This is a genomic window from Prevotella vespertina, from assembly GCF_009728485.1.
GTDB classification, from domain to species: domain Bacteria; phylum Bacteroidota; class Bacteroidia; order Bacteroidales; family Bacteroidaceae; genus Prevotella; species Prevotella vespertina.
The window spans coordinates 1-57,671 of the sequence record NZ_VVIQ01000008.1 but is presented as its reverse complement, the minus strand read 5'-3'; the positions used below and the strand labels follow the sequence as shown (position 1 = coordinate 57,671).

General features: G+C 39.0%; 54 protein-coding genes (1 of these 54 running past the window's edge). 29 read left to right on the top strand and 25 right to left on the bottom strand.

All coding sequences use genetic code 11. From position 1 onward, the window contains the following. Positions 1-1,342 carry the 5' portion of a M6 family metalloprotease domain-containing protein gene (locus F0475_RS08195; protein ID WP_155716259.1) on the bottom strand. Its footprint begins 473 nt before the window's first position, so 1,342 of the gene's 1,815 nt are visible here — the first part of the coding sequence; the start codon lies at positions 1,340-1,342; its stop codon lies off the left edge, out of view. Positions 1,343-1,359: 17 nt separating this feature from the next. Further along, complete coding sequence (locus F0475_RS08190) at positions 1,360-2,199, bottom strand: EFR1 family ferrodoxin (RefSeq protein ID WP_155716258.1); 840 nt, start codon at positions 2,197-2,199, stop codon at positions 1,360-1,362. Between the two features lie 121 nt (positions 2,200-2,320). Here F0475_RS08190 and F0475_RS08185 point away from each other — a divergent pair, with 121 nt between their 5' ends. From F0475_RS08185 to dapA, 4 genes are all read left to right on the top strand, one after another. Further along, complete coding sequence (locus F0475_RS08185; RefSeq protein WP_155716257.1) at positions 2,321-3,865, top strand: ComEC/Rec2 family competence protein; 1,545 nt, start codon at positions 2,321-2,323, stop codon at positions 3,863-3,865. Positions 3,866-3,890: 25 nt separating this feature from the next. Further along, positions 3,891-4,652 (top strand): tRNA pseudouridine(38-40) synthase TruA, encoded by a 762-nt coding sequence (gene truA / locus F0475_RS08180; RefSeq protein WP_155716256.1) that lies wholly within the window; start codon positions 3,891-3,893, stop codon positions 4,650-4,652. Between the two features lie 11 nt (positions 4,653-4,663). Beyond that, entirely contained in the window at positions 4,664-5,590 is a 927-nt protein-coding gene (locus tag F0475_RS08175) for an EamA family transporter (RefSeq protein ID WP_155716255.1), read from the top strand. Between the two features lie 302 nt (positions 5,591-5,892). Then, positions 5,893-6,777, top strand: a complete 885-nt coding sequence (dapA, locus tag F0475_RS08170) for a 4-hydroxy-tetrahydrodipicolinate synthase (RefSeq protein WP_009435096.1) — start codon at positions 5,893-5,895, stop codon at positions 6,775-6,777. Positions 6,778-6,972: 195 nt separating this feature from the next. Here dapA and pyrF read toward each other — a convergent pair whose 3' ends face one another. The 8 genes from pyrF to F0475_RS08130 all read right to left on the bottom strand — a co-directional run bounded on the left by pyrF (position 6,973) and on the right by F0475_RS08130 (position 14,513). Next, positions 6,973-7,797 carry an orotidine-5'-phosphate decarboxylase gene (gene pyrF, locus F0475_RS08165; RefSeq protein WP_155716254.1) on the bottom strand — a complete coding sequence of 275 codons (825 nt, stop codon included), beginning with the start codon at positions 7,795-7,797 and terminating at the stop codon, positions 6,973-6,975. Positions 7,798-7,929: 132 nt separating this feature from the next. Beyond that, entirely contained in the window at positions 7,930-8,412 is a 483-nt protein-coding gene (locus F0475_RS08160) for a flagellar biosynthesis protein FliQ (protein WP_155716253.1), read from the bottom strand. A 21-nt stretch (positions 8,413-8,433) separates the two neighbouring features. Next, positions 8,434-9,546 carry a peptide chain release factor 1 gene (gene prfA / locus F0475_RS08155; RefSeq protein ID WP_004383527.1) on the bottom strand — a complete coding sequence of 371 codons (1,113 nt, stop codon included), beginning with the start codon at positions 9,544-9,546 and terminating at the stop codon, positions 8,434-8,436. A 105-nt stretch (positions 9,547-9,651) separates the two neighbouring features. After that, positions 9,652-10,815 carry an AIR synthase-related protein gene (locus tag F0475_RS08150; RefSeq protein WP_155716252.1) on the bottom strand — a complete coding sequence of 388 codons (1,164 nt, stop codon included), beginning with the start codon at positions 10,813-10,815 and terminating at the stop codon, positions 9,652-9,654. 82 nt (positions 10,816-10,897) lie between these two features. Beyond that, a complete protein-coding gene (locus F0475_RS08145) occupies positions 10,898-11,650 on the bottom strand; it encodes a shikimate dehydrogenase family protein (protein ID WP_155716251.1) in 753 nt (250 codons plus the stop codon). Positions 11,651-11,714: 64 nt separating this feature from the next. Next, a complete protein-coding gene (ubiE, locus tag F0475_RS08140) occupies positions 11,715-12,449 on the bottom strand; it encodes a bifunctional demethylmenaquinone methyltransferase/2-methoxy-6-polyprenyl-1,4-benzoquinol methylase UbiE (RefSeq protein WP_155716250.1) in 735 nt (244 codons plus the stop codon). Between the two features lie 144 nt (positions 12,450-12,593). Then, positions 12,594-13,544, bottom strand: coding sequence for a phosphoribosylaminoimidazolesuccinocarboxamide synthase (locus F0475_RS08135; RefSeq protein ID WP_009435113.1), 951 nt, complete (start codon positions 13,542-13,544; stop codon positions 12,594-12,596). 21 nt (positions 13,545-13,565) lie between these two features. Then, positions 13,566-14,513 (bottom strand): PhoH family protein, encoded by a 948-nt coding sequence (locus F0475_RS08130; RefSeq protein WP_155716249.1) that lies wholly within the window; start codon positions 14,511-14,513, stop codon positions 13,566-13,568. Positions 14,514-14,644: 131 nt separating this feature from the next. Between F0475_RS08130 and F0475_RS08125 the strand changes: the two genes are divergently transcribed. Next, positions 14,645-15,442 carry a DUF5715 family protein gene (locus F0475_RS08125; RefSeq protein WP_155716248.1) on the top strand — a complete coding sequence of 266 codons (798 nt, stop codon included), beginning with the start codon at positions 14,645-14,647 and terminating at the stop codon, positions 15,440-15,442. 702 nt (positions 15,443-16,144) lie between these two features. Here the strand turns inward: F0475_RS08125 and F0475_RS11855 are convergent. Both F0475_RS11855 and F0475_RS08115 read right to left on the bottom strand, forming a co-directional pair. Further along, the gene (locus tag F0475_RS11855; RefSeq protein WP_155716247.1) at positions 16,145-16,468 is read right to left on the bottom strand and encodes a hypothetical protein; all 324 of its coding nucleotides are present in this window, start codon (positions 16,466-16,468) and stop codon (positions 16,145-16,147) included. Next, entirely contained in the window at positions 16,468-17,046 is a 579-nt protein-coding gene (locus F0475_RS08115; protein ID WP_155716246.1) for a zinc ribbon domain-containing protein, read from the bottom strand. Before F0475_RS08115 ends, F0475_RS11855 begins: the two co-directional genes overlap by 1 nt. 62 nt (positions 17,047-17,108) lie before the next feature. Between F0475_RS08115 and F0475_RS08110 the strand changes: the two genes are divergently transcribed. The 6 genes from F0475_RS08110 to F0475_RS08085 all read left to right on the top strand — a co-directional run bounded on the left by F0475_RS08110 (position 17,109) and on the right by F0475_RS08085 (position 24,386). Then, positions 17,109-17,705 (top strand): DUF3256 family protein, encoded by a 597-nt coding sequence (locus tag F0475_RS08110; protein WP_155716245.1) that lies wholly within the window; start codon positions 17,109-17,111, stop codon positions 17,703-17,705. Between the two features lie 75 nt (positions 17,706-17,780). Beyond that, positions 17,781-19,043 (top strand): MFS transporter, encoded by a 1,263-nt coding sequence (locus tag F0475_RS08105; protein WP_155716244.1) that lies wholly within the window; start codon positions 17,781-17,783, stop codon positions 19,041-19,043. A 20-nt stretch (positions 19,044-19,063) separates the two neighbouring features. Beyond that, positions 19,064-19,621, top strand: coding sequence for a UvrB/UvrC motif-containing protein (locus F0475_RS08100; protein WP_009435097.1), 558 nt, complete (start codon positions 19,064-19,066; stop codon positions 19,619-19,621). Between the two features lie 66 nt (positions 19,622-19,687). Then, positions 19,688-20,449: an RsmE family RNA methyltransferase gene (locus F0475_RS08095; protein WP_155716243.1), complete on the top strand. Its 762-nt coding sequence runs from the start codon at positions 19,688-19,690 to the stop codon at positions 20,447-20,449. 256 nt (positions 20,450-20,705) lie between these two features. Then, positions 20,706-23,966 carry a TonB-dependent receptor gene (locus tag F0475_RS08090; RefSeq protein ID WP_155716242.1) on the top strand — a complete coding sequence of 1,087 codons (3,261 nt, stop codon included), beginning with the start codon at positions 20,706-20,708 and terminating at the stop codon, positions 23,964-23,966. An 87-nt stretch (positions 23,967-24,053) separates the two neighbouring features. Beyond that, a complete protein-coding gene (locus F0475_RS08085) occupies positions 24,054-24,386 on the top strand; it encodes a cupin domain-containing protein (protein ID WP_155716241.1) in 333 nt (110 codons plus the stop codon). 81 nt (positions 24,387-24,467) lie between these two features. Here the strand turns inward: F0475_RS08085 and F0475_RS08080 are convergent, their stop codons facing one another. After that, positions 24,468-24,851 carry a DUF1573 domain-containing protein gene (locus tag F0475_RS08080; RefSeq protein WP_009435289.1) on the bottom strand — a complete coding sequence of 128 codons (384 nt, stop codon included), beginning with the start codon at positions 24,849-24,851 and terminating at the stop codon, positions 24,468-24,470. 244 nt (positions 24,852-25,095) lie between these two features. Between F0475_RS08080 and aspS the strand changes: the two genes are divergently transcribed. From aspS to F0475_RS08055, 5 genes are all read left to right on the top strand, one after another. Then, positions 25,096-26,853, top strand: coding sequence for an aspartate--tRNA ligase (aspS, locus tag F0475_RS08075; protein WP_155716240.1), 1,758 nt, complete (start codon positions 25,096-25,098; stop codon positions 26,851-26,853). 174 nt (positions 26,854-27,027) lie between these two features. Continuing rightward, positions 27,028-27,312 (top strand): winged helix-turn-helix domain-containing protein, encoded by a 285-nt coding sequence (locus F0475_RS08070; RefSeq protein ID WP_009435287.1) that lies wholly within the window; start codon positions 27,028-27,030, stop codon positions 27,310-27,312. 64 nt (positions 27,313-27,376) lie between these two features. Then, positions 27,377-27,703, top strand: coding sequence for a hypothetical protein (locus tag F0475_RS08065; protein ID WP_036895480.1), 327 nt, complete (start codon positions 27,377-27,379; stop codon positions 27,701-27,703). Between the two features lie 106 nt (positions 27,704-27,809). Then, entirely contained in the window at positions 27,810-28,877 is a 1,068-nt protein-coding gene (locus F0475_RS08060) for a mannose-1-phosphate guanylyltransferase (protein WP_155716239.1), read from the top strand. Positions 28,878-29,049: 172 nt separating this feature from the next. Beyond that, positions 29,050-30,084, top strand: a complete 1,035-nt coding sequence (locus tag F0475_RS08055; protein WP_394350000.1) for an esterase-like activity of phytase family protein — start codon at positions 29,050-29,052, stop codon at positions 30,082-30,084. 556 nt (positions 30,085-30,640) lie between these two features. Here F0475_RS08055 and F0475_RS08050 read toward each other — a convergent pair. Genes F0475_RS08050 through F0475_RS08035 form a run of 4 tightly spaced genes read right to left on the bottom strand, consistent with a single transcriptional unit; the run spans position 30,641 to position 34,977 of the window. Further along, positions 30,641-31,327 carry a sigma-70 family RNA polymerase sigma factor gene (locus tag F0475_RS08050; protein ID WP_155716237.1) on the bottom strand — a complete coding sequence of 229 codons (687 nt, stop codon included), beginning with the start codon at positions 31,325-31,327 and terminating at the stop codon, positions 30,641-30,643. Positions 31,328-31,376: 49 nt separating this feature from the next. Further along, the gene (locus F0475_RS08045) at positions 31,377-32,015 is read right to left on the bottom strand and encodes a DedA family protein (protein ID WP_155716236.1); all 639 of its coding nucleotides are present in this window, start codon (positions 32,013-32,015) and stop codon (positions 31,377-31,379) included. Positions 32,016-32,049: 34 nt separating this feature from the next. Further along, on the bottom strand, positions 32,050-33,240 hold the full coding sequence (locus F0475_RS08040) for a tetratricopeptide repeat protein (RefSeq protein WP_155716235.1): 1,191 nt from the start codon (positions 33,238-33,240) through the stop codon (positions 32,050-32,052). A gap of 18 nt (positions 33,241-33,258) precedes the next feature. Next, positions 33,259-34,977 (bottom strand): glutamine--tRNA ligase/YqeY domain fusion protein, encoded by a 1,719-nt coding sequence (locus F0475_RS08035; RefSeq protein WP_155716234.1) that lies wholly within the window; start codon positions 34,975-34,977, stop codon positions 33,259-33,261. A 587-nt stretch (positions 34,978-35,564) separates the two neighbouring features. Here F0475_RS08035 and F0475_RS08030 point away from each other — a divergent pair. Together F0475_RS08030 and F0475_RS08025 are read left to right on the top strand one after the other, a co-directional pair. Next, complete coding sequence (locus F0475_RS08030) at positions 35,565-36,824, top strand: Nramp family divalent metal transporter (RefSeq protein WP_155716233.1); 1,260 nt, start codon at positions 35,565-35,567, stop codon at positions 36,822-36,824. Between the two features lie 95 nt (positions 36,825-36,919). Continuing rightward, complete coding sequence (locus tag F0475_RS08025) at positions 36,920-37,144, top strand: hypothetical protein (RefSeq protein ID WP_155716232.1); 225 nt, start codon at positions 36,920-36,922, stop codon at positions 37,142-37,144. Between the two features lie 744 nt (positions 37,145-37,888). Here F0475_RS08025 and mltG read toward each other — a convergent pair. Next, positions 37,889-38,923 (bottom strand): endolytic transglycosylase MltG, encoded by a 1,035-nt coding sequence (gene mltG, locus F0475_RS08020; protein WP_155716231.1) that lies wholly within the window; start codon positions 38,921-38,923, stop codon positions 37,889-37,891. 160 nt (positions 38,924-39,083) lie between these two features. Here mltG and F0475_RS08015 point away from each other — a divergent pair, with 160 nt between their 5' ends. Next, positions 39,084-39,731, top strand: coding sequence for an HAD family hydrolase (locus tag F0475_RS08015; RefSeq protein WP_155716230.1), 648 nt, complete (start codon positions 39,084-39,086; stop codon positions 39,729-39,731). Between the two features lie 101 nt (positions 39,732-39,832). Here F0475_RS08015 and F0475_RS08010 read toward each other — a convergent pair whose 3' ends face one another. Then, a complete protein-coding gene (locus F0475_RS08010) occupies positions 39,833-40,432 on the bottom strand; it encodes a Crp/Fnr family transcriptional regulator (protein ID WP_155716229.1) in 600 nt (199 codons plus the stop codon). Between the two features lie 28 nt (positions 40,433-40,460). Further along, positions 40,461-42,242 carry a translation elongation factor 4 gene (gene lepA, locus F0475_RS08005; protein WP_155716228.1) on the bottom strand — a complete coding sequence of 594 codons (1,782 nt, stop codon included), beginning with the start codon at positions 42,240-42,242 and terminating at the stop codon, positions 40,461-40,463. A gap of 178 nt (positions 42,243-42,420) precedes the next feature. Between lepA and F0475_RS08000 the strand changes: the two genes are divergently transcribed. Genes F0475_RS08000 through F0475_RS07990 form a run of 3 tightly spaced genes read left to right on the top strand, consistent with a single transcriptional unit; the run spans position 42,421 to position 44,558 of the window. Beyond that, positions 42,421-42,816, top strand: a complete 396-nt coding sequence (locus F0475_RS08000; RefSeq protein ID WP_155716227.1) for a hypothetical protein — start codon at positions 42,421-42,423, stop codon at positions 42,814-42,816. A gap of 33 nt (positions 42,817-42,849) precedes the next feature. Then, entirely contained in the window at positions 42,850-44,373 is a 1,524-nt protein-coding gene (locus tag F0475_RS07995; RefSeq protein ID WP_317163205.1) for a Y-family DNA polymerase, read from the top strand. Then, positions 44,370-44,558, top strand: a complete 189-nt coding sequence (locus F0475_RS07990) for a hypothetical protein (protein WP_036895485.1) — start codon at positions 44,370-44,372, stop codon at positions 44,556-44,558. Before F0475_RS07995 ends, F0475_RS07990 begins: the two co-directional genes overlap by 4 nt. Before the next feature lie 36 nt (positions 44,559-44,594). Here the strand turns inward: F0475_RS07990 and F0475_RS07985 are convergent, their stop codons facing one another. Both F0475_RS07985 and F0475_RS07980 read right to left on the bottom strand, forming a co-directional pair. After that, complete coding sequence (locus F0475_RS07985) at positions 44,595-45,851, bottom strand: type IX secretion system plug protein (protein ID WP_155716226.1); 1,257 nt, start codon at positions 45,849-45,851, stop codon at positions 44,595-44,597. Further along, entirely contained in the window at positions 45,848-46,294 is a 447-nt protein-coding gene (locus F0475_RS07980; protein WP_155716225.1) for a hypothetical protein, read from the bottom strand. The genes F0475_RS07985 and F0475_RS07980 overlap by 4 nt, the downstream gene beginning before the upstream one ends. Positions 46,295-46,465: 171 nt before the next feature. Here F0475_RS07980 and galE point away from each other — a divergent pair, with 171 nt between their 5' ends. Next, positions 46,466-47,503: a UDP-glucose 4-epimerase GalE gene (galE, locus tag F0475_RS07975; RefSeq protein ID WP_155716224.1), complete on the top strand. Its 1,038-nt coding sequence runs from the start codon at positions 46,466-46,468 to the stop codon at positions 47,501-47,503. Positions 47,504-47,746: 243 nt separating this feature from the next. Here galE and F0475_RS07970 read toward each other — a convergent pair whose 3' ends face one another. Further along, positions 47,747-48,208 (bottom strand): HU family DNA-binding protein, encoded by a 462-nt coding sequence (locus F0475_RS07970; protein ID WP_155716223.1) that lies wholly within the window; start codon positions 48,206-48,208, stop codon positions 47,747-47,749. 469 nt (positions 48,209-48,677) lie between these two features. Further along, positions 48,678-51,371, bottom strand: coding sequence for a valine--tRNA ligase (locus tag F0475_RS07965; protein WP_155716222.1), 2,694 nt, complete (start codon positions 51,369-51,371; stop codon positions 48,678-48,680). Positions 51,372-51,517: 146 nt separating this feature from the next. Between F0475_RS07965 and mazG the strand changes: the two genes are divergently transcribed. From mazG to F0475_RS07935, 6 genes are all read left to right on the top strand, one after another. After that, entirely contained in the window at positions 51,518-52,393 is an 876-nt protein-coding gene (gene mazG, locus F0475_RS07960; protein ID WP_155716221.1) for a nucleoside triphosphate pyrophosphohydrolase, read from the top strand. Between the two features lie 20 nt (positions 52,394-52,413). Further along, positions 52,414-52,971: a lipocalin-like domain-containing protein gene (locus F0475_RS07955; protein ID WP_009435277.1), complete on the top strand. Its 558-nt coding sequence runs from the start codon at positions 52,414-52,416 to the stop codon at positions 52,969-52,971. 103 nt (positions 52,972-53,074) lie between these two features. After that, the gene (locus tag F0475_RS07950) at positions 53,075-53,989 is read left to right on the top strand and encodes a ribonuclease Z (protein ID WP_155716219.1); all 915 of its coding nucleotides are present in this window, start codon (positions 53,075-53,077) and stop codon (positions 53,987-53,989) included. Between the two features lie 594 nt (positions 53,990-54,583). Then, positions 54,584-54,793 carry a hypothetical protein gene (locus F0475_RS07945; protein ID WP_234422979.1) on the top strand — a complete coding sequence of 70 codons (210 nt, stop codon included), beginning with the start codon at positions 54,584-54,586 and terminating at the stop codon, positions 54,791-54,793. Between the two features lie 33 nt (positions 54,794-54,826). Continuing rightward, positions 54,827-56,431, top strand: a complete 1,605-nt coding sequence (locus tag F0475_RS07940; RefSeq protein ID WP_155716217.1) for a hypothetical protein — start codon at positions 54,827-54,829, stop codon at positions 56,429-56,431. Between the two features lie 233 nt (positions 56,432-56,664). Beyond that, entirely contained in the window at positions 56,665-57,132 is a 468-nt protein-coding gene (locus tag F0475_RS07935) for an HU family DNA-binding protein (protein WP_155716216.1), read from the top strand. Between the two features lie 344 nt (positions 57,133-57,476). Here the strand turns inward: F0475_RS07935 and F0475_RS11850 are convergent. After that, positions 57,477-57,671: hypothetical protein (locus F0475_RS11850; protein WP_234422978.1), on the bottom strand; the 195-nt coding region annotated here is incomplete at its 5' end.

Below are 57,671 nucleotides of genomic sequence, written 5' to 3'. Positions count from 1 at the left end.
GATAAGAACCATTCCCCCAACCTTGGTACCATCCTCCCTTTTGAATACTTTGTAATACTATATATTCGTTTGATGCTGAAGGATTAAGGATTTTGTAAGCCTTGCCACCATTATCTATTGTCTTTAAATTAGCTATGTGGCAATCAGTTATTAATGTATCTATGCTCATCCAACCCATAGCCTCACGTTCCCAAGCAAGATAAGGCGAAGGGACTCTGCCACCTTGCACTTCTGTACCACCATCCATAAGGTCCCATAGTTCCATACCTTGATCATTTTGGTCTTCTGCATCAGTCCTGTATGCATAGATATCTGGTAGCCCAAGGGTATGAGAGAACTCATGGCAGAAGAGCCCTATACCATTAATTGTTTCCTTTTCTTTCTTTTTGTTCTCTCTTCCTGCAAGTTCATTGCTTACCCCATAACGACGAATACTTTTACCATCAAAAGTCTTAGATAATATTGTCGTTCCTGATTTAGGCCAAATGTCAGTAGAGGCATTCCCTCTATAGTTGGCTGAGTGACCTGCGTAAATGATATAAACTAGATCAACCAATCCATCGCCGTTTGCATCGTATTGTGAGAAGTCTACTTCATTATCAACAGCATTACAAGCATCAGTCATCAAGTCTGTTATATTATCATTCCCAGCTCCATAATAAGTCTGTGTTTTTGGTAACTTTACAGGCCCAACAACGTCAAATGTAGGGGTGAATTGCCCATAACTACAATCCTTAAAGTATCCACGTACACCTTTATAGTTCCTGTTTTGTGCATAGGCTGTCTCTGAAAAATGACCTTCGTTCATCAAGTAATTAGTAAATACTTGCTTTGTATTCTGAATCGTGAAGGTTGTATCAGCAAACTCTGCGAGGATAACAAGAGCTTTAGGGCTTCCTGTGTGAGGGAAGTAAGGTACACCACCATAACCTGAATCTACTGTTACTCGTGTTAATGGTCTGTTATTGTATGAGTTCTCAGACTGCTCTGCAACCTTAGATACATAAGAGTAGAACTTATCCTTATCTTGCTTACTAATGAGGTTAGTCTCTGCGTTCGAACGCCATGCTGCTTCGTGTGCGAGTTGTTGAGTAGCAATGAGACGCCCATCCTTAGTTACCTTTCCTACATAATAGCTATTGTCTGCCGCTTGCACAAGCAATACACCATCAAGTGTGGTGTACCAGTTGATGTGTTCATCGCCACGTAGTATTACGGTGATAGTTGTTCCATCCGACTGTCTGACTTGTACTGGAATCGAATTTGCCTTAGCACCCCAAACGCCTATGGAACTTAAACATAGGCATACACCGAGACATATTCGTTTAAAGTTGAATGTCATATTCGTTATTAATTAATTTAAATATTCTCTTTTACTTTGTATCTATTATAGAAGTACTGCCCCTTCTTCACTGTACGCTTGCCATATTCTATAGCATGATGCGGACAATGATGGTAACAGGCGAAGCAAGTGAGACACTTTTTGTTGTGCAACCATTCGGGTTCGTAACCTAAGCCGCCTTTTATATCAGCAACAGGACAGACGTTAGCACAGATACCGCATTTGACACAACGTTGATGATCCACATGAAAGGGTTTGTCTGTGATGAGGAACCGCTCAAAGAAACCACCTACAGGGACTGAGAAGAACCAGGGTAGTGGACCAACCGTGAGTTCCTTCCAACCACAAGGCTTATAATCATCCTCTTTCTGTTTCTGAATGATCTTCTTTCCGAAATCTCTTAGATAGATCTCTGCGGCTTGCTTCTTTTCGAGTTCTTTCTCCTTTGTGTCAACATCCATACCTGGTAAGCCCACATACGACTCAGGCATGATGACGGAACCAACAAGGTCAAGTTCTAACATCCCTCCAATAGGAGTTTCATACAGGTGCTGTTGGAATCGTTCCATAGCTTTGGCTATTGTGTCTCCTGCAGTCATTAAGCAGAAACAATGATGCTTTAGTGGTTGAGCCTCTTCGTCTGTAAGTTTAAGTTTCTGTAGGAAAACCCTAACGATGCGTGGCACTCTCCATCCATGTACAGGAAAGACAAAACCAACTTGCTCGCCTTTCTTTAATTGAAACGTACAATCGGTTTTAATGATTTTAGCGATAGAATATAACTCATCTTGGGTTTGTAAAGCTAACGTCTTCGCTGCCCATTGACTATTACCTGTACCAGAGAAATAGAAAATCATGTGACAAAGGTAGTCATTATTTATAAATCTAACAAGATTAATAATAGCTAACTAGCACATTTACTTTGATTTTTCATTATAATTGCCTATATTTGTGAACAATACATGAATATAGAACACGATGAAGGAGAAAGTAGACTTGAAGATGTATCCCTTTGTTAAGTTGCTTGTACCATTTGGTTTCGGAATCTTTATGGGACAGTTTGCGAGCAATTCTATCACACTATATTATTGGTGTGGTTTCCTATTGTTAGCAATCATTTTGACAATGTTATCTTGGCGTTGGAGATATATTCAAAGTGCATTGCTTCTGCTTTCTGTCTTCCTATTGGGGGCTACCTTCTTCACGGAGAAAGAACGAATTAATCATGTTAGCTTACCACAAAGAGAGATAACCTTTGAGGCTGTTTTACTAACAGAGCCTGTTGTAGTGGGGAAGGTTATCCAGACAGACTTGTTAGTAGTTAGTCAGTCAAAGCCCATGAAGATAAAAGCGAGAATATTACGTGATAGTTTGACAAACAATTATAAGCATTTACATGTAGGTGATGGTATTATTGCATCTGCCCGTCTCACCGAGCCAACAAATCTTTTAGGTGGGAGTTTTGATTATGCTAGATGGTTAAGACTGCATGACTATGTTGCCGAGACTTTCATTTATTATAATCAATGGCAAAAGAAACAAATTCACCTTAATAAACTCAATTTGTTTCAGCGACTTGCTATTGCTTTCCGACGCTACCAGCATAAGGTTTTAAGTCAATTAAAGAAGAATCTTAAAGGTGATAATCTGGCTATAGTAACAGCAATGACTATTGGAGATAAAACACTATTAAATAAGAACTTAAAAGAAGATTACTCAATAACTGGTGCAAGTCATGTGTTAGCCTTGTCGGGCTTACATCTCACAATTATCTATGGCGTGCTTGTTCTTATAATGGGAGGGTGTAGTAGGTTGTTTTTCTTCTTGCGTAATAAGTTTATGACGGAGCCAATTATCCTATTTGGCGTTTGGCTCTTCGTCATGTTAGTGGGTGCTTCTCCCTCTGTTGTGCGTTCTGCAATGATGTTATCTATCTATTCGTTTGTTACCCTCTTAAATAGGGAGCGTCTATCAGTGAATGCCCTGTCATTAACAGCCTTTATCATGCTTGTTCTCAATCCTTATCATTTGTTTGACATAGGTTTTCAGTTATCTTTTGCTTCAGTTGGGAGTATCATACTATTCTATCCACTCCTGATAGCAACGTTCCGAAAGGGAAAACTTCTGCGCCTTACTATCATGCGGTGGCTATGCTCAATGATTGCATTATCCGTGGCAGCCCAGTTAGGCACCTTACCTCTAATTGCTTATTACTTTGACAGAGTGTCACTTGTCTCACTTCCTTGTAGTTTGATAGCAGTGCCCTGTACAACTCTAATCATTTACATGACAGGTTTATTGTTCTTATTCGCTCCATTACCCTCTTTCTCTTTGTTTATTAGCAAGTGCCTTTCTACAACTATCGAATGGTTGAACAACACTCTACATTGGTTTGCCAGTCTGCCAGGTGCTAGCATGGAGCAAATTCACATTTCCACTCTTCATATTATCCTTTATTATGTGGCATTGTTGACAGCTTGGAGATTATGGAGTTTTTATATTGGCAAGACAGAGTTTAGCTAATTTTTGTGTACCTTTGCACGCAATTATGCAGCGATATTTTATAACACTATCCTATGATGGGACAGCCTATCATGGTTGGCAAATACAACCTAATGGTATATCTGTTCAAGAAGTACTGGAACGTTCCTTATCAACTCTTTTACGTGAAGAGGTTAGTATAACTGGGGCAGGGCGTACAGATGCGGGTGTACATGGACGGATGATGGTTGCTCACTTTGATACAGATAAGACTATAGATTGCCAGCAACTGGTTTATAAGCTCAATCGGTTGTTACCCCGTGATATCTCTGTTAGTCAGATTGTGCCTGTGAGTGAAGACTTACATGCACGATTCTCCGCAACATCCCGTACCTATCATTATTATGTACATACAACGAAGCAGCCCTTCTCACGCCAATATTCATGTGAGATTCACTATCCGTTGGACTTTGATAAAATGAATGAGGCAGCCGACTATCTGATAGGAGAAAAAGACTTCAAATGTTTTTGCAAGACAGGTGCGGATGTAAAGACAACCATCTGCAATCTGACAGAAGCACGTTGGATTCCATGTAAGGCGGAACAAGCATTAGTAACTTCTGATAAGGTCACTAATTGGTGTTTCGTTATATCGGCTAATCGCTTCTTACGCAATATGGTACGTTCTGTAGTTGGAACTTTAGTTGATGTTGGAAGAGGAAGGTTATCCTTAGAGGAGTTTCAAGCTATTGTAAATAATGGGTCAAGAAGTGATGCGGGTGAGAGCATGCCAGGCAATGCCCTTTTCTTGTGGGATATAAAATATTAAAGTAGACTTTTATGTGGATTATCTTAGCATTTGTCTCTGCAACTTTGCTCGGATTGTACGATACCTCTAAGAAGTATTCTTTGAAAGGTAATGATGTCATCCCCGTCTTATTTCTTAACACATTATTTTGTTCCCTCATCTTCATCCCACTTATATTGCTCTCACAATATACGAACTTATTAGAAGGGAGTGTTCTACAAGTTGGTGCAGGAGGATGGGCAATGCATAAGTGGATTGTACTGAAGAGTGTGATTGTCTTGTTATCTTGGGTATTTGGTTATTTTGCCATAGCCCATCTCCCCCTAACGATAGTAGGTCCTATTAATGCCACACGTCCAGTTATGACATTAGTGGGAGCTATGGTAGTGTTTGGTGAACGTTTAAATGTATGGCAATGGATAGGTGTGATATTTGCTATTATCTCCTTATTCCTTTTGGCTCGAAGTGGTAAGAAAGAAGGTATAGACTTCAAGCATAATAAGTGGATACTTTTCTTATTATTAGCTGCTTTAATGGGTACTTGTAGTGGCTTGTTAGACAAATACTTAATGGCAAGTCCAGAGAGTGGTGGAGTGGGGATGGATCGTATGTTGGCACAAAGTTGGTACAATATTTACCAATGCTTGATGATGGCAATAGTTCTCCTTATCTACTTATACAAGCGCAAGGGCGGGACTGATACTGAAGTTAAGTTCTCTTGGAAATGGAGCATCTTACTCATCTCTATCTTTTTGTCGATGGCAGACTTTGCTTATTTCTATGCCCTTTCCTTACCAGGCGCAATGATTTCAATCGTATCTATGGTTCGTCGTGGTTCCGTTATAGTGTCGTTCCTGTGTGGAGCATTACTCTTTAGAGAGAAGAACTTGAAGGCAAAAGCACTTGATCTTTGCCTTGTCATTCTCGGTATGATTTTCCTCTGGATAGGCTCTTATTAGTATGCTTTTGACGTTTAAGTTAACGTACGATTGAAGTTTAAGTTAAAGTACAATCGACGTTTAAGTTAAAGTAGGTTCATCGTTTAAGTTAAAGTACAAACATGGTCTAAGTCACCTATAAAAGGGCAATTCATTTCAGTAACAAAGGTAAGATAAAAAGGGAAATCCTTTGAAGAATGGTAATTAATTATTATATTTGCAACAACATTGAAATTATCTCTTAGACCATATATAGGATATAAGCTACAATATACTTAGCATTGGCGGGTAATTGTAGAAGGTCTCTTTAAGACAGTTTTACTATGCAGAATGTTTTTCATGGATTAGGTATAGCCTTAATTACTCCCTTCAAAGAAGATGGTAGTATAGATTATGACGCACTTGTGAGTCTAGTTGAATATCAATTAGCTAATGGTGCTGATTTCTTTTGTATTTTAGCGACAACAGGCGAGGCTCCTTGCTTGACTCGTGAGGAAAAGGATGAGTTGACACGTGTTGTAAAGAAGGTGGTTAATGGTCGTGTACCTATCTTGAAGTATTGCGGTGGGAATAACACTGCAGCTGTTGTAGATGAGATAAAGACGACAGACTGGCAGGGGATTGATGGTATTCTAAGTATCTGTCCTTATTACAACAAACCAAGTCAAGAGGGGCTTTATCAGCACTTTAAGGCTATTGCGCAAGCCAGTCCTTTACCCATCGTCATGTATAATGTGCCAGGTAGAGTAGGTGTGAATATGACGGCAGAGACAACTGTACGTATTGCGTCAGAGTTTGATAATGTGGTTGCTATTAAAGAAGCATCAGGGAATTTAGAGCAGGTTGATGAGATTATCAAGAATAAGCCTAAGCACTTCGAGGTTATTAGTGGTGATGATGCTTTGACATTCCCAATGATTGCCAGTGGTGCAGTTGGAGTTATCTCGGTTATTGGGAATGCACTTCCTAAGGAGTTCTCTCGTATGATTCGTCTTGAGTTTAATGGAGAGTATGAGCCAGCAAGAAAGATACATCATCAGTTCACAGAGTTATATAAACTTCTCTTTGTAGATGGTAATCCTGCTGGTTGTAAGGCTCTGTTGAATGATATGGGAATGATAGAGAATGTGCTCCGTCTTCCTTTGGTTCCAACGCGCATAGAGACAAAGCAGAAGATGAATGAAATTTTGAAGGGATTAAGAATATAAGTTGATCGACTTAACAATAAAAAGTAAAAAAGAGATGGAACGGTAAAGTTCTATCTCTTTTTTATTATTTTATCAAGGTGATTAGGTTTTGAAGTTTGTAATAACCTACTTGATAGTATGTTTGTAAATGTTATTCAACTTGCTATTGAAAGTTCGTTAGCTTTTTTGTTGAATCCTTTTGGACTTTATGCTAGCTTATTTAATAGCTTCTAACTCGATAGCCATTTCTTGTTGCAACTCCTTTGCTTTCTGGGCTGCTATCTCAGCAAAGTCTTTGTCCTTGCCAGCGTAAATGATACCACGAGAAGAATTGACAAGCAAACCGCAATCCTTTGTCATTCCATATTTACATACCTCTTGCAAGCTACCACCTTGTGCACCAACGCCTGGTACTAAGAGGAAGTGGTTAGGAGCTATGCGACGAATGTCCTCAAACATTTTGCCTTGTGTTGCACCAACTACATACATGAGGTTCTCTGTAGTTCCCCATTCTTGCGACTTCTTTAATACCTTCTCAAAGAGTCGTTCGCCTTGTTGATCTTCTGTTAATTGGAAGTCGTGACTACCTTTATTGCTAGTGAGTGCGAGAAGGATAACCCACTTACCATCGTACTCAAGGAAGGGCTTCACACTGTCTTCACCCATGTAAGGGGCAACCGTGACAGAATCAAGGTTATACTCCTCAAAGAAGGTCTGGGCATACATCTTAGAGGTATTGCCAATGTCACCACGCTTTGCATCGGCAATGATAAAGTGATTAGGGTGATTCTCCTTTAAATACTTGATAGTCTTTTCGAAGGCAACCATACCTTTGAGTCCGTAGCACTCATAGAAAGCAAGGTTAGGCTTATAGGCAACGCAATAAGGTGCTGTTGCATCGATGATTGCCTTGTTGAAAGCAAAGATAGGATCCTCCTCCTTTTTCAAGTGTTCAGGGATTTTATTGATGTCAGTGTCCAGTCCGACACACAAAAAAGTCTTCTTAGAGAAGATCTCGTTGATTAGTTGTTGTCTGTTCATATTAGGTGTTTAATTAATTATCATGAGGAAAGAAAAGAAACCCTCGTTAGTCCCACACAATTTATCGTGTTTCGGACAAACGAGGGTGTCTGTCCCTACCTTTATCTCTTCTTATCTTGTTTGATTCACTATTTACTCTTGTTCTAATGGCTTAGAAGTAGAAGTGGAAACATGCCATACGCCAAACAATATACCAAGTAAAGATGCAACGACTGTAGATATCATCATCGTTTGGTTTATACTATCTGCAAAATGAACCACAAGGAATGTTGAACCACATAAGATGATTGCAGCAATAATTGCACATATAATTGATGCAAGTTTCTTCTTAGCTCTTGCTACTGGTGTTGTTGCAGTCATTGCCACGACAAGCATAGCATACTTTGCTAATAAGAAGAAGCAATTAACGATGATACTAACAGTACTTGCTTCATCGAAGTTTGATAAGATACGGCGAACAATGAACCCATAAGCAAGCTGGATGATGAGCATAGCTATAAGTCCTGCTGGCAATGTGAGTAGCCATCTAAGTGCAGGGTTCCATGTTTTGACCAATCTTAAATCATAGTTTTCATCAACGTCTAACTTACCTGGCTTTTTTTGTTTTGTCTCCATTCTGTAATGTTTTAAAGTGTTTTATAATTCGTTCTCTTTTAACTTCTCTGCATTCTCTGCAACTGTCAGTGCATCGATCATCTCTTGAATCTCACCATTCATGAATCCTTGTAAGTCGTGAGTCGTGAAACCTATACGATGATCGGTGACACGTCCTTGTGGGAAGTTATAAGTACGTATCTTGGCACTACGATCACCAGTAGAAACGAGAGTCTTGCGACGTGAAGCAATATCGTCAATATATTTTTGGTGTTCGTGATCATATATATAGGTATAAAGGCGACTCAAAGCACGCTCTTTATTCTTTGGCTGGTCGCGGGTCTCAGTACATTCAATAAGAATCTCCTCAACCTCACCAGTATTAGGATTCTTCCATGGGTAACGCAAGCGCACACCAGACTCAACCTTATTGACATTCTGACCACCAGCACCACTCGAACGGAAGGTATCCCACTTGATATCTCCTTCGTTAATATTTACTTCAAACTTATCAGCTTCAGGTAACACTGCTACTGTAGCTGCTGATGTGTGCATACGTCCTTGTGTCTCTGTCGCTGGTACACGTTGTACACGGTGCACACCTGACTCATACTTCAATGTTCCGTAAACGTTCTCACCTTCTACAGCGAAATCTATCTCCTTAAAACCACCTACAGCACCTTCGGATACAGATGTTATTGATAGTTTCCAACCTTTCTTATCGCAATAACGTTTGTACATATTGAAGAGGTCGCCTGCAAAGAGTGCCGCCTCATCACCACCAGCTCCACCACGAATCTCCATCTGGACATTCTTTGCGTCTTCTGGATCCTTTGGTACAAGTAGAATCTTAATTTCTTCTTCAAGTCTTGGCTGCAGTTCCTCATTCTCTGCGAGTTCTTCACGTGCCATCTCTTTCATCTCAGCATCACTCTCGTTAGCGATGATATCCTTAGCCTCCTTTATGGTTGTAAGGCAAGTGATGTAACGCTTGCGAGCATCCATAATGTCGCCAAGATCCTTATATTCCTTTGTCAGCTTAACGTAGCGTGACTGGTCTGCTATAACACTCGGGTCAGTAATGAGTGTTGATACCTCTTCATAACGGGCTTCTAGTCCGTCAAGTTTCTGTAATATGTTGTTGTTATCGATCATAATCTTTATGGGAATGTTAATGTAGGTTGAGCGGTTAAGAATATTAAGTTAATGTTTGTTTGTCGCTCTTTCCTCTAAAAGATAAAGCTGTAAAGTTTAGATGTATTAATATTCAAATGTCCCAAACTCGCTCTTAATAGTTAGGCTACGTTTCCCTTCTTCTATATGTCCAATGACTTGTGCATCAATATTAAAGGACTTACTAATAGCAATAACCTGTTCTGCAACTTCCGGGCGAACATAGATCTCCATACGATGACCCATATTGAACACCTGATACATCTCCTTCCAATCAGTACCGCTACAATCTTTGATAGCACGGAAGAGAGGAGGAACTGGGAACAAGTTATCTTTAATAACACGACAATTCTCACCAACAAAGTGTAGAACCTTTGTTTGTGCACCACCAGTACAATGTACCATACCATGTACTTCAGGGCGCAACTCATCAAGCAATCTCTTGATAACAGGAGCGTAGGTGCGAGTAGGAGAGAGTACTAATTCACCTGCATTAACAGGACTCCCTTCAACAGAATCAGTTAGTTTGTATTTACCACTATAAACTAGTTCTTCTGGTACTGCATGGTCATAGCTCTCGGGATAATTATCTGCTAGATATTTAGCAAAAACATCATGACGTGCTGATGTTAAACCATTGCTTCCCATACCGCCATTATAACGGGTCTCATAGGTTGCCTGACCTGTAGATGAAAGACCAACAATGACGTCACCTGGACGAATATTCGCATTGTCGATAACATCCTTACGACGCATACGGCAAGTAACGGTTGAGTCAACGATAATTGTACGAACAAGGTCGCCTACATCTGCTGTTTCACCACCAGTTGGGTAGATACCTATTCCCATCTTACGCATATCAGCAAGTAACTCATCGGTTCCGTTAATGATAGCGGAAATTACCTCGCCTGGCACAAGCATTTTGTTACGTCCAATCGTTGAACTAACAAGGATATTATCTACAGCACCTACACAGAGCAAGTCATCTGTGTTCATGACGATAGCATCTTGTGCAATACCACGCCATACACTCAAATCACCTGTCTCTTTCCAGTACATATAAGCTAGAGAGGACTTTGTACCAGCTCCATCAGCATGCATAATGTTACAATACTCAGGATCACCACCGAGAATATCAGGAATAATCTTACAAAAAGCTTGTGGGTAGAGTCCTTTATCAATGTTCTTGATGGCATTATGCACATCTTCTTTGGCAGCACTTACGCCGCGCATCATGTATCTGTTGTCCATATCTAAGGAATTGTCGTGTTGAGATTTATCAGTATCTTATTGTTGTGTAATTACAATATTATAATATTATAATTTGTGTATGCTAACGTTGTTCATCACCATTCCAGAACTCCCAACTAGCAAAAGCTTGTAATAGAAGCATTTCTAGACCATTCTTTACAACTGCACCTTGTTCACGTCCTTTCGTCATGAATAGAGTCTCATCTGGATTGTAAAGTAGATCATATAATAAGGTGTGGCTATCCATAGCTTCGTAGGGAAGTTTAGGACATGAGTCAACATTTGGATACATACCTAGTGGAGTGCAATTCACAATAACATTGTACTCCTGAATAATGTCAGCTGTTATATCTTCATAACATAAGATGCCATCACGTTTCGTACGAGAGACAAATTTTGTTTCTAGTCCAAGAGATCTTAGACCATAGTCTATAGCTTTTGAAGCGCCACCAGTTCCCAGAATTAAGGCTTTCTTATGATGACGTTCTAATAAAGGTTCTATACTACGTGTGAAGCCAATCACATCACTATTAAAACCTTTCAGTTGTGTCTTCTTCCCTTTGTGGGTGACACGAATAACATTAACGGCTCCAATGGCTGTTGCTTCAGGACTAAGACTATCGAGATAAGGTATAACTTGTTCCTTATATGGGATAGTCACATTCAATCCACGTAGTTCTGGATTGGAGTCTATAACCTCAATAAAGTCTTCTATAGATGGAATTTCAAAGTTTATGTAACGAGCATTGATATTCTCATTATCAAACTTCTCATTAAAGTACCCTATAGAAAAGGAATGTCCCAAAGGATAACCTATAAGTCCGTACTTATCCATGTTTTAAACTTGTTCTATGAGTTTGTATTTTGTGAGAGAAAGCTCTATGTTCCTATTGTCTCATTTACTTTTCGGCTAGATACATCGTACATATTCCGAATGTCAATCGTCTAAACGAGCTTTTGGTGAATCCTGCTTTGTGAAATATCTCCATCATACGTTCACCTTGTGGGAATGCCTCAACTGTTTTGTTTAGATACTCGTAAGCACTCTTGTCTTTTGAGATAAACTTTGCATAATTGAGTAAGATGGTGTTGGAGTATATACGGAAGAGTTGTTTCATTGGGAAGCCAACGGGCGTTGTCAGTTCTACAATGCTCAAATGTCCACCTTTCTTTAATACACGACAGATCTCGGTGAGTCCTTTGTCGAGATTTTGAAAGTTACGGATACCAAAGGCTGCAGTAACAGCATCAAATGTGTCATCAGGGAAAGATAGGTTGAGACAATCCTCCTTTTGGAAAGAGATGACATCATTAAGTCCTGCCTTTTTGACCTTCTCACGACCGATAGCCATCATACCTTCTGATATGTCTGCTCCGATAAGATGACTTGGAGAGAGTTCCTTTGCTGCAAGGATGGCAAAGTCTCCAGTACCAGTTGCAATATCAAGCATTAATTGTGGATGATAAGGCTGTAGTTGCTTAATAGCTTTCTTTCGCCACCCTTTATCAATATCCCATGAGAGTCTATGATTTAAAGTGTCGTAAGTTGGTGCAATCTTATCAAACATCTCTTCGACAAGTTTGCTTTTCTCACCTTTACCATTATAGGGTATTATCTTCTCCTGTTCGTACATGTTCTATTTGGAGGTTAAGGAATTTGGAAGGAGTTAAGGGAGTTGAAAAGGTTAATGCCATGTGCTTTGTTGATAGGCATAGGAAGTGTTAGAGATTATCTTTTCCTTTCTTAACTACCTTAACTCCTTTCTTTCCTCAATTAGTTACTTTCTAGAAGCTAGATATTCTTTAACGTTCTTCTCGATACGTGCAGCAATATCACCTTCTTCAGCTGCTTTATCAAACTTCTCACCAGTGATATGCTCGTAAAGCTCGATGTAACGTTCGCTGACGCTCTCGGCATATTCGTCTGTAATCTCTGGCATAGTTTGACCTGGTTCATTCATGAAGTTGTGCTCGATAAGCCACTGGCGTACAAATTCCTTTGAAAGCTGCTTTTGAGGTTCGCCCTTCTCAAACTTCTCTTCGTAGCCTTCTGCATAGAAGTAACGGCTTGAGTCTGGTGTGTGAATCTCATCAATGAGGTAGCACTGACCATCACGTTTACCGAACTCATACTTTGTATCAACAAGAATCAAGCCTTGCTTAGCTGCAATCTCCTGACCACGTGCAAATAGTTTGCGTGTCCAATCTTCGATGATTGCATAATCTTCTGCAGAAACGATACCCTGTTTGATAATCTCTTCCTTAGAGATATTCATATCATGCCCCTCGTCAGCTTTCGTCGTTGGAGTTACGATTGGTTCTGGAAAACGCTCATTCTCACGCATACCATCAGGTAGCTTTACGCCACAAATTTCACGGCATCCATCTTTATAGGCACGCCATGCAGAACCTGTAAGAATGGAGCGGATAATCATTTCAACACGAAAGCCTTCACACTTCAGACCAACGGTTACCATTGGATCAGGTGTTGCTAACTTCCAGTTAGGGCAGATATCAGCTGTCAAGTCAAGGAACTTGCTTGCAATCTGATTCAGAACCTGTCCTTTGAATGGTATTCCTTTTGGTAATACGACATCGAATGCAGAGATTCTGTCGGTAGCTACCATGACGATGAGGTCGTCGTTGATGTCATACACATCACGTACTTTGCCGTGATACACACTCTTCTGTCCATCAAAATGGAATTCAGTTTTTGTTAATGCTTTCATTGTTTTTATGTTTATAGAGTCCTATCTCTTGTCCGCCTTATCGTGTGCTTCATAAGCATTGACGATACGCGTAACTAGTTTGTGTCTAACAATATCTTTTTTATCGAGATTGATAACAGATATACCTTCTACATGATTTAAGATAGAGAGAGCTTCTTTCAATCCACTCTTCTCAGCGTGCGGCAAGTCTATCTGTGTCAAGTCACCTGTAATAATCATCTTTGTATTCCATCCCATACGAGTAAGGAACATACGGATTTGAGCAGGTGTAGTGTTTTGCGCTTCATCGAGAATAACTACAGCATCACTCAGTGTTCGACCTCGCATAAAAGCTAATGGCGCAATCTGAATAATATGTTTATCCATCATATCTTGTAGCTTGACTGCAGGGATCATATCCTCCAACGCATCGTATAAGGGCTGTAGATATGGATCTATCTTATCCTTCATATCACCTGGTAAGAATCCTAGTTTCTCACCAGCCTCAACTGCTGGACGTGAAAGAATAATCTTCTTTGCAGCCTTCTCCTTTAGTGCTTTAACAGCTAAGGCAATGCTTAGATACGTCTTACCTGTTCCAGCTGGTCCAACGGCAAATATCATATCATGTTTATCAAAGGCATCTATTAGCTGTTGTTGATTTTCGGATCTACCTTTGATAGGTCTGCCTGCTACAGAATAAACAAGGACGTCCTTCACCGCATCAGCCTTCGTTTTCCGACCTTTCACGATATCAAGGATGTCCTCTTCTGTAATGGTGTTATACCTTACAATATGCTTGCGCATAGTCTCAATGTCCTCTTCTATCTTCGCCATCTCTTCCTCGTCGCCCAAGATACGGATAACATTATCTCGTGCAACGATTCTCAACTTCGGGAAGAGGGACTTAATCATTTGGAGATGCCCGTTGCTAACTCCATAGAAGACTACAGGGTCTATGTCCTCAAGAACTATATGCTTTTCTATCAATGCTGTCTGTTTTATATATTATGGTGACAAAGTTACTATAAATTAGTGATACCTGCAAATAATTCTTAATTCATAATTAGGATAGCTTACATTCTTATTTGCTTTCCCCTTTTCTTATTACCTTTGTAGCAATGAAAAGGAAATCAAAGATTAATAAAAGGCGTTTATTAGTAGTATTCATAGGGATAACACTCTTTTTTATTACCATTAAGTTATTATTCCCATCTATTATGCCGTTTGGGTATAAGACGGAGAATGTGAAGAATGGTAAGATGACGGAAGAAGAGCGTAGGAGAGCCGATTCTATCAAGATTATATCCCAATCTACTCCCGATAGAATGAAGTTATCTTCGTTTTATAAGTCGGGTGGTGCGTTGAAGAAGAATAGGATAGTTGGTGTAAGAGATTATGACGAGAGTTTCCCAGACTCCCAATCTTTGCAACTAGCCTCAGCCTTCCATTATGGTGTTCGACCTGTTGCTAATCGTCAAGATGCGGAGAAACGTAAGAACGAATTGGTATATATAGGAAGTAATCCTTACTATGATTTGAAGAAACTCAATAGCAGTGTTCCTTATCTTGTGCCCCGTGCGGCTGTTTTACTTCAAGATATAGCGCGCACCTTCATGGATAGCTTGCAAGCTAAAGGTGTTCCTATCAATAAAATATTAGTATCTAGTGTGCTACGAACGAAAGAGGATGTTGATAAACTGCGTCAGCATAACCATAATGCAACCTCTAATAGTTGTCATTTATATGGTACAACTTTCGATATAGCCTATAATCGCTACGCTACTGTCACTCGTCCGGTGAGGAATGATACTCTGAAATGGGTGTTAAGTGAGGTACTTAATGACTTACGTAAGCAAGGGCGATGCTATATCAAGCATGAGAAATTGCAAGGATGTTTCCATATTACGGTGAAATAGCTTGTACCTAACTACATACGAGAAGGCGCCTTTCAGAGACATAGAAAGGCGTCTTTTTACGTTTTATAAGTCATGGATGTATTATAAGTTCATTATCCGCATATTGGGATGATATATATAAGGTAATGATTCTTTTTTAATTGTAGGAATAAGGAGGGGTAAAGAGGGGAGAAATGTGAGTAGGTTTTAGGAAAATATATTTTACATATTTCTTTTCTGTCCTATCAAATTCTAGCGAACTTACTGGCAAATCAATGAGATGAATTAAGCGATTTATTGAAATCGTACCTCCGTTTTTGGCAAAACTAACCTCCGTTTTGGGTGAATTGTACCTCCATTTTGTGCAAATCATACCTCTGTTTTTAGTAAAACGAACCTCCATTTCCGATAAAACGATAGTACTTTTTGCCTAAAATGATACTACTTTTCACTTAAAACGATAGTACTTTTTATCCAGAAATAAGCATCGTTTTTGTAATTATCTGTATATCAGTAGTTTATAAAGTATTAACGAAATACTCTATTTAAGCGCATATTTGAGGGCGAATAGAGCCTTCTATCAGAAAAACGCAATTAGAGATAGGGAAAATGATAATATTCTATTACAAATATAACTCTCACTGATTCCTTTAAAATCAGATTAGAAACAGGGCGAATTATACTTGTTTTAAGGGAACAGAATAGGATGTCAAACTTGATTTACTAGTGTGATTTTAGATATTTCAACCACGCATAAGGTTTGCGAGTCGCTAGGTAATGAAGGTTATTCATATTGGAATATGCCTCTCGTTCGAATGATAAATTCAAATATGCACGACCTGGCAGGGGGATTCGAATGAGCCACTCGATGAAATACCATAGATAAAAGGGCAAAACGAGCATTTCAATCATTTGGTATGTATGGATTTTTTCATGATTGATAAGCTCCTTTGTAAGTTTTACTTCAGGATGAACGAAAAGAAACCCAAGAATATTGATGGCATCATAATTCTTGGGTGGTAAGTATTTTGTTCTGATTATTCTCATTACTCCATCTCGATTGATTCAACATGAGGCTTAGGCGCCGATGGAGAAGGGGTAGGATTTGGCGAAGTTGAAGGAGTTTCCGACTCGTTGCTCCCCTCATTTGTTGAGCTTGAAGCCTCGCTATGACTGCGATTGTGGCGGACTTGACTGCGTCCTCGAATACTATTATATACCTTTTCAGCCTGCTGTTCCTCAAGTTTGTCGGTTGAATTAGTCTTTGCAGTATCTATCGCAACCGTATCAAACTTAGCCTTGTTTGTCTCCGCTAAGTTAGAATCAGGCTCAATCGCCGTTTGCGTATATTCGGGATCATTCTTGTGCTGGGCGTAATAGATGAATCCAAAAGCCACAAGGAATATTGTTCCTAAGACGATAAAGGCAACCATTCCTCTGCCAAGAGTAGGTTCGTCTTTGTCTTTATTCGGCATAGGTTTGCCATTTTTAATGTCATTTTGCTCCATCTTGTTGCCTTCATTATTATTTTCAGAACTATTCATATCCATTGTTTTACTTGTGATTTTGGCAACAAAGGTAAGTGAAAAGGTAGAGATTCCAAAACGATTTAGGTTTTTATTCATTTGTTCTTTTCTTTTTTGTACCTTTGCAATCGAATTTAGAAGATATCATACTGGAAAAAGATATGAAGAAGTGGTTAGTAATCATTTGTTTCCTTACCTGTTGGCTAGGTGCATCAGCGCAAAATTTGCGTGATGTTTGGATAGATATGCCTGATACGATTTCGCCTTATTTGAATAAGAGTTTGCGTACAGAGCTAGCTGATTATGTAAAAATGGGCGTTGATCCTGCTGTGAAAAATCTATTGGATGATACGACACGGATAGAGCGCATGACAAAAAACTATATGCTTGTTCGGTTGAGCAAGGCTAGTTCTTTGGAAATAAAGTTATTAGATCATTCAACTATTGCGTTGGTTCAGACTTGGAAAGGTCCTGTCGCTGAGAGTAAACTAAGTCTGTTTAATCAGCAATGGCAGGCACAAGCAATGGTGAATCTCCCTCAAGAAACGATAGAAAAACCTGACACAATTAGTGAAATGGAGTGGAATGATATAAAGTCGTTGATGACTCCTCGCCTGAGAGAATTACATCTTAACGCAGATGATAACTCTCTGTTGGTGAGTTTTAACTATCCGCTCTTATCGAAAGAAGATAGGAAGCGGGTGGAACCTTATATAAAACCGATGGTTTTGCATTGGACGGGTAAGGATTTCCGTTAGTAAAAATGATTTTAAGATTTGGTGGTTTCTTAAAAAGTTACTACTTTTGTCGGCACAAAATTAATAGCTGAAGACATGAATTTGAAGGTACGTTTGGCCTTAATGAACTTCTTGGAGTTCGCAGTTTGGGGAGCCTATTTGACCTCTATGGGTCGTTATTTGGGTAATATTGGTATAGGTTCGGAGATTGGTTTGTTCTATTCTATGCAAGGAGTTGTATCAATTTTTATGCCCGCATTGATGGGAATTGTCGCAGACCGATGGATACCAGCCCAAAGACTCTTAGGTTTCTGTCATTTACTTGCAGGAGTTTTCATGTTTGCCACGGCAGGTTATGGTTTGAGTGTAGGTGAGCATGCCAACTTTACCACTATCTTTACCCTTTATTCTTTATCAGTTGCCTTCTATATGCCTACATTGGCTTTGTCAAATTCAGTTGCATATAGTGCGTTGTCCAATGCGGGAATGGATACCGTGAAGGACTTTCCACCGATTCGTGTGTTTGGAACGATTGGTTTTATCCTTACAATGTGGCTGGTTGATATTATGGGATTCCAAAGCAATCAGAACCAATTTATTACTTCTGGCGTTGTAAGTATCATTCTTTTCCTTTACACTTTTACGTTACCGAACTGCACAGTTAGTAAAGGTACGGAGCAGAAAAGCTTTATTGATGCCTTCGGATTGCGTGCCTTTTCCCTCTTTAAGCAAAAGAAGATGGCAGTGTTCTTTGTCTTCTCTATGCTTTTGGGAGTAAGTCTTCAGATTACGAATAGTTTTGCAAACCCCTTCTTATTTAGTTTTGGAGCTCAACCCGAGTTTGCCGATACATTCGGAGTGCAGCATGCGAATATCCTAATCAGTCTTTCTCAGATTAGTGAAACCTGCTGTATTCTATTGATTCCATTCTTTATGCGCCATTACGGAATAAAGAATGTGATGTTGATTGCCATGTTTGCTTGGGTATTGCGATTTGGATTGTTCGGCGTTGGTAATCCAGGCTTCCCTGGTATTTTGCTATTTGTCCTTTCAATGATTGTATATGGTGTAGCCTTCGACTTCTTTAATATCTCGGGCTCATTGTTCGTTGATAATAGTACGGAGCCATCTCTTCGTTCATCTGCACAAGGATTATTCATGTTGATGACAAATGGTATAGGTGCAACAATTGGAACGCTAGCTGCTCAAGCACTTGTAAATTCATACACTTATCCCAAGGTGGTGGGTTCGGATACATTGACCGTGGGTGATTGGTCATCTTGTTGGTTCATCTTTGCAGGTTATGCCTTTGTTGTAGGTGTTTGTTTTGCATTGATATTCCGTCCTAAGAAGGCATAAACTTTTTGGACAATATATAGATGGGTAAAGTTCAATTAATACATGTTGGTGTTTCTCAGATTGTAGGAGGTTCTGAATTTGGACTTCTCGTTCTTTCTGATATGTCAGAGAGTCGACAGATAGCCATTGTCTGTGATGAGCACATGGAGTATCAATTTGGACTTAGAACAGATGAAAAGATAAATACGGAGCGGCTATTACCAGAGGTGCTTTGCAGTATTAATCCGTCTATGACAAGCGAGCATTATGAGATACTGTTTAATTCAGTTTTGAATGGGCAATATAAAGCCTTACTTGTAAATAAGGACGATTTGAGTCTTACCCCTATGCGTGCTTCTGATGCTATCCTTTTAGCTCATATAGCTAAATTGAATCTCTTTATGGAAGAAAATCTCTTTAATCGGCAAAGTGTTCCTTGTGGTCCTTCTAAGAATAGGTTGGCAGTTCCCATTAATACCTTGACTTTGGAGATGTTGAAGAAAGCATTAGACAAAGCTATCGAAGAAGAGAATTATGAGTTAGCTTCAATGTTAAGGGATGAATTAAATCAAAGAGATAAGAGTAATAATGAGGGGTAATGCTCTTTTTATTCCTTAAAGGTTGAAAACAAGGATAAGATAAGTAGGAGAAGTCATATATAAATAATGAAAGAAGTTAGATATTTCTTTGTTCCTAATGCTAATGTGGAGAAAGAACTTCCAATAGAGGAAGCGATTCATGCTTTGCGTGTGCTTAGATTGAAAGAAGGTGATGAGATATTTTTGATGGATGGTGAGGGATGTTTCTATCAAGCTGAGGTTTCATTGGCTACATCAAAGAAATGTTTCTACACAATCAAACAAGTATTAAAGCAAGAACCTACTTGGCATGGGAGAATTCATTTAGCCATTGCACCAACGAAAGACATGGGGCGCATGGAATGGATGACAGAGAAAGCCACAGAAATCGGCTTCGATGAGATTACCTTCTTAAATTGTAAGTTCTCTGAACGAAAGGTTTTGCGTACTGATCGCATAGAAAAGATAGTGGTATCTGCTATGAAACAAAGTCATAAGGCTTGGAAACCTATTGTAAATGATATGACTCCTTTCTGTAATTTTATTGATAATCATACCTGTGATGGGCAGAAGTATATTTGTCATTGTTACTCAGAAATATTGAAAGATGACTTCTTTTCTCTTATTAATAGCTCTTCTGAAAGTACCCACTTGGCGTCTGAAGACGACCATTCTCTCAACAATGATATTACTGTTTTAGTTGGTCCAGAGGGTGATTTCTCTATAGAGGAGGTTCGTTATGCTATTAATCATGGGTTCAAGAGCGTAACTTTAGGTAATAGTCGTTTGCGTACGGAGACCGCAGGGCTTAGTGCCGTAATGATGTCACAGCTTGCACGAAGAGTGTAAGCTGTTTTTGTTTATAATAGGAATGTATATATTCCTTTTAAAAACGTATAATAATAATAGATGAAAGTAAAGAATTAGAATATTAAAAGGTTATGATTAGCAATATAGTAAGATAGAGATCTTCATGGAAATAACTTCTCCGTGATATAGATTTAAAAACAATTTCACATTTCTCATGTAAGTATCAATTATTTTATTTATATTTGCAACATATTTTAAATATCGTTATTATTTCATTTTAATCTCTTAGCAAACTATGCAAAAAAGATTACTTTTCTTGGTTACGTTGTTGCTAGCAATGACAACTACTGTTATGGCTCAGATAACGACATCAGGAATCAGTGGTAGGGTAACGTCTCAAGGTGAAGACGTAATTGGAGCAACTGTTACAGCTACACACCTACCATCAGGAACTATTTACCGGGCTGTAACCAACATTGATGGTCGCTACACTATTCAAGGTATGCGCGTTGGTGGTCCTTACAAAATTCAAGTGGCTTATATTGGTCAAAAGACTAAGACATTTGAAAATGTAACGCTTCGTCTTGGTGAGACGGAAGATCTTTCTTGTTCACTTCAAGATGACTCTAAGGAACTTCAAGAGGTTGTTGTAACTGGTAATGCGGGCATTAATGGAACGAAGACGGGAGCAGCACAGAGTATCTCGTCTAAGCAAATTGCAGACATGCCAAGTATTACTCATGGTATTGCTGATGTAGCTCGTCTTAATCCTCAGCTTACGACATCAAGCAATGGTGCCATGTCATTTGCTGGTACTAGCAATCGTTATAATTCATTTATGATTGATGGTGCAATGAATAATGACGTGTTTGGTTTAGCGGCTGATGGTTCTAATGGTGGTCAGGCAGGTACACAACCTGTATCAATGGAAACAATTGAGCAGATCCAAGTAAATGTTGCTCCATTCGATGTTCGTCAGAGTGGTTTCACTGGTGGTTCTATCAATGCTATTACTAAGTCTGGTACTAACCAATTCCATGGTAGTGTTTATGGCTTTGGTAATAACCAGAGTCTTATAGGTCATCATTATCCCTATTCTGATGGAACAGGTTATGCGCCAAAATATCAGAAACAGGAGCAGTATCAATGGGGTGTAACGTTGGGTGGTCCTATTATTAAGAACAAGTTGTTCTTCTTTGTTAACTATGAAAATGCAAATAAGACTTATCCAAATCTTAATGGCTATCGTCAGGCAGGCTCACGTGTAAATCCAGATGAAGCTGATGATGTTCTTCAGAAGGTTAAGGATATGGCTCAACGTCAAGGTTTATCGTATGATGGTACTTTTGCAAACCCTGATATCTACACGAAGAGTAATAAGTTAGGTGCAAAGATTGACTGGAATATCAATGACTTCAATAAGTTCTCTTTCCGTTGGAGCTATGTAGATGCTAAGCAATTGAATGTTGTAAGTTCTTCTTCTTCTCTTAATGATGATCATTATTACTTCCCATTTACTAGTAAGACAAACTCTTTCACAGCAGAATTACAGAGCCGTATCTCTCCTACAATAAGTAATGAGGCACGTGTAAGCTATGTACGTGTTCGCGATAAGCGCAATGTTGCTTCTGCATTCCCAATGATTTCTTTGCAAGTAACTGGTGGATCAGTTAATATTGGTAATGAACGCTCTTCAATGGCTAACTCTCTTGACCAGGATATCTATACTGTAGAAGATAACTTGACTTGGTATAAGGGTAATCATACCTTTACTTTCGGTACTCATAATGAGTTCTATAAGTTTGCTAACCTATTTATCCAGGATGCAAATGGATCTTATAACTTTACTGATAAAGCGCATTTCGATAAGTATTATGCAGACTTTGTGGCTGGTACAATTGATCCAAACTATAACTACTTCCGTCAGTATCGTTATGGTGTAGCAAATGTTGATGTTACAGGCGACCCACGTTGGAAGACGCCTTTCTCTGCTGGGCAGCTTGGTTTCTATGCACAAGATAAGTGGAATATTACTCCATCTTTCCAATTGACTTATGGCTTGCGCATGGAGATTCCTCTCTTCTTCAAGACTCCAACGGCTAATGAACCTTTCAATACTTATGCTGCACAGCATAATTGGGACGTTCGTACAAACCATAAACTTTCTAGTACTCCTTTGTGGAGTCCACGCGTCGGCTTCCGTTGGGATATTAATAAGGATCGTCAGTTTATTCTCCGTGGTGGATTGGGTATCTTCACAGGACGTATACCATACGTATGGATTAGTAACAACTTCGCAAAGACTGGTTTGCAGATGCAGACCTACTCTGTAAATAATCCTAAGGGATTGGAGCTTATTCTTAATCCTAATGGGCAAGAAGCTAATGCTGCTCGATTGAGAGCTGCAGGTAGTCAGGAAGTGAATGTGTTTGAAGATAAGTTCAAGTTTGCCCAGACCCTAAAAGCTAACTTAGGCTTTGACTTCCATCTCCTTGGTATTGATTGGACAGCAGAAGCCCTTTACTCAAAGACTTTGAATGATATCTATTATAAGAATCTTGCTGTTGATAAGACTGGACAAACGTTTGCGCAGGCTACTGGTTACGAATGGGATAATCGTCCAATGTATGAACGCACAACTACTGGAAGTCCTTTCTCTTATGTGTATGCACTCTATAACACAAGTAAAGGTTACACAACTAGTCTTTCATTAAAGGGTGAGAAGCACTTTAACTTTGGGCTCGATCTTATGGCAAGTTACACATGGACTCGTTCTATGAGTGTTAATAGTGGAACTTCATCTGTTGCTGGTAGTAACTGGATGTATAATGCAACTTATCGTGATGTTAATGATCCAGAACTTAGTCTTAGCGCATATAACGTTCCTCATCGTCTTCAAGCAAGTGCTTATTATCATGTAAAGTATGGTGCAAGGAAGCAATGGGAATCAACAATAGGAGTGATTTATCAAGGTCGTAGTGGTTCCCCTTACGTAATCGAAGTTTATGGTGACATGAATGGTGATGGTGCAAATGGTAACGACCTGATGTGGATTCCTACAGATGCACAGATTGATCGTATGAAGTTTGCAAGTGGCGTAAAGGTTAATAATAGTAAGGATATTTATCCATTGATTACAAAAGTACTTGGTTCTGGCTTCAATGGAACTCTCACAGAGGCACAGCAGCGTTCTTTGATGAAGCAATGGATAGCAGATGACTCTTACATGAATCATCATCGTGGTGAATATTTCAAGCGTTATGCTGATAACCTTGCTTTTGAGAATCACTTTGACGTACACCTTGCACAGAAGTATAGCTTCAAAGTTGCAGGTCAAACTAATTCTCTTGAATTAAGTTTGGATATTATAAATATAGGCAATCTCTTGAATAAAGATTGGGGACATACTTATGGTGACGAGTTTGGTCGTTACTTTAGTCCTTTCAATTATGAAGGTAATGGAGTATTCAAATTTGATGGCACACATGTAGCGCGAAACTATGATACATATTATAGCCGTTGGCGTGGTCAGCTAGGTTTGCGCTATACTTTCTAAATTGAACTATATGTTAAATAGAGCAGAGATTCAGTCCGAGTCTCTGCTTTTTTATTATCTTTGCATTATAATTAAAACTCAAACATTATGATTATTGATTTCGATAAGATTGTTGAAGAGCATATAGAAGGCTTCAAAGGTGGAAAAGGGAAACTTGATATGCGTGCGTTTGTTGATGATGAGGCTCGTATCATGTATTCAACATTACGACCTGGTGCATGTAGTGGAAAGCATCAACATGTTGGTACTTTTGAAGCGATGTTTGTTATCAGTGGCGAATTAACTGTACATTATGATGATTGTATGGAAGTAGCAAGGGTGGGACAATTACATTATTGTCCAGAGGGACACTTCCATTGGTTTGAGAATTGTACAGATCATGATGTTGTATATCTTGCTATTGTACCAACATTGGGATAGTAATTGCTAGTAGGAGTATAAAAACAATTAGCGGCAGACAATAATGTCTGCCGCTAATTGTTTTTATCTTTCTTACTTTTATCATCTCTCCATTACACCTTCAATATACAATCGGGTCATTTCATTTTTACCATTGGTGCGCACGGTGATACTCTTCTTAAAGTGTCCTGCAAATTTTCCAGTACCATTGTAGGTTACATCAATACTACCTTTTTGTCCAGGAGCGATAGGACGCTTGTCATAGCGTGGGATAGTACATCCACAGCTTGCAATAACTTGATTGATGACTAGCGGCGCATTACCAATATTTGTGAAAGTGAATGTTGTTTTTTGTACGGGACTACTCTCCTTAAATGTTCCGAAATCATGAGTTACCTTATCAAATTTAATCTCAGCTTGATTCTGTGCAACTGCAAAAGTTACTCCCATAACTAGTAGGAGTGTCATTAATAAGAGCTTTTTCATATTATATTTCCTTTAGTTGTTTCTGATTATTTTGGTGCAAATTTAGTTAGAAAGTTTATAGTTTCCATGCTGTTTCACAATAATTAAGTAGGAATTATTAAATATTAGTCATCAAATTAGCGTTAGGACTGAAAGTTTCCTTCACGTTCTTATATTTTTGTAAGGTATATCCTGATTCTCATTTAAAGTTAGTATCTTTGCATAAACTTATAGTTTAGAGGACAAAATAATCAACATAATAATTATGTATAGAACGAATACTTGTGGAGAGCTGCGCCTTTCGGATGCAGGCAAGGAAGTAACCCTGGCTGGATGGGTACAGCGCTCACGTAAAATGGGAGGTATGACCTTTGTCGACCTTCGTGATCGTTATGGTATCACTCAGTTAGTTTTTAATGAGGCTGATAATGCTAGTCTATGTGGTGAAGCCAACAAGTTGGGACGTGAATATTGTATTCAAGTAAAAGGTATTGTTAGCGAGCGACAAAGTAAGAATAGCAAGATTCCTACAGGTGATATTGAAATTATAGCCAAGGATTTGAATGTACTAAGTCCTTCTTTGACACCTCCTTTCACCATTGAAGATAATACTGATGGCGGTGATGATTTGCGAATGAAGTATCGCTATCTTGATCTTCGTCGTGAAGCTGTACGTAAGAATCTTGAGTTACGTCATAGAATGACAATTCTTATCCGCAATTTCCTAGATTCACAGAAGTTTATGGAAGTTGAGACTCCAATTCTTATTGGTTCTACGCCAGAAGGAGCTCGTGACTTCGTTGTTCCATCACGTATGAACCCTGGACAATTCTATGCTTTACCACAGAGTCCACAAACTTTGAAACAGTTGTTGATGGTAGCAGGTTTCGATCGTTACTTCCAAATTGCAAAGTGTTTCCGAGATGAAGACTTGCGTGCCGATCGTCAGCCTGAGTTTACTCAGATTGATTGTGAGATGTCGTTTGTAGATCAAGATGATGTTATCAATCTGTTTGAGGAGATGGCTCGTCATCTTTTCCGTGAGATTCGTGGTGTTGAACTTCCTAAGCTAGAACAGATGACATGGCATGAGGCTATGAAACGTTTTGGTTCTGATAAACCAGACTTGCGCTTTGGTATGGAGTTCGTTGAATTGATGGATGAGTTGAAAGGTACTGGATCTTTCTCTGTATTCGATGAAGCTAATTATATTGGCGGTATTGTCGTTCCTGGTTGTGCTGATTATAGTCGTAAGCAGCTCAATGAACTTACAGATTTTGTTAAGCGTCCACAGGTTGGAGCACATGGTCTTGTGTTTATCAAGTATAACACGGATGGAACTGTTAAGAGCTCTATTGATAAGTTCTATACACCAGAGCAATTAAATAAGGTAAAGGAGACAACTGGTGCCAAAGATGGTGATCTTGTTTTGATATTATCAGGTGATAATGCAAATAAGACACGTGTACAACTCTGTTCTCTACGTCTTGAGATGGGTGACCGCTTAGGTCTACGTGATAAGAATGTATTTAAGTGTCTTTGGATTGTTGATTTCCCATTGTTTGAGTGGAGCGATGAAGAGCAGCGACTTATGGCAACTCACCACCCATTTACAATGCCTAATCCTGATGATATTCCATTGTTGGATGAGCATCCAGAGCAAGTACGTGCTAAGGCTTACGACTTTGTTTGCAATGGAATTGAAGTTGGTGGTGGTTCACTCCGTATTCATGATACTCAATTGCAAGAGAAGATGTTTGAGGTTCTTGGCTTTACTCCAGAACGTGCAGAGGCACAATTTGGTTTCTTGATGAATGCCTTTAAGTATGGAGCACCACCTCATGCAGGTCTTGCTTTCGGTCTTGATCGTTTCGTAAGTATCCTTGCTGGTCTTGATTCTATTCGTGATTGCATTGCCTTCCCTAAGAATAATAGTGGTCGTGATGTGATGTTAGATGCTCCTTCTGCTGTAGATCAGAAGCAATTGGACGAATTGGAGATCAAGCTTGACATAAAAGATTAGTCATATTGTTGATTTATATCAATAAAATCAATGTTATTGAAATTAATCCATTCATATCAGTTTACTTTTTGTAAAATGTATTTAAGACTTTAGGATATTTGATGTATCTTTGTAAGCAAATACTAATAAATAGTGATTTGGTCAAATTGAATGAGACTTTAATTTTGTAAGATTATGACAGAAAAGAAAGAAGTTAAGTCTGCTCCTAAGGCGGCAGCAAAGAAAGCCACTACCAGAAAGTCAGCTTCAAAGGCTACAGCCATTGCTATCAACGAAGTAAATGTTGGTTACCGAGCAGGTGATGTTTACAATGCGCTTGCAGCTGAAGAAAAAGCTCTCAGTGTAGCAGAGATTGCAAAAGCAGCTAGTATTTCTACCGAAGAAGTTTATTTGGGTATTGGTTGGCTTTTAAAGGAAGGAAAAGTTAAGGACGAGGGCAATAAAGTTACACTTGCCTAATCGAATACATTAACATTAGAATAGAAAGGGAGCCGTATGAAAGTGTATTGACTCCCTTTTTTATATGCAATACGATAAAGAAATAATCCGCGTGCTTGTTGAAGCTGGTGAAGAGGGGCTTTCTGTTTGGAAAATCTCCCATCATGTTTATAATGCTTGCAATTCTCTTTTCCATCCAATAGTACAAGACGATGTACGTAAATATGTGCAAGGTTATCTCTTGAAGAATAGTAAATTACCCAGTTCTTTGATAGAGAGAGTTAGAAAAGGCATCTATCGTCTCAATGCAAATAATAGTTTCTCACAGCAATTTATTCTTCAATTTCGTGATGAGAAAGAAGATTCTACGATAGAAAAGCCTATGAAAGACCAAAGTCTTTCATTATTTTGATAACTCTATCATCTAAATGCCAGTTAAATAAGAAAAAGTTCTTATAAGCTGGTCATTATATTTTTTATTTGTATATTTGCAAATATATTAATTTCAGACACAATCTATGGCACAATCGGATAATCATCTTGTTATTATGGCTGGCGGAGTCGGTAGTCGATTCTGGCCAATGAGTACAACAGAGCACCCTAAACAGTTTATAGATGTTTTAGGAGTTGGGAGGACTCTTGTGCAATTAACTTATGATCGTTTTGAGGGCGTGGTTTCTTCTGATAATGTTTGGGTAGTAACCAATCAGAAGTATGTTGACTTAGTTCATGAGCAACTGCCAGAGATACCACTGAATCACATTCTAAGTGAGCCTTGCCGTCGTAACACAGCTCCCTGCATTGCCTATGTTAGTTGGCGTATTAAGAAAGAAAATCCTAAGGCTAACATCGTCGTTTCTCCAAGTGATCATATTGTTATGGACAATACGGAGTTCAGACGTGTTGTTACGAATTGTATGAAGTTTACAGCGGAAACAGATGCTATTGTTACGTTGGGAATGAAACCAACACGTCCAGAAACGGGTTATGGTTATATTCAGGCTGATCTTTCAAATGCTTCTGCACGTAACAAGGAGATTTATCGTGTTGATCACTTCCGTGAGAAGCCAGACCTTGAGACGGCTGAACAATATATTCGTCAAAATAATTTCTTTTGGAATGCTGGTATCTTCATTTGGAGTGCATCAACAATCGTAAATGCTTTCCGTATTTATCAGCCGAGTGTCGCCCGTGTGTTTGAGAGGATTATGGATGTTCTTGGCACTGCTGAGGAGCAACGTATCATTGATGAGGTATATCCTGAATGTGAGAATATTTCTGTTGATTATGCCATTATGGAGCGTGCTGAAGAGATTTTTGTCTGCCCAGCATCTTTTGGATGGAGCGACTTAGGCACTTGGGGCTCTCTTCTTGCGCAGAGTCAGCATGATTTATATGGGAATGCAACCATTGGTAAAGAGATACATCTCTTTGATAGTCGGAATTGTATCGTCCACACAACAGAGGAACGCAAAGTGGTGATTCAAGGTTTGGATGGCTATATTGTTGCGGAACAAGGAGGTAGATTACTGATTTGTAAACTCTCTGAAGAACAAAGATTGAAGCAATTTACGGGGGAAGGATAAGGTTTTTCTCTTCCCACGATATATTTGAAAATTTATATCCACATAGTATGTGTAATATCTTTTGAAGCACATAATATGTGGATATATTAGTAAAATGAGTTGAGAAACAGAATCATTTTACTAATTTAGAATAAGCGTTTTAAGTCTTTATATCATTTGATTATTCGTCTTTATGGGTTTAATGAAGTTACTTTCAAAGATTGTTTTTTTCATTTCTGTAAATCTTTCTTGTCCATCAATAGCACAGGTTCCAACGTTAGTAAGAGTCAATCCTCAGCATTATTTCCATCAAAATTTGCCGAAAGGTAATTATAGTGGTCTAACATGGTTAGGCGGTAATTCTTATGCCGTGGTATCAGACAAGGCAGAGAGAAGTGGCTTCTTTATTTTTCATATACAACTTGATAGTATAACTGGCGATATTCGTAATATAACTTCTGATGGCTTTCGTGCATCTTCCGATGGAAATCATGATGAGGAGGGGATTGCTTTCTTTCCAAAAGATAGTACAATTTTTATTTCTAGAGAGGCTGATAATAGTATTTTAGAATATGATTTGCATGGACAGCTAACTGGTAGACGTCTCAAAGTACCCTCTATTTTCAATGGTTCTACGGCACAATATGGCTTTGAAGCACTTACTTATAACAAGAAAACCCACTTGTTTTGGACAACTTCAGAGAGTACTTTACGATGTGATGGTGCGCAGGCTAATCCTCAAAATCAAGTTTGTAATCGCTTACGTCTACAAAGTTTTGATGAAAACCTACTGCCTCAAACTGAATATGCCTATCGTATGGATAGTCCAAAGACAAAGAAGAATGCCTCTAATTATGCTATGGGGGTGCCTGCTTTGACAGCTTTAAATGATGGACGATTACTTGTTTTAGAACGAGAGTTCCTGGTAACTCAAGGTAAATTAGGTTCATTTGTCATCAATAAAATCTATTGCGTCAATCCAAACGTAGGTATTCCTGTCTCTCCCGATACAGCCCTTCAATCTGATTCGCCCTATCTTGCAAAGACATTAATAGCTGAATGGAAAACGACTTTAAGCTTATTTTGTCAAGATTTGGCTAACTATGAAGGTATGTGCCTTGGTCCTCAACTTGCAAATGGTAGTCAGGTTCTTGTCCTTTGTGCGGATAGTCAAAACCAGTATGGAGGTGTTTTGCGTGATTGGTTTCGTACGATTGTTATTCGTTAGCCGTCTGTTTTGTTTGTGAATATCCTTTACATTTACTTTTTTCAATCTAGCTTTTATAACAAGACATTATTCGTAAAAAATAAGTGCTAGGTAGCTTTTTATAAAAACGTATATAGGTTTTTGGCAAATCGTACCTCCGTTTTTCATAAATTGTACCTCCGTTTTTCTCAAAATGTATATAGGTTTTTGCTAAAAAGTAGGTCAGTTTTCGACAAAAAGTATATACATTTTGACTAAAAAGTATAGTATTTCTGATTTGAAAGATTATACTTTTTTCCTAAGACATTGATTATTAGTTCGTTATCTTTCTGTTAAGAACTTCTCTGTAATTTGAATATTTGAGGGCGATTATAGGAGTCTTGAATAATATCGCAGCTATGGGTATTCAAATTAGCAATATTCTATTACAAAAATGATTTGAATAAAATCCTCTTATCCGCTCACCTTTACTTGTCATTTAGTTATAGAACTAACTTGGAGATAAGACATAATTTTATTCAAATCATTGATTACAATATTGAGAATAGGGGAGTGTTGCCCTTAGTTTTCCCGTGTTTTACTTCATCTTTTTATGGAGCTTCCGCAGAGCTTTATTGCGTATTTGTCGTACACGTTCGCGCTTTAATCCCATATCCTCAGCTATTTCTGCCATTGTGTAGTGTGTGCCATTAAGTCCATAAATAGCCGATATGATTTTCTTTTCCCTTTCGTTGAGTTCGCTCAAGCCTTTTTGAATCTCAAAACTTAGTAATTCTTTGTTTAAATGCTCGTCAGTCTTTGGCGTATCCTCATTTTCTAATACGTGTTGTAGAGTGAAGTTATTGCTACTACCTACAGGGATGGGCTGGTCAATGGAGATAGCACGAGATCGTTTTTGTTCAAATTTACTCTTTTCGTCTTTAGGCAATTTATAGAGCGAAACCTGTTCTTTTATTGCCTCTTCCATAGCCTTTCTGATATAAGGTGCGGCATAAGTAACGAAGCGCACCCCTTTCGTTCCATCGAATTTCTGGGCAGCGTGCATCATTCCTATGTTGCCTTCGCTGACTAAATCATCTTCTCCTAGCCCTTGATTCCTATATTGATGTGCCAGTGAGACTACAAACTTTAGATTAGCTTTTGTCAACTTTTCTAATGCTTTGGCATCACCTAACTTAATCTTAGAAGCAAGTAATTGTTCTTCCTTATCAGTTAAGAGTTGCTCTTGTATGATTTCTTCTATATATTTCTCGTTTACACTCATGATACACAATATTTAAAGTTGAGGATTTGATATGTTAACAATATGGATTTTACTTCTGTTTTTGGTTCTTCTTGCGTTTGATATACCATTTAACAAGGAAGTAAATGCACGCAATGAGTACTAGGACAATGAGTCCAATCTTGATATATTCTCCATATTCAAGGATTTTTTCCTCGAGTTGTTCTTCTGGAACAAACGAGTGCATATAATGACCTAATAATGCGAGAATACTATGCCATGCACCAGCGCCGATTGTTGTATAGAGGAGGAAGCGCCAATAACTCATCTTCGCAAGTCCGGCAGGGATAGAAATAAGGTGACGTATACCAGGAAGTAATCGCCCCGTGATGGTTGCTACCAATCCATGTTTATCAAAATATTTCTCACTCTTTTCTACTTTCTCTTGATTGAGCAGGCACATGTGTCCCCATTTACTATTTGCGAATTTGTAAATAAGAGGTCGTCCGAGATACCATCCTGCGAGATAATTGATAGTAGCACCGCAATCAGCTCCTAGCGTTGCAAAGAGAATGACAAGCCACATATCAAGATTTCCGCCTGCTGCATGATAGGCGGCAGGTGCAACCACTAACTCTGATGGTACGGGGATGACCGTACTTTCTAAAAGCATCAAGAGAAAGATGGTGCCATAGTTAAGGTGTCCGAGTAGGGTTGTGATAAAACTCATAATTGTGTTCTAATTAATTAATATAATTGTTATTTCAAATGTTGATACTTGGGTAATCTTTTATCTCTGTTCCTGGGGGATAGAGGTCAGACAAAACATCCTGACATTCCCTAGGATTTCGTTCTATTGCTATTTGAAGAAATTGCTTATATTCTTCCGTTTTTTTTAGTTCATAGCAGCAACGTGCTAAATAAGCAAACCCTTCAGTCCAATCCTTCGCTGCGTTTGGTAAATAATTAATAAGAATACGATAAGTTAACTCAAAGTATCCATTATCAAATATTGAGATAGCCACATTGATAAGAGCCTGATCTTTATTTTCTGATTCGGTTATAGATTGGAAATAGAAGTCTAATGCTTCCTTAGGGTGACCAAGAATCAGATAGAGATGACCAATGGTGACATCAATAATGCTGAAGTCAACATGGTGACAAGTCTGCCGATATTGTTGGTAATATTTCAGTGATTCAACAAAATTATCCAGTGAGAAAAGTCCATTTGCTTTGTTAAGTAAGGCCTCTTCATCATTAGGATTTATAGCCAGTGCGTATTCGCTGGATGTAATGGCTCCCTGAACATCATTGCGCAGGAATTGTATTTGGGTAAGTTGATTCCAATACGCACAAGAGTAAGGATTGCCGTCGATGAGTTCGTTAATAAGGGTTTCGCTAGCTTCATATTTGCCTTGCCCTTTAAGAATACGAACTTTAATCTCTTTGTATTCATCCTCATTAATCATAGTAGATTGATTTAGCCATTTCTCTGCATAATCAATCTCTTCATAATCAGCGAAAAGAGCCGCCGCATCTATTGCAAACTCCTCATGGTCATCCTCGTCTATTACATTATCATATTGCTCTTGCAGATATTGGTCGGCTTTGTTCACCTGATTATCCGCAATCATAATTTCAGCTTTTAGATAGAGATAGTCTAAATCACTCTTATCGACAATCGTTTCTGCAATTTCATTTGCAAGTGTTGGATTGTTGTAAGTGAGTAGAGCCATTCTCGCTTTAAATGCTAATGGCGCAGTCGCTGTAGGATAAAGGTGATTCGTGTAATTAGCAGTCTCTAATGCTTTTTCATCTTGCCCAATGGAATAATAATATTCAGCAACATCAGTGAGATCCTCGGAATCAAGGAACTCACTGATGTTATTGTCTCGCAACTCTTCATATCTTTGAAGAAGTCGTTTGAACTTTTTGCTTTGATAATATATATCCAAGTTGTTTTCTAATGAGTGTTATGCTTTTGCCTTCTTGGTCCAGGTATCTTTTAGCCCTACAGTCTTGTTGAATACAAGATGGTCTGTAGTAGAATCTGGATCAAGCATAAAGTAACCTGTGCGTTGGAACTGGAGATAATCTCCTGGTTTCTTCTCTGCAAGGAACTTTTCTACATAGCATTCAGTGCGTACTGATAGGCTTTGAGGATTTATTAATTCGCGGAAGTCACGCTCATCAGCAGATGGATTCTCTACATTGAAGAGACGATCGTACTCACGAACCTCAGCCTTTAAGCAGTGGTCTGCGCTTACCCAATGGAGAGTTCCCTTTACTTTACGATCAGAACCAGGCATACCGCTCTTGCTGTTCTCATCATATTCTGCCTGAATCTCAATGATATTACCTTCGGCATCCTTTGTACAACCTGTACATTTAATAATATAAGCGTTCTTTAAACGTACTTCCTTACCAGGGGTCATACGGAAGAACTTCTTAGGAGCATCTTCCATGAAGTCTGCACGCTCAATCCAAAGATTCTTTGAGAATGTGATAGTATGTTTACCATCTGCCTCATTCTCTGGATTGTTTATAGCCTCCATCTCCTCTGTCTTATCTTCTGGATAGTTGGTAATGACAAGTTTAACAGGATCAAGAACAGCACTAACACGTGTAGCTTTCTTATTTAAATCATCACGTACAGCCGCTTCCAATAAAGCAACGTCATTGAGCGCATCAAACTTTGTATAACCAATAGAGTCAATGAAGTTGCGGATTGATTCTGGAGAATAACCACGACGGCGCATACCACATAGGGTAGGCATACGGGGATCGTCCCAACCATTAACGAGATGTTCGTCTACAAGTGTATGGAGTTTGCGCTTAGACATTACTGTATATGTAAGGTTTAAGCGGTTAAACTCAATCTGCCTTGGACGATTGTCATGTAGATTGTCTGCTGTTCCGTCACATTCTTTGAGGAAGTCAACAAACTTATCATAGAGTGGGCGATGTGGTACAAACTCGAGTGTACAGATAGAGTGGGTGACACCTTCAAAGTAATCACTCTGACCATGTGCAAAATCATACATTGGATAACAATGCCACTTTGTACCAGTTCTGTGATGTGGTATCTGAATGATTCGATAGATGATAGGATCGCGGAAGTGCATGTTAGGATTAGCCATATCTAACTTAGCACGTAACACCATACTTCCTTCTACAGCTTCTGAGGTATTCATCTTTTCGAATAGGGCAAGATTCTCCTCAATTGGGCGATCTCGATAAGGAGATGCTGTTCCTGGAGTAGTAGGCGTTCCCTTCTGTTCTGCAATCTGCTCAGCTGTTTGTTCGTCTACGTATGCTAAACCTTTTTTTATCATCCAGATAGCAAAGTCCCAAAGTTTCTCAAAGTAGTCACTTGCATAATAGATATTGCCCCACTTGAATCCAAGCCAACTAATATCATTGAGGATATTCTCTACATATTCATTATTCTCTTTACTTGGATTGGTATCATCAAAACGTAGATTGCAAACGCCGTTATAATGCTCTGCAACACCAAAATCCATGCAAATAGCTTTTGCGTGTCCTATGTGGAGATAACCATTTGGCTCAGGTGGGAAACGTGTTTGAATGCGTCCTCCGTTCTTACCGTCTGCAAGATCTTCCTCTACCAGTTGTTCTACAAAGCTTAAACTTCGCTTCTCTTCATTGGTGTTATTCTCTATCGTAGTCATATTTCTTGTTTATTATTTAGTTGCAAAGTTACTTATTTTTTCTCGTTTATGATAATGTTTCCTAGAATTTAATAAAGTTGAAATAAGCATTTATTTATATTGTTCGATACAAATGTCCATTTTGTCGTTATGCTCTTTGATTGTATATAGAAAATTATTAAAACCTTGTGTTAATTATCTGATATGTAATAAAAAAAATAATATTTTATAATAAAAATAGTTGTGGAAAAGTTTGCGGGAGAAAAAAAAATACCTTATCTTTGCAATCGTTATCCTGAATACAATCTTTTTACCTTAAAGAAACTAATACCTATTGAGATTGAATGCCTGTCGCTGTGAAGCGTTAGGCATTTTTATTTTATCATTGTTCTAAAGGTGATAGTTCTTTGTATGAAATGATGGTTTCTCAGTTTAATAAGCATAGATGATTACTAAGAAATTCTTTTATCAAAAATGATGTTTTTGATTGTTTATAGTGGGAAAGTTCTTTATTATATGTATGTTACGTGTAATTTAAAAAGAAATCTTTTCTCGTAAGTTGTGTTTTCTCGTATAGATAATGTAACTTTGCAAGAAACTTATTAATTATGAAGAATTTTTTTAAGGACTTGAGGCGAAAGGATCACCCACATGTATTGGGTGCCTTGGATATTTTTAAATATATAGGACCTGGGCTATTAGTTACTGTTGGATTTATTGATCCAGGAAATTGGGCAAGTAACTTTGCAGCAGGATCGGAATATGGTTATGCCTTATTGTGGGTTGTAACCTTATCAACTATTATGTTGATAGCATTACAGCATAATGTTGCGCACTTGGGAATTGTGACGGGTTTATGTTTGAGCGAAGCTGCTGTGAAGTATGCTCCAAAATGGGTGGGGCGACCTATAATTATTAGTGCGATTCTTGCTAGTATATCGACATCGCTTGCCGAAATACTAGGTGGAGCAATTGCTTTGCAGATGTTATTCGGGATGAGTATTCCAACAGGTTCCGTACTTACTACTGTGGCTGTTCTTATCATGCTCTTTACAAATAGCTACAAGAAGATGGAACGTGCCATTATTGGTTTTGTATCAATGATTGGACTTTCGTTTATATATGAGTTGTTCTTGGTTGATATTCATTGGCCGTCAGCAATCGAAGGAGCTTTTGTGCCCACTGTTCCTCAAGGTTCCCTCTTGATTATTATGAGCGTATTGGGAGCCGTTGTAATGCCTCATAATCTTTTTCTCCATTCCGAGATTGTTCAGAGCCGTGAGATACATTTAAAAGGTGACGAGCGCATTCAGCACATGTTAAAGTATGAGTTTATTGACACCTTATTTTCGATGATAATAGGTTGGGCAATCAATTCTGCTATGATTCTATTAGCGGCGACAACCTTCTTTTCACATGGTCAGCATGTAGAAGAACTCTCTCAAGCACAAGCAATGTTACAGCCCCTATTAGGTAATAATGCAGCAAATATCTTTGCTATAGCCTTGTTATTGGCTGGAATCTCTAGCACAATTACAAGTGGAATGGCAGCAGGTAGTATCTTTTCTGGCTTGTTTGGTGAGTCATATAATGCAAAAGATACACACTCTATCTTAGGAATCGTTTTGTCGTTAGGCGTAGCTCTTTTGATCATATTCTTTATTGGCGATCCTTTTAAAGGTTTAATCATCTCGCAGATGTTCCTATCAGTGCAACTTCCTTTTACTGTTTTCTTGCAAGTGGGCTTAACATCTTCTAAGCGTGTCATGGGTAAATATGCTAACAGCAAAATCAATATGATCTTCTTGTATTCATTGGCAGGCATTGTTACATTATTGAATATTTGGCTATTGTTTGAGAGTGTATAGAACATGTTGTGCAAGCAAGTAACCATTTTGAAATGTTATTTTATAGTTAAAAGTGTAACTGATTAATTATTTTAACGATAAGACTATTCTTCCCAATGGCAGGTGTATATGGTGATTATAATGGTTACCTTGAGAAGGTAGGAAGCCAAGGTGGTTACTGGACTTCTACAAGTAATCCTAATAGAACACAGGCAAGTGCCTTCCAACCTCAATATATGACAAACGGTGCCCATATAGAGGTATCTCCTGGAAAGACAAGTTCGGCAATGCTTGCTAAGTATTTCATGTATAGCATCCGTCCAATTTATGTAGGACAGTAATATAGAAGGTCACCCAACAGACTCTTTCCCAACTCCTTCCCACGCAGGGAGGAGAGCAGACAAAACAATATCCTTGTGGATATGCACGTAGTGGGGAGTTGAAAGAAGGGGGACTAAGAAAAGAATATAAGTAAAAAGGGAAGATGTAAAAGATGATTTTACGACTTCCCTTTTTCTTTTGCCATGTCCTTCTATTCATTATTTCTCGGTTAAAATTCATTGTGCTTTAACCTTTTGTTCTCTCTTATTCTTTGATAGGTTAAGACTTCACAATTAGAATGATTGTGGATAGTTAGTGACAGATTGACTATTATTAGTTTTAGTGTTTGTATAAGCCAACTTTTACTAAGGATAATTATCCAAGGTTATCAACCTGAATCAGGAATTTATATAATGAATTAAGATGGGGTTAATATTCTTCGCGAACAATTTCAATTTTCTTCGCGAAGAATTTTATGTGCTTCTTAGTTGATAGAGTTCAAGAATATAAAAGCCCATCAACCTGCATCTTCTTCTTCATTTTCGATTGCCTTTGACGAAAGTACATTTCGTGGGGCACGAAAGTACATCTTGTGGGGCACGAAAGTATATATTGTCAATGACGAAAGTATATATTGTCATACACGGGATTCAAGGTGTATCTCTATTTGTGTATGAAAGCTTATACTAGGGAATTAAAAAACTTCTGAAAAACCAGATAGCTGGCATTTCAGAAGTTGAAATTATGTATAGCTAATTGTTGCGTTATTTTATTCCACGCTCATTGAGAGCTTTGGCATATTTTGCAGCATTCTCTTGATGCTCTTGATAAGTCTTTGCAAAGTTATGCGTTCCACTAAAGTCTTCTTTTGCACACATATAAATGTAGTCATGATGTACATAATTCAAAACAGCGTCAATGGCTGCAACAGAAGGTATGCGGATTGGGCCAGGTGGTAAGCCACGATACTTATATGTGTTGTAGGGATTATCAATGGTAAGCCACTTTTGGTATATGCGATGTGCCGTAAAGTTTTTAGTGGCAAACTTTATTGTTGGGTCAGCTTGTAGTGGCATATTGATGTGCAGACGATTGATATACATACCAGCGATTTTTGGCATTTCTGCAACATTTGATGTCTCTTCGTCAACGATACTTGCGAGTGTAATTACTTCGCTCTGCGTTAGACCTGCGGCTTTCGCTTTTTCTTTCCGTTCAAATGTCCAGAACTTTTTATTTTCTTCAGACATCTTGTCTAGAAACTTGTCTACTGATGTGTCCCAATAGAAGTCGTATGTGTTTGGGATAAACATTGCAGGAATTGTTTCTGGTGTGAATCCATATTTCTTACATGTGGTAGGTGAGGTTAGTCGTGCAAGTAGTTCACTGCGTGTAAACATCATTTTACTGCTTATCTCTTTAGCTAAGTCATTAAGCGTTCTAACTGGTTTAATAGTTAGTTTGACAGGAGCTTGCAAGCCGTTTCTTATATGTCTGAATGTTTGAAGTGAACCAGCTGAACCTACAGCGAACCTACCTGTACGGATATTATCACCATAGCCAGTGATTTTAGCTAACTGTTTGAATACCCAAAAGGCTTGTGGAGTAGAGAGTGGTTGCAGCTTAGTGTAGACAGAATCAGCGTTATCATTCTGATCAATCAGAATATATTGCTCTTTCCCTGTTCGCGACATTCCTGCAAAGAAAAGAAAGTAAATGATACCGATTAGTACAACAGCAATAGTTGTGAGTACCAATTTCTTTTTCGATTTCTTGTTATTCTTCGATTTGTTTGCCATCTTGTTATGCTTAATTTATCAATGTTGCAAAGTTACATAATTCTCCATTAAAAGTGTTGTTGTATGTGATATAGATCGATACTTTTTTTGAAATTTAAGAGAAAAGATAGTCTGTTTTCTCTATTATTGCGTAATTTTGTCCATCGTAAAACAAGGGATAATGAAGGATTTTGATACTTATATTTTCGATTTAGATGGGACGCTGTTAAGTAGTTTAGAGGATTTAGCAGCAAGTACGAATTATGCATTGCGATGGGCAGGAATGCCTGAAAGAACATTGGAAGAGGTTCGTATGTTTGTTGGTAATGGGGTTAAACTTCTGATGGAGCGTGCTATTCCTGATGGTCAGCAAAATCCTCGCTTTGAAGAAGTGTATGCAAAGTTTCGTGAGCACTATTTGAAGCACAATCTGGATAGGACTCATCCTTATGATGGTGTATTGGAACTTCTTGCAGAGTTAAAACGGCGTGGAAAGAAACTTGCTATAGTAAGTAATAAGTTTTATGCAGCGACACAGGATCTTGCTCATCATTTCTTTGCTGACACGATAGAAGTAGCTATTGGGGAACGGGAGAATATTCGCAAGAAACCAGCTCCTGATACAGTTCTCGAAGCACTTCGTCAGTTAGGTGCATCTAAAGACGGGGCGGTTTATATCGGTGATAGCGATGTGGATGTTATGACGGCAAAGAATAGTGGATTGCCTTGTATTAGTGTTCTTTGGGGCTTCCGAGATAAAGAATTCTTGATAGAACATGGTGCAACCTTGTTTGTGGAGACCCCACATGATATACTGTCTAAGCTCTAAAACGATTTTTGTCATGCTGTAAATTATGAATCTATTGTTATAAGATTTAATTTACGACATGACAAAAACTAATATTCTATCTACTTTGTAATAAAGCTCGTTTAATCATCGAGCAGTGTAGACGAACGTACACGGCTTAGTGTCTCTGGTGTCATCTGCAAGTAACTTGCAATGTAAACGAGTGGTGCTCGAAGTACGACTTGTGGATTTAATTTGCACATTCTCTTGTATCGAGCTTGTGCAGTTTCAAATCGAACAAGGTCTGCGTGTATCTGTGAAATGATTAGACTCTCTTCAAGGATTTTACGATATAGAATCTGTATGTTTACATTATGCAAAGCTACTTGTTCTAGTCTCTGTTTAGGGAGAGCATAAATAAGTGTTGGTTCCAATGCCTCCACCTGTAATTTCGTTGGTTCTTCTTGAAAGAGACTTTCGATACACATTATAACACCATGATCTTCTCCAAGGTGCTCTGTTATCTCTTTACCATTCTTAAAATAGAACTGACGTACAAGTCCTTTTTCTATATAATAAAAGTGCTTGCATACTTCTCCTTCATTGAGAATCATCTGCCCTTTGCTGAATTTCATTGGTACTAGGATACTCTCGAGGACATCTAATTCCTCGTGAGTCATAGTACTATATTTGCGTGCTAATTCACGTGCAATATCTCTAGTATCATTTGCTAATTCTTTCATTTTTCCTATCCTTTCTTTTTCTTATCCTTTAGTCTAATTTCAATACAGCAAGGAATGCTTTTTGTGGAACCTGTACATTCCCAATCTGTTTCATACGTTTCTTACCTTTCTTCTGTTTCTCCAAAAGTTTGCGCTTACGGCTAATATCGCCTCCATAACATTTAGCGGTAACGTCCTTTCGTACCTGCTTAACAGTCTCTCTTGCGACAATCTTAGCCCCGATAGCAGCTTGTATTGCAATGTCGAACTGCTGGCGAGGAATCAAATCCTTTAGTTTCTCACACATTCTTCTCCCGAATGTGACTGCGTTACTCTCGTGTGTTAATGTAGAAAGAGCATCTACAGGCTCTCCATTTAACAAGATATCAAGCTTTGCTAGTTTGGATGGGCGGAAAGAATCTATATGATAATCAAACGAGGCATAACCTTTTGAAATACTCTTTAATTTGTCATAAAAATCAATCACAATCTCACCAAGAGGAATCATGAAGATCAGTTCAAGACGATTACCACTTACATAGTTCTGACTTACTAATTCACCACGTTTATCAAGGCACAAAGTCATGATAGGACCAATATAGTCACTTGAAGTGATGATAGAAGCCTTTATAAAAGGTTCTTCAATATGATCGATCATTGTTTGATCTGGCAAACCAGAAGGATTATGAACTTCCTTCTCGTTGCCCTGCTTGTCATAAACCATGTAGCTAACATTCGGAACTGTGGTAATTACGTCCATATTAAATTCACGATCTAATCGTTCCTGCACAATCTCCATGTGTAATAGACCGAGGAATCCACAACGGAATCCAAATCCTAGAGCCTGTGAGCTTTCTGGTTGGAATGTAAGTGAAGCGTCGTTAAGTTGTAATTTCTCTAGAGAGGCACGAAGATTCTCGTAATCATTTGGATCAATAGGGTAGACACCAGCAAAAACCATTGGCTTTACTTCTTGGAATCCCTCGATAGCATGCTTGCAAGGAGCATCAATGTGAGTAACAGTGTCACCGACCTTTACCTCCGTTGCATTTTTTATGCCAGATATAATATACCCCACTTCACCTGTCGAAAGTTGTTTGGTGGGTACCATATCCATTTTCAATACACCCACTTCGTCAGCAGTATATTCCATCCCTGTTTGAACGAACTTTACTTTATCGCCTTTCTTTATGACACCATTGTCGACCTTGCAAAGGGTAATAATACCACGGAAGGAGTTGAAAATAGAGTCAAAGATAAGAGCTTGTAGAGGGGCATTAATATCACCTTTGGGAGATGGGATACGTTTAATAATTGCCTCAAGTATCTCAGAAACGCCTTCACCAGTCTTTCCGCTTGCCCTAATAATATCTTCAGGATCACAACCAATCAAGTCGACAATCTCATCTTCAACTTCTTCTGGCATTGCGTTAGGCATATCAATCTTATTGATGACAGGGATAATCTCTAGATTATGATCGATGGCCATATAAAGATTTGATATTGTCTGAGCCTGTACACCCTGAGTCGCATCAACAATGAGTAAAGCCCCTTCGCAAGCAGCAATACTACGTGATACTTCATAAGAGAAGTCAACGTGTCCTGGAGTATCAATAAGGTTTAATACATATTTTTCCTTATTGAAAGTATATTCCATTTGAATGGCATGACTCTTAATCGTGATGCCACGCTCACGCTCCAAATCCATGTCGTCAAGCATCTGCCCTTCAGTAATCTTGATAGTTTGGGTGTATTCAAGAAGACGATCGGCCAAAGTTGATTTACCATGGTCAATGTGGGCAATAATGCAGAAATTTCTTATATGATCCATCAGTTCGTTCTATAATTTGAGATGCAAATATAATCATAAATTCTGAGAATGTGGAATGATGAATTAGGAAATTAGCTATTTTTTGTTATCTTTGCAAAGAATATTTGATAGAGAATTAAGCTCGTTGGGAATCTACTTTATGATATATTCCAATGAAATAATAATAAAAGAATTAATTATGAAGCGTTTATTCTATTTTGCTTTAATGCTGGCACTTTGTTCTTCTTGTCATAGGAGCTTAGAAGATAGAGCAGCTCAGGAATGTAAAGAATATACAGAGAAAAAATGTCCAACTCCAGTAGTAGATAATGTACGGTTGGATAGTATGGTCTTTGAATCGACTACTCGAACCATTCATTATTATAATACGCTTGTTGGTACAGCTGATAATAGATTGGTTATTGATAAACAACAAGGTAAATTACGGCAAGCCTTGAAAGAAGGTTTAAGATCAGATGCAGGAACGAAAGCTTATAAAGATGCAGGCTTTAACTTCCAATATACCTACCATTCTGAAAAGAAGCCTTCAGAAGTGTTGTTTGATGCAACTTATACTACAAAAGATTTTCAATAGATAGATTCTTAATTACATTCAGGATTACTTCTAGTGCATACATCATGTGTTCCACATTCAAAGACTTACATTGCCATAGATCTGAAATCGTTCTATGCCAGTGTGGAGTGCGTTGAGCGTGGCTTGAATCCTTTGACAACTAATCTTGTCGTCGCAGATGTCAGTAGAACGGAAAAGACAATTTGTTTAGCAGTATCACCTTCTCTTAAATCTTATGGCTTACCAGGACGTGCACGTTTATTTGAGGTTGTTCAACGTTTGTGCGAAGTCAATAATAAACGAAAGGAAGAATTGTTAGAAGGAGGCTTTACTGGTAAGTCTTCCAATGTAATTGATTTAGAACAGCATAAGGATTGGGAAGTTGATTATATCACGGCAGTCCCAAGAATGGCACATTACATTCAACATAGTGCCAAGATATATAGTATCTATTTGCGATACGTAGCACCAGAGGATATACATGTGTATTCGATAGATGAGGTGTTTATAGATGCTACACCTTATCTTTATAGTTCTAAACTATCATCTCATGATTTTGCCATGAAGATGATTCGTGATGTTCTTCGTGAGACAGGGATAACAGCTACGGCGGGTATAGGAACTAACTTATATCTTTGTAAGGTGGCGATGGATATCGTGGCAAAGCATATACCTGCTGATAAGGATGGGGTTAGAATTGCAGAATTAGATGAACATAGTTATCGAAAAAATCTATGGAATCATAAACCACTTACAGACTTTTGGCGTGTAGGGCATGGTATTGCCCAACAATTATATGCTTATGGAATTGACACTATGGGCAAGATAGCTCGTTGGTCTCTTGAACATGAAGAATTATTTTATAAGCTCTTTGGCGTTAATGCAGAATTATTGATAGATCATGCTTGGGGCTGGGAACCATGTACAATGGAAATGGTGAAAGTTTATCGTCCTGAATGTAATTCTATGAGTAGTGGGCAAGTATTACATGAAGCTTATACTTTTCAGAAAGCAAAAGTTGTTGTACAAGAGATGGTTGATGCCTTGTCTTTAGATTTAGTTGAGAAACGTTGTGTTGCAGATCAACTTGTTCTTTATGTTGGATATGATAAAGATAGTTTGATATCAACGAAGGTAAATGATTATACTGGTCCGATATCTAAAGATTGGTATGGACGTAAAGTGCCTAAACATGCTCATGGTTCCGCTACTTTTCCTCATTTTACTTCTTCTTCACATATAATGACTCAAACAATTTTAAAGCTTTATGAAGAGATTGTTGATAGAAGATTGCTTATTAGACGAGTAAATATTTCATTGAATCATGTACTTCGAGAAGAATTTATCAATAATAGAACTCCAGAACCAGTTGAGTTGGATCTTTTTGCAGATAATGAAACCTTAATAAAGAAGCGTGAAAAAGAAAAGAAAGAACTAGCACGTGAACGGAGAATGCAAGAAACGATATTAAACATCAAACAGCGTTTTGGTAAGAATTCACTATTGCGAGGATTAAATTTTGAAGAAGGTTCTACGGCACGTGAACGTAATAAACAAATTGGAGGACATAAAGCATGACAGATAAGTATGATGACATAATCAATCTCCCTCATCATGTCTCTAAGCGACATCCACGGATGAGTCTTTATAACCGGGCTGCACAATTTGCGCCTTTTGCTGCGCTTACTGGATATGAGGAAGCTATTGCGAAAGTTATTCGTGATACAAATGCAAAGAAAGAAGATAATGAGATGGATATATAGTGCAATGTTTTATATCGAAGCCTTACATTGCTAAGTTTATCTCTTTGTGAATCTAATATTATCATAACCTACAAGTTTATCTGTTCTTCCACCTTGTGGGCGGAAATAAATAAGAGCTTGATAGCTATTCTCTGTTTGATAATGACTCTTATCAATGGTAAAGGGGACTAAGTTTCCTTGATTATTTACTGCTATGAATTGATAATTGTAATAACCCAACTTCAAAGGTAAGGCGGCTTCATAGCATTTCTTCGTAGGGTTATAGATCATTTCATATTGCGGTAATAAGCGACTGTACGTCCAATCACCATTTAAAAAGATATGATAAGGTGCTGGTTCTGGTACATTTAGTTGGAAATGCGTGATAACATAGTCACTTGTTGTATTGCTTTCTATATTATTTGAATTACGGATAAGGAAAGCACCATCAGCATCCTCTTCGTAGATATAATTTAATAATGGTGTTGTGATAAAAGGATAAGCATGGAAATTACTTCCATCCCAAGCTACATGATCTATGCCCATTGAAGCCACATCGGTCGATAGAAGTTCAAATTTACGATATTCGTTGCCTCCCCAGAAGATATAGTCCTTATCATGTATCCATTGTAAACCATTATTCATTACATATTGTGGTTTACTATTCCATCTAGCATCTAGCCAGTTACGATTTTGTAATACAACCGTTTTAATTTGTTGTTGTGGATTAGAAACAATGTAATTCCCATAATTTACAGCCATTTCTACCTGTTGGTGAGCATCATTAATCGTAGCATCCGTTTGAGTTGTCACACTCAGTTTAACGCCCATTGCGTTTTCGGCAGGCTCAATAAGCATAAAGCACGCAGTCAACAAAGGCTTTTTGTTATCATCAAAGACCGTTAATCTGTAATTACCTGAAATCTTTGGTTGACAATCCTTGTTTGGAATTTCTAGATGATAATGTGTGTATAAGGTGTTAGTTAAGGTAGACTCTTTTACATCGTCTATTAAATTATCATTGAGAAAGCCGTCGGCAATGTCACTATCAAAGAGATTTTCTGATGTTTTCCAGTCAGCTTCACAATGTTCTATACTATAAGTCATTCGTCGATAAGTATGCGTAAGATCATCAAAATCAATACTAATCTTGCCGCCGTTTAGATACATTATAGGTAATGTTAGCCAGTTCTGATTAGCAACGACCTGCAATGACCGAATATTATTATCGATAATCTCGTGTCTCTGTGCGGAGATACTTATAGGAAAGAATGATAATAAGAGGCAATAGGATGTAAGGAGCAGCTGTCTCATGCGTCTTCTTCCAAAATATTTTGAAGGAAACTATCTAAATCCTTGTCTAGTCCTTGCATAAGATCACCACCTATGATTCCTAAATCATCATCAACAAGATACAATTCCGTTATACAATTCTTATCATCATCTTCTAGCACGAAGCTATAAGGCTTCATAATAGAAAGATTCTCTATTATATCTTTAACACGATTCATCTCAGAACGCAGTACTAACGCTATTTCTGGATAAAAGTTATCGCTCTTATTATCAATCCATTCTTCGATAACACAACGAGTAATTTCGTTATCATTATCATCAAATGCCATCAGGTCGCCACTATCTTGAGAAGCGCGTAAATGGAGATCAGTCATAGACAGGTTACAATCACTTGCTGTGAATTTCTGTGCGATTTTCTTTAAGAAACGTTCAATTTGTTGCTGAGTCTGTTCGGTTACATTCATCGTTGGTATGATATTTATTTATATGGGGGCAAATATACAAAAAGTTTTCTGTTTTATATTATCTCGTCGTTTTTTTTACGTTCTTTTTTTGTTGATAATGAAAAAAGCGTTATCTTTGCAACGAAACTTATGGTTTTATTAACCTAAATAGAAGGTAATCTTAAAAAGCAAATGAAACAAACAATTCTTGTTACAGGTGGTACTGGTTTCATTGGTTCTCATACAAGTGTTGAACTGATAGAAGCTGGTTATGATGTCGTTATAGTAGATGACTTGTCTAATTCTAAGATTGAGGTATTAGATGGTATTGAAAAGATAACGGGTGTGCGTCCTACTTTTGAACAGGTAGACCTTCGTGATCGCAAAGCAACAGAAAATGTATTCCGTAAGTATCCTAAGATTGAAGGTATTATCCACTTTGCTGCCTCAAAAGCAGTAGGGGAGAGCGTACAGAAACCATTAATGTACTACAGAAATAATATTGTTTCACTGGTTAATTTACTTGAATTAATGCCTGAATATGGCGTTGAAGGAATTATTTTCTCTAGTTCTTGCACCGTATATGGTCAGCCAAATCCAGAGAATTTGCCAGTGACAGAAAATGCGCCTCATCAGAAAGCTACCTCACCTTATGGCAATACAAAGGAGATTAATGAGCAAATAATCCTTGACTACATCCATAGCGGAGCAAACATCAAGAGTATTGTTTTGCGTTATTTCAATCCAATTGGAGCGCATCCTTCAGCATTGATAGGTGAATTACCAAATGGCGTTCCTAACAATTTGATACCATTCGTTACGCAAACAGCGATGGGAATCAGAAAAGAATTAACCATCTTCGGTAACGATTATAATACACCTGATGGCACATGTATCCGCGATTATATCTATGTTGTTGATTTAGCCAAGGCGCATGTTGCGGCGATGAAGCGTATCTTAGATAATAAATCAGATAATATTGAATATTTCAACATTGGTACTGGTCACGGCAATACCACTCGTGAGATTGTTGAAACCTTCGAGAAAGCTACGGGCGTAAAGGTGAATTGGAAGTTTGGTCCACGTCGTGAAGGGGATATTGAGAAGATTTGGGGAGATTGCACCAAGGCTAATACTGTATTGGGTTGGAAAGCAGATACCCCTTTATCTGATGTTCTTGCATCTGCCTGGAAATGGCAAGAGAAGCTAAGAACAGATGGAGTGATGTAATTAAAAAAAAAGATACTGAATTAATTAATTATAATTTTCATATACAATAATTGCAGGGAATCCTGCTTTATTTTGTGTTTGTGTTGTTGTTATCCCTCGATGTGAATCGGGGGATAATTTTGTTTTGCGCTGTAATATCATCAAGTGATGAGGCTGTTTGAGAAATCAATAGACTACCTTTTCCCAAAAATAAAGACGCCACGAGCAAATTGCTCGTGGCGTATTGTTTCTAAGGAATGAGATTTAGCCAACTACTGGTCCATTCTCTTCGTGCTCGTTTTTCTCCTCTTTCTTCTTCTTCTTGCTTTTAGGTTTCTCCTGCGCAGCTACGCGGAAAAACTCTACATCCTTGAGTCTTCGGAAATCGGCGGTTGGAGTGAAGAGAATTTGCGTTTTGGAAATACATTCCGAAGGCCTGAAATCTTCTTCTTTCAGCACAGATTTTGAGGTGAATGTGGGTCGGAACGTACCGATTGGTCCCCCGTCGACAATGTAACCTCTCGAACAAAGTTCGTTTAACACTTTGCGGAAACGATAGAATACAGCCGCAATGTCAGCTTGACCGACGGTTGAATCGTCCGCCATGCGATCACATAGTTCATCAAAAGTGATATGATGTTTCTGACAAACAGGGTGAGCAACGAAGACTTCCTGATTTTTCTTTGCGCCAATACTAACCTTGCGCTTTGTTAAAGAGAAATCCATAAGCTAAATGGTTTTTAATGTGTTTTAAATAAATTAGAGTGGGGTATCTGCACACTTCACAGTACTTACACTCAGATTGTATGCCACAAATATAATGAAATTATTTGAATAAATAGGCAAAGGATACATATAATTTTATTTTTTTTTGTGATCCATTTTTCAGAAACCAATATTTAATTTTGAGTAATCGTATATTCATTTCTAAGAAATCGTATATTGGATTTACTAAAAACGTATATACATTTTCGATAAAACGTATATACGTTTTCATCAAAATGTATATACGTTTTTTCTGAATTTATTCTTGGTTTTGTATCTCGCTGATAGTCAGTAGCTTACGAAGGCATATAAAATGAGCTAAAAATGGGTGATTTTCGTGTGCAAAATGACGAAAAAAGAGAGTAGGAATTAAGCCTGCTATTCGTTAATAAGCCTAATTCCTACTCGGATATTGTTAGGTAAAATTAGTTTACTTCTTTCTCAATTCTTCCAAACTTGCTTTGAGGGCTGCAATCTTTTCTTCGGAATCGCTTTGCTTTTTGCGCTCACGTTCGATGACTGCCGCAGGGGCATGAGAAACGAAATTCTCGTTAGATAGTTTCTTCTTGATGCCAGCGAGGAAGCCTTTCAGATGGTTGAGTTCTTTCTCTTGCTTTTCGATTTCGGCTGCAACATCAATCAAATCGCCAACAGGTACGGCAAAACTGTCCGTTCCGACCATGAAGCCTGAGGCATCGCTGGGCTTCTCTGCAACCACTTCGATTGTCTTTAAGTTCGCCATCTTACGGATTACGCTGTTGTAAGCCTCGTAGTTATTTTGCCCAATGGCATTGAGTTCGAGTTCAACCTTAGGTGCGATATTCTTCTGATTGCGCACCGTTCTGACACCGCCGACGATTGCTTTCACCTGTTCTATGCCTTCGATTAACCGCTCTTCGTCCTTGGTTGGAGCTGGAAGTTTCAGTTCGTCACGCATAATGCTCTCGCTGTCCTTGCGGTCATAGATGTGCTGCCATAGCTCTTCGGTGATGAAAGGCATGAAGGGGTGGAGCATCTTTAACAGAGAATTGAAGAAATGAAGCGTCGCATCGTAGGTCACTTTGTCGATAGGCTTGCCATATTCTGGCTTAATCATCTCCAAGTACCAGCTTGAAAACTCGTCCCAGAAGAGGCGATAGACGGTCATCAATGCCTCGGAAATACGATAGCTCTTGAACTGTTCGTCCATCTCTTTGTTCACAGCTTTCAGTTTGGCATCGAACCATTCAACGGCGATTCGGCTTGCTTGTGGCTGTTCAATATCGGCAGTCTGCCAACCTTGTACGAGACGGAAAGCATTCCAAATCTTGTTATTGAAGTTACGTCCTTGCTCGCAGAGCGTCTCATCGAAGAGAATATCATTGCCGGCTGGAGCTGAAAGCATCATACCCATGCGCACGCCATCGGCACCATATTTCTCGATAAGCATAATCGGGTCAGGCGAATTGCCAAGACTTTTGCTCATCTTACGTCCGAGCTTATCGCGCACAATACCCGTGAAATAAACGTGCTTGAATGGGAATTTGCCACGATATTCATAGCCTGCCATGATCATTCGTGCCACCCAGAAGAAGATAATGTCTGGACCTGTCACGAGATCGCTCGTAGGGTAGTAGTAGTTTATTTCCTCATTATCGGGGTTGTTAATGCCATCAAACACAGAGATTGGCCATAGCCAACTGGAGAACCATGTGTCCATGCAATCGCTTTCCTGCTCTAAATCGGCTGCGGTGACGTTAGGATTCTTTTCTTTTGCGAGTTTCAATGCCTCGTCTGCGGTCTCTGCAACGACTGTAGCGTTCTTACCTTCTGCGTCCTTGAAATAGTAAGCAGGGATGCGATGACCCCACCAAAGTTGGCGACTGATACACCAGTCTTTGATGTTTTCAAGCCAGTGGCGATAGGTGTTTTTATATTTCTTTGGATAGAATTCTATCTCATCGTCCATGACTGGAGCGAGCGCAATGTCGGCAAAGTGCTGCATTTTGAGGAACCATTGTGTAGAGAGTTTCGGCTCGATAGGCACGTTGGTACGCTCCGAGAAGCCTACTTTATTGTCATAGTCTTCTACCTTTTCCATCAAACCAGCCGCCTCTAAGTCCTTAGATATCTGCTTGCGCACGTCCATTCTGTCTTGACCTACATACAAACCAGCCGCCTCAGAGATGGTTCCGTTATCATTGAAGATGTCGATTGTCTCTAATCCATGTTTCAAACCGAGCGCATGGTCGTTGACATCGTGTGCAGGAGTTACCTTCAAACAACCTGTTCCGAACTGAATATCGACGTATGAATCCTCGATAACTGGGATTACGCGGTTAACCAATGGTACGATGACATGCAAACCTTTAAGCCATGTGTTCTTCACATCTTCTGGATTAATACACATAGCCGAATCGCCCATAATTGTTTCAGGACGGGTCGTTGCAACCACGGCATAGTAACCTTTCTCATCTTTGTGCATTACATTGCCCTCGTCTTTGCGCTTCACTTTAGCCTGATCGTCGGCAGCAACATAATATTTAAGGTGATAAAGTTTAGAGTGTTCATCCTTATAAATCACCTCCTCGTCCGATAGAGCAGTCTGTGCCTGTGGGTCCCAATTTACCATTCGTACGCCACGATAGATATAACCTTTATTATATAAGTCGCAGAATACCTTAATAACACTCTTACTTCTGGTGTCATCCATGGTGAAAGCAGTACGATCCCAATCGCAAGAGCAGCCCAAACGGCGCAACTGTTTCAGGATAATACCGCCATGCTCATGCGTCCAATCCCACGCATGCTCAAGGAATTGTTCACGGGTAAGGTCGGTCTTTTTTATACCTTCCTGCGCCAACTTGTTTACAACCTTTGCTTCGGTAGCAATACTTGCATGGTCAGTACCTGGAACCCAGCAAGCATTTTTACCCTCCATGCGCGCACGTCTTACAAGAATGTCCTGAATAGTGTTGTTGAGCATGTGTCCCATGTGGAGTACACCAGTAACATTTGGTGGCGGAATCACCACAGTATAAGGCTCACGCCCATCAGGTTTAGAACTAAATAGCTTATTGTCCAGCCAATACTGGTACCATTTTGATTCCACAACCTGTGGATCATACTTGCTTGCTAATTCCATTGTTTCGTATATTTTTTTATTCTTTATTATCATAAAATGCGGTGCAAAAGTACAAAAAATCCGCTTAAATAGTGTATCTTTGCAGCGATATTAGTACTCCCAGGTAAGTACTTTAACGTTTATCTTTAACTTTAAACATCAAGACATTGCATACAAAAGAAGAAAAATTAAAAGCCTTTGCACGTTTGTTGGATGTCCAGGAACGTCTTCGCAAGGAGTGCCCTTGGGATAGAAAACAAACCAATGAGAGTCTTCGTCCTAATACTATTGAAGAGACTTTCGAGTTAGCTGATGCTCTTCTCAAGAACGATTCAAAGAATATCTGTAAGGAATTGGGAGATGTTATGGAGCACGTTGTGTTCTATTCAATGCTCGGTCAGGAGAAAGAAGAGTTTGATGTTGCTGATGTTTGCAATGCGCAATCAGATAAATTGATGTTCAGACATGATTTTATTAACTGGACAGGATGGGATGTTTCTCGCTCGGATATGGCTGTAAATGCTAATGGGCAGGTGGTTTACAAAGATGAATTGAAACAGCAAACAAGCGATAATCAGCAAACAGCACCTAATACAGCAACGCAAGTTGAATCTACTTGGGAACAGCGAAAACAGCGCGAAAGAGATGGAAATAAGTCTGTTCTCTCTGGTGTCCCAGAATCATTGCCAAGTCTTATAAAGGCTTATCGCATACAAGACAAGGCTCGTAATGTGGGTTTTGATTGGGAAGAAAAAGAGCAGGTATGGGACAAGGTTTATGAAGAGTTAGGCGAGTTGAAGGCAGAACTGCAGAAAGAAGATAAAGAGCGTTCAACCGAAGAGTTTGGCGACTTTATGTTTTCGCTTATCAATGCAGCCCGTCTCTATCATATTAATCCTGATAATGCACTCGAACATACGAATCAGAAGTTTATAAAACGATTTGATTACATCGAAAAGAAAGCACGTGAGAAAGGTGTCTCTATAAAGGATTTGACGCTTGCGGAGATGGATCAATATTGGGAAGAAGCAAAGAAACTATAAGAACTAAAGATTTTAAGCATATGAAAAGGAGTTTTTATTTAGTTATTTCATTGATTATCCTTGCTGCTGTTTACGCTTGTAAGGATAATAAGGCAAAGTCATCATTGGCTCAAGCAAGTGGTAGTACCGATTCTTTGACTGTGGGCGATAGTACTGTTTATGGTACTATGGTTGACGGTGGTATGAATTCTTTAATCCTACTTACGGATAAAGGTGATACGGTTGAGTTCTTAGTAAATCCAGATGACACAATCGATGTTGTGAAAGGTGGAAAGATTCACGGCGATCGCTTTGCCGTGATTGGGTATAAGGAATATGGCGATAACTTCATGCGTTCAGCCATTAACCTAACTTCTCTATTAGGAAATTGGACAAGTCTTGATCGCAACTTCGAGATTAAAGAGGGTGGAACGGTTAGTTCCAGTCTTCAGTCGGAGAAGAGTCCTTGGACTTCATGGAAGATTTGGAATGGTAAGTTGATATTATCAAAAGATACCTTTGACGTTGATAACCTCGGTGCTGACTCACTATCATTAGAAAATCACAATGGTATTTTTGTCTTTACAAGAGGAAAGTAAGATTTAACTGATAAAACATTATAATGCTCGTGTCGTGTAATAGCTCTTTGAATGAGATTTAGCTAAGCGATTCGAGCATTTTCATATTCGTTAGTATTGCTGTATGGAACCATTTACTGTACGTATTTTAGGCTGTGGAAGTGCCTTACCTACATTGAGACATTATCCTTCTTCGCAGGTTGTTGAACTGAGAGAAAAGCAATTTATGATTGATTGTGGAGAAGGAACGCAGATACAATTACGTAGGTTGCACATCCATTTCTCTAGAATTATAGCCGTATTCATTAGTCATCTTCATGGTGATCATTGTTTTGGATTACCAGGAATGTTGTCTACATTTGGTATGACGGGGCGCACCGCACCTCTACATATCTATGCTCCTTCTTCTTTTGAGCCTATCCTTCAGCAAACACTCGACTTCTTTTGTCAGGGATTAGGGTTTGAGGTAATATTCCATGGCTTAGATACAACTCAACAGAAAGTGATTTATGAAGATCGTAGTCTGACAGTTGAAACGATCCCTTTGCAGCATAGAGTAGAATGTTGTGGATTCCTTTTTAGAGAGAAACAAACGCTTCCGCATATTCGTCGAGATATGATTGATTTCTATCATATCCCAATCAGTCAGATTAATAACATAAAGAATGGTGCCGATTGGATCACTCCTGATGGAGATATTATTCCGAACGATCGACTAACATCTCCTGCTACTCCTGCCCGTAGTTACGCTTATTGTTCCGATACGAGATATATTAAGTCGCTTTCTAAGCAAGTTCAAGGAGTTAATACGCTTTATCATGAAAGCACATATCTTGCGAAGGATGCCGATCGTGCTAAGCTCTATTGGCATAGTACGTCAGAACAAGCTGCGAAGGTAGCACATGATGCAAAGGTTGGTAAATTACTTTTAGGTCATTATTCTGCTCGATATAATAATGAAGAGCAACTATTGAAAGAATCTCAAGCTATCTTCCCGAATACTATCTTATCACAAGAGGGGATGGTCATTGATGTTTAAGACAAATAGGACACATATTCCTTGTTTCCACCTTTATTATATAGTAAACACCTGGTATCTCTCTATCTAACTTCTTCCAATCACCAATAAAATCCTCCTGTAAATTCTCCAGCAAATTTCCCACAAATCCCCCACAAATCCCTAGCAAACAGTACTTTCTACTCCCCTCTCCATTCGGAGAGGGGTTGGGGGTGAGGCTGTAGAGGGGGCGGGGGTGAGGCTTTTTCTTTTGTTTTTATTTGGCTAGTTAATTTATTCTTCTTACCTTTGCCGCCGTGAAACAATTAGCAATGACATATCAAGTGAACGAAGTACTGCAAAGAATTATCGAATTCTTTGCATCTTTTTGCACTTTATCTTTGGTCAATCCAAATAATTTGCTAACACACACACACACACACACACACACAATATGCGCACCTAGCGTCTAATAACACATTTTTTCTTCTCGCATACGCGCGCGCGAAGCGTGCCGTAACCCCTGTAAACAAAGGACTTCTAGGAGTTTCCTTTGTTCGCTTTTTTATGCCCTTTTGTGAACTCGATTTTAAGCAAAATAAGAACGAAATAACAACTATTTTAATCAATGAAGTAATGAGAAAAAAGCAAGTAAAGAAGAGTTATTCTACACCAGAGTGTATGATAATTCAAGTCAACGAAGCCACTTATTTGATGGACACGTCTTTCCCCAGTCAGCACAGAAAGGCAAACCATGCTACTGGTCCAGCTGCTTCTGCCAAAGAGTCAGGCTTATGGAATGATGAAGACTTAGAAGATAAAAGCACATCTTCATGGGAAGACTAATAGAGAGTTATTAACAAACAGAACAAAGTAACAATGAAGCAAACAATGAAACAACATTCATTCACATCACAACTAAAGTCCTTGGCTGTTGTATTTGGTATAGCCTTGACTTTTGCATCCTGCGCTAATGAGGATGTAGCACAGAACCCAACGAACCCCAATGAGGATAACGACAAGAACCTAACCACTTTCGTAGCAGGTGACGAGACAAAGACCCGCACATCGCTAAATTATAACAGTAGCGACTTCTATTGGGAGGCAGGCGATTATATCTACGTTAAGGACGACGATGGCGTATTACGAAAGAGCACGAACGCACCAGACAAAAAGGTAGCTTCTTTCAGTTATAAAGTTCCAGGTAAGTTTACTGCAAGTAGTAGTTATAAAGTTTATTATTTCGGTAAGAACAGTAGCAATAACCAAGTGGTTATTCCAGTTGCCCAAAGTCAGTCAACACCAAATAACACTGAGCATTTTGGCGTATCTGGCGACTATGGTACAGCAACGGCTACAGGAACCTTAGGAGGTAAGTCTTTTAGCTTCAAGTTAGAGCATCAAGCAGCTTACCTTGTATTCCACCCTTATGTAAGTAATACATTGTTGCAGAACTGCTACTTAACCAAGATAGAAGTAAGTTCAGATAATGACATTGCAAGCACTTATACCTTGAACGCAAGTACAGGCACGTTGGAAAGTGTCAGTACAGGTGTAGAAGCTGATAAGAAAATAATTCTTAGTACTAAAGGTAGCGGAGCTTATTCCCATGGCTTTCCTTTGAATACGGCAACTGATAATGTAGCAGTTAATGGCGCCTACATGGTTATTAAGCCAGGAACCCATACTTTGAAGGTACGATATTGGTTAATGGATATTTCAACAGGAATAGGAGGTACTATTACAAAAGCATTTAAGGCTTTCACCTATAGCGAGAATAGCTATTATGATATAGATGGCAACCTTAACATACGTGATTACGATGGTGACCATTATTATATGTGGGATGCCCAGGAGCAATACTGGAAGGGTCACGAATGGTGGTCAGGCAATAAAGACCAGCCAGTGGTGAACATGGGCAGTAACGGCAACTACGCCAATAGCTTCACAGACTCTCGTTTTTTTCACAGGGGAGGTGGCCCAAGTGTTAGAGTCGATGCAACTCAGAGTTGCGCAGGTCTTCCCAACGCTAACGAGATGTCTTGGTACGCCATGTACGGCGATCCTCGTTGGGACTATGACGAGCTATGGACTACTATGGGTCATTTATATAAAGGTGGCATGTGGTTTAAGAAGAAGTCTGTGCTGCAAGCCGAGCATCATTACGACACCGAGAAATCTGCCGACGGTACAACCGACCTACGCACAACAACAACATGGAATAGTTACAGCAACAGCAACAGTAGTATCTACGACTCCGGTCTTCCTTCCGCTGCCGACGCTGGTAATTATTTCTATCTGCCCGTCTTGGGTTACTACTTCCTAGGTAAGCTGTCCGGCGTTGGCAGCCAGGGCAACTATTGGTCGTCTAGTGCTGACCCGGTGGGCGGCTACCGCGCGTACAACCTGTACTTCAACGATCATGGCGTTCGCGTGGAGAGCTTCGACCGCATCAGCGGGTACAGAGTCGGGGCGTTTAAGTAGTCCTTGCGCTTGTTCGCGGTCTGTTTTGTACCCAACGAATGGGTAGAGTTGTACCCAGCGAAGAAGTACGATCGTACCCAGCGAATGGGTAGGAGTCTACCCAACGAATGGGTACGACGCTACCCAGCAGCTGGGTACAAGACTACCCAACCGCTGGGTATAAAAACACATGAAAAAGGCATCAAAACGATGTTGATATATTAATCTAATGTTTAATTAAAAACCAGATCAAAATGATTGAATTCAAAGTTGTGCCTCGTAAGGCGACTATGGGAAAAATGAAGGGTAAAATGGTATATATCGCCGCACCAAAAGGTCAGCAGAAGATCTCACCCGAAATGGTGTTGGAACGCATTGTTCGCGAAACCTCATTGACAGAGGGTGATGCACGTAATGTGATTATCACATTGCGTAACCTAATCCTCGAATGTGCACGTATGGGGACAGGCTTAGACCTCGGTGACATCTTCTCTTTGCGTGTGAACGTTCCCTCGAAGATGGAAGAAAATGAGAAGGACGTATGTGCCAAGAGCCTTAAAACTCCGAAGTTGACATTGACTTGGAAGAGTCCGGTGCGCAAGGCATTAAAGGAGTTGCAGGTGGATGTGGATAATCCAGCGCGGAAGAAGAAAAGCCTCACCCCCGCCCCCTCTCCGAATGGAGAGGGGAGTGAAGAGAACCCAGGACCACAGGCAGGGTAAAAGCCCCCTCAAAAAGCCTCCCCAAGCCCCTCCAAAGGAGGGGATGTCCCTAAGTCCGCTCATATATATATGGTTATTTCAAACTGTATGCAATAAGGACATCCCCTCCTTTGGAGGGGCTTGGGGAGGCTTCCTTTTAGGGGGCTTTCTTTTTTATACCACGGGAGCTTTTTTAGATTGATTCAGGGTATCAATCGTTCTGTAATAAGACAATCGATTATATTAATTGTGAAATTAATGTCTTTCAAAACTAGTGTATTAATTTGGTTCTCTCGCTCTCGTGGTACAGCCTCACCCCAACCTAACGGGGTGGGGCTTTTGTGTAAGACAGAAGAACATGGGATTTAGAGACATAATACCATAAAGACATATTTTTCAATGACATAAGTTTTGGAGACATAGTAACAGAAGAACTCTAAGTTTGCAGCAAGAAACTTAAACAGGGTATAATCCCCTTTAGGAAGCAAGGTTGATTCATTACCTTTGTTGTCAAAAGGAAGAACCAGCCTACAGGATAGGGAAACTATAGAAGGACTAGG

Bases quoted from the DNA above. Each gene is read 5' to 3' on its own strand.
- F0475_RS08190 (WP_155716258.1), bottom strand. From the start codon at position 2,199: ATGATTTTCTATTTCTCTGGTACAGGTAATAGTCAATGGGCAGCGAAG.
- F0475_RS08185 (WP_155716257.1), top strand. From the start codon at position 2,321: ATGAAGGAGAAAGTAGACTTGAAGATGTATCCCTTTGTTAAGTTGCTT.
- truA (WP_155716256.1), top strand. From the start codon at position 3,891: ATGCAGCGATATTTTATAACACTATCCTATGATGGGACAGCCTATCAT.
- F0475_RS08175 (WP_155716255.1), top strand. From the start codon at position 4,664: ATGTGGATTATCTTAGCATTTGTCTCTGCAACTTTGCTCGGATTGTAC.
- dapA (WP_009435096.1), top strand. From the start codon at position 5,893: ATGCAGAATGTTTTTCATGGATTAGGTATAGCCTTAATTACTCCCTTC.
- pyrF (WP_155716254.1), bottom strand. From the start codon at position 7,797: ATGAACAGACAACAACTAATCAACGAGATCTTCTCTAAGAAGACTTTT.
- F0475_RS08160 (WP_155716253.1), bottom strand. From the start codon at position 8,412: ATGGAGACAAAACAAAAAAAGCCAGGTAAGTTAGACGTTGATGAAAAC.
- prfA (WP_004383527.1), bottom strand. From the start codon at position 9,546: ATGATCGATAACAACAACATATTACAGAAACTTGACGGACTAGAAGCC.
- F0475_RS08150 (WP_155716252.1), bottom strand. From the start codon at position 10,815: ATGGACAACAGATACATGATGCGCGGCGTAAGTGCTGCCAAAGAAGAT.
- F0475_RS08145 (WP_155716251.1), bottom strand. From the start codon at position 11,650: ATGGATAAGTACGGACTTATAGGTTATCCTTTGGGACATTCCTTTTCT.
- ubiE (WP_155716250.1), bottom strand. From the start codon at position 12,449: ATGTACGAACAGGAGAAGATAATACCCTATAATGGTAAAGGTGAGAAA.
- F0475_RS08135 (WP_009435113.1), bottom strand. From the start codon at position 13,544: ATGAAAGCATTAACAAAAACTGAATTCCATTTTGATGGACAGAAGAGT.
- F0475_RS08125 (WP_155716248.1), top strand. From the start codon at position 14,645: ATGAAAAGGAAATCAAAGATTAATAAAAGGCGTTTATTAGTAGTATTC.
- F0475_RS11855 (WP_155716247.1), bottom strand. From the start codon at position 16,468: ATGAGAATAATCAGAACAAAATACTTACCACCCAAGAATTATGATGCC.
- F0475_RS08115 (WP_155716246.1), bottom strand. From the start codon at position 17,046: ATGAATAAAAACCTAAATCGTTTTGGAATCTCTACCTTTTCACTTACC.
- F0475_RS08110 (WP_155716245.1), top strand. From the start codon at position 17,109: ATGAAGAAGTGGTTAGTAATCATTTGTTTCCTTACCTGTTGGCTAGGT.
- F0475_RS08105 (WP_155716244.1), top strand. From the start codon at position 17,781: ATGAATTTGAAGGTACGTTTGGCCTTAATGAACTTCTTGGAGTTCGCA.
- F0475_RS08100 (WP_009435097.1), top strand. From the start codon at position 19,064: ATGGGTAAAGTTCAATTAATACATGTTGGTGTTTCTCAGATTGTAGGA.
- F0475_RS08095 (WP_155716243.1), top strand. From the start codon at position 19,688: ATGAAAGAAGTTAGATATTTCTTTGTTCCTAATGCTAATGTGGAGAAA.
- F0475_RS08090 (WP_155716242.1), top strand. From the start codon at position 20,706: ATGCAAAAAAGATTACTTTTCTTGGTTACGTTGTTGCTAGCAATGACA.
- F0475_RS08085 (WP_155716241.1), top strand. From the start codon at position 24,054: ATGATTATTGATTTCGATAAGATTGTTGAAGAGCATATAGAAGGCTTC.
- F0475_RS08080 (WP_009435289.1), bottom strand. From the start codon at position 24,851: ATGAAAAAGCTCTTATTAATGACACTCCTACTAGTTATGGGAGTAACT.
- aspS (WP_155716240.1), top strand. From the start codon at position 25,096: ATGTATAGAACGAATACTTGTGGAGAGCTGCGCCTTTCGGATGCAGGC.
- F0475_RS08070 (WP_009435287.1), top strand. From the start codon at position 27,028: ATGACAGAAAAGAAAGAAGTTAAGTCTGCTCCTAAGGCGGCAGCAAAG.
- F0475_RS08065 (WP_036895480.1), top strand. From the start codon at position 27,377: ATGCAATACGATAAAGAAATAATCCGCGTGCTTGTTGAAGCTGGTGAA.
- F0475_RS08060 (WP_155716239.1), top strand. From the start codon at position 27,810: ATGGCACAATCGGATAATCATCTTGTTATTATGGCTGGCGGAGTCGGT.
- F0475_RS08055 (WP_394350000.1), top strand. From the start codon at position 29,050: ATGGGTTTAATGAAGTTACTTTCAAAGATTGTTTTTTTCATTTCTGTA.
- F0475_RS08050 (WP_155716237.1), bottom strand. From the start codon at position 31,327: ATGAGTGTAAACGAGAAATATATAGAAGAAATCATACAAGAGCAACTC.
- F0475_RS08045 (WP_155716236.1), bottom strand. From the start codon at position 32,015: ATGAGTTTTATCACAACCCTACTCGGACACCTTAACTATGGCACCATC.
- F0475_RS08035 (WP_155716234.1), bottom strand. From the start codon at position 34,977: ATGACTACGATAGAGAATAACACCAATGAAGAGAAGCGAAGTTTAAGC.
- F0475_RS08030 (WP_155716233.1), top strand. From the start codon at position 35,565: ATGAAGAATTTTTTTAAGGACTTGAGGCGAAAGGATCACCCACATGTA.
- F0475_RS08025 (WP_155716232.1), top strand. From the start codon at position 36,920: ATGGCAGGTGTATATGGTGATTATAATGGTTACCTTGAGAAGGTAGGA.
- mltG (WP_155716231.1), bottom strand. From the start codon at position 38,923: ATGGCAAACAAATCGAAGAATAACAAGAAATCGAAAAAGAAATTGGTA.
- F0475_RS08015 (WP_155716230.1), top strand. From the start codon at position 39,084: ATGAAGGATTTTGATACTTATATTTTCGATTTAGATGGGACGCTGTTA.
- F0475_RS08010 (WP_155716229.1), bottom strand. From the start codon at position 40,432: ATGAAAGAATTAGCAAATGATACTAGAGATATTGCACGTGAATTAGCA.
- lepA (WP_155716228.1), bottom strand. From the start codon at position 42,242: ATGGATCATATAAGAAATTTCTGCATTATTGCCCACATTGACCATGGT.
- F0475_RS08000 (WP_155716227.1), top strand. From the start codon at position 42,421: ATGAAGCGTTTATTCTATTTTGCTTTAATGCTGGCACTTTGTTCTTCT.
- F0475_RS07990 (WP_036895485.1), top strand. From the start codon at position 44,370: ATGACAGATAAGTATGATGACATAATCAATCTCCCTCATCATGTCTCT.
- F0475_RS07985 (WP_155716226.1), bottom strand. From the start codon at position 45,851: ATGAGACAGCTGCTCCTTACATCCTATTGCCTCTTATTATCATTCTTT.
- F0475_RS07980 (WP_155716225.1), bottom strand. From the start codon at position 46,294: ATGAATGTAACCGAACAGACTCAGCAACAAATTGAACGTTTCTTAAAG.
- galE (WP_155716224.1), top strand. From the start codon at position 46,466: ATGAAACAAACAATTCTTGTTACAGGTGGTACTGGTTTCATTGGTTCT.
- F0475_RS07970 (WP_155716223.1), bottom strand. From the start codon at position 48,208: ATGGATTTCTCTTTAACAAAGCGCAAGGTTAGTATTGGCGCAAAGAAA.
- F0475_RS07965 (WP_155716222.1), bottom strand. From the start codon at position 51,371: ATGGAATTAGCAAGCAAGTATGATCCACAGGTTGTGGAATCAAAATGG.
- F0475_RS07955 (WP_009435277.1), top strand. From the start codon at position 52,414: ATGAAAAGGAGTTTTTATTTAGTTATTTCATTGATTATCCTTGCTGCT.
- F0475_RS07950 (WP_155716219.1), top strand. From the start codon at position 53,075: ATGGAACCATTTACTGTACGTATTTTAGGCTGTGGAAGTGCCTTACCT.
- F0475_RS07945 (WP_234422979.1), top strand. From the start codon at position 54,584: ATGAGAAAAAAGCAAGTAAAGAAGAGTTATTCTACACCAGAGTGTATG.
- F0475_RS07940 (WP_155716217.1), top strand. From the start codon at position 54,827: ATGAAGCAAACAATGAAACAACATTCATTCACATCACAACTAAAGTCC.
- F0475_RS07935 (WP_155716216.1), top strand. From the start codon at position 56,665: ATGATTGAATTCAAAGTTGTGCCTCGTAAGGCGACTATGGGAAAAATG.